The 57,184-nt window shown below is 66.0% G+C and carries 55 protein-coding genes and 1 pseudogene (2 of these 56 only partly in view); 26 read left to right on the top strand and 30 right to left on the bottom strand.

The features are described from left to right. The 5 genes from G6N35_RS19445 to G6N35_RS19425 all read right to left on the bottom strand — a co-directional run. Positions 1-219 carry the beginning of an MlaD family protein gene (locus tag G6N35_RS19445; RefSeq protein ID WP_163805714.1) on the bottom strand. It extends 786 nt beyond the left edge of the window, so only the first 219 of its 1,005 coding nucleotides appear in the window; the start codon lies at positions 217-219; the stop codon falls past the left edge of the window. Further along, positions 216-1,295 carry an MlaD family protein gene (locus tag G6N35_RS19440; RefSeq protein ID WP_246224395.1) on the bottom strand — a complete coding sequence of 360 codons (1,080 nt, stop codon included), beginning with the start codon at positions 1,293-1,295 and terminating at the stop codon, positions 216-218. The genes G6N35_RS19445 and G6N35_RS19440 overlap by 4 nt, the downstream gene beginning before the upstream one ends. A 45-nt stretch (positions 1,296-1,340) precedes the next feature. After that, positions 1,341-2,138 carry an ABC transporter permease gene (locus G6N35_RS19435; RefSeq protein ID WP_246224393.1) on the bottom strand — a complete coding sequence of 266 codons (798 nt, stop codon included), beginning with the start codon at positions 2,136-2,138 and terminating at the stop codon, positions 1,341-1,343. Between the two features lie 50 nt (positions 2,139-2,188). Continuing rightward, positions 2,189-3,007, bottom strand: coding sequence for an ABC transporter permease (locus tag G6N35_RS19430; protein ID WP_246224389.1), 819 nt, complete (start codon positions 3,005-3,007; stop codon positions 2,189-2,191). Positions 3,008-3,928: 921 nt separating this feature from the next. Further along, positions 3,929-4,486 (bottom strand): hypothetical protein, encoded by a 558-nt coding sequence (locus G6N35_RS19425; RefSeq protein ID WP_163805712.1) that lies wholly within the window; start codon positions 4,484-4,486, stop codon positions 3,929-3,931. A 611-nt stretch (positions 4,487-5,097) separates the two neighbouring features. Between G6N35_RS19425 and G6N35_RS19420 the strand changes: the two genes are divergently transcribed. Then, positions 5,098-6,441, top strand: coding sequence for an FAD-dependent oxidoreductase (locus tag G6N35_RS19420; RefSeq protein WP_246224387.1), 1,344 nt, complete (start codon positions 5,098-5,100; stop codon positions 6,439-6,441). Between the two features lie 40 nt (positions 6,442-6,481). Here G6N35_RS19420 and G6N35_RS19415 read toward each other — a convergent pair whose 3' ends face one another. Genes G6N35_RS19415 through G6N35_RS19390 form a run of 6 tightly spaced genes read right to left on the bottom strand, consistent with a single transcriptional unit; the run spans position 6,482 to position 13,191 of the window. Next, complete coding sequence (locus tag G6N35_RS19415) at positions 6,482-7,165, bottom strand: PaaI family thioesterase (RefSeq protein ID WP_163805711.1); 684 nt, start codon at positions 7,163-7,165, stop codon at positions 6,482-6,484. 31 nt (positions 7,166-7,196) lie between these two features. Next, the gene (locus G6N35_RS19410; protein WP_163805710.1) at positions 7,197-7,664 is read right to left on the bottom strand and encodes a MaoC family dehydratase; all 468 of its coding nucleotides are present in this window, start codon (positions 7,662-7,664) and stop codon (positions 7,197-7,199) included. Then, a complete protein-coding gene (locus G6N35_RS19405; RefSeq protein WP_163805709.1) occupies positions 7,661-8,809 on the bottom strand; it encodes a thiolase family protein in 1,149 nt (382 codons plus the stop codon). The genes G6N35_RS19410 and G6N35_RS19405 overlap by 4 nt, the downstream gene beginning before the upstream one ends. 54 nt (positions 8,810-8,863) lie before the next feature. Beyond that, positions 8,864-10,066, bottom strand: a complete 1,203-nt coding sequence (locus G6N35_RS19400; protein WP_163805708.1) for an alpha/beta hydrolase — start codon at positions 10,064-10,066, stop codon at positions 8,864-8,866. A 48-nt stretch (positions 10,067-10,114) separates the two neighbouring features. Then, complete coding sequence (gene fabG / locus G6N35_RS19395; protein ID WP_163805707.1) at positions 10,115-10,855, bottom strand: 3-oxoacyl-ACP reductase FabG; 741 nt, start codon at positions 10,853-10,855, stop codon at positions 10,115-10,117. Beyond that, on the bottom strand, positions 10,852-13,191 hold the full coding sequence (locus tag G6N35_RS19390) for an acyl-CoA dehydrogenase family protein (protein ID WP_163805706.1): 2,340 nt from the start codon (positions 13,189-13,191) through the stop codon (positions 10,852-10,854). The genes fabG and G6N35_RS19390 overlap by 4 nt, the downstream gene beginning before the upstream one ends. Positions 13,192-13,224: 33 nt before the next feature. Here G6N35_RS19390 and G6N35_RS19385 point away from each other — a divergent pair, with 33 nt between their 5' ends. The 3 genes and pseudogenes from G6N35_RS19385 to G6N35_RS27400 all read left to right on the top strand — a co-directional run. Continuing rightward, on the top strand, positions 13,225-14,055 hold the full coding sequence (locus G6N35_RS19385; RefSeq protein WP_322790619.1) for an SDR family NAD(P)-dependent oxidoreductase: 831 nt from the start codon (positions 13,225-13,227) through the stop codon (positions 14,053-14,055). Positions 14,056-14,494: 439 nt separating this feature from the next. Continuing rightward, on the top strand, positions 14,495-15,256 hold the full coding sequence (locus G6N35_RS19380) for an SDR family NAD(P)-dependent oxidoreductase (RefSeq protein WP_163805704.1): 762 nt from the start codon (positions 14,495-14,497) through the stop codon (positions 15,254-15,256). After that, a pseudogene (locus tag G6N35_RS27400) lies at positions 15,210-15,419 on the top strand (ATP-binding cassette domain-containing protein); the annotation flags it as partial. The gene G6N35_RS19380 and the pseudogene G6N35_RS27400, both read left to right, overlap by 47 nt. Before the next feature lie 311 nt (positions 15,420-15,730). Here G6N35_RS27400 and G6N35_RS19370 read toward each other — a convergent pair. Next, positions 15,731-16,522: a hypothetical protein gene (locus tag G6N35_RS19370; RefSeq protein ID WP_163805702.1), complete on the bottom strand. Its 792-nt coding sequence runs from the start codon at positions 16,520-16,522 to the stop codon at positions 15,731-15,733. An 87-nt stretch (positions 16,523-16,609) separates the two neighbouring features. Between G6N35_RS19370 and G6N35_RS19365 the strand changes: the two genes are divergently transcribed. After that, positions 16,610-17,224: a TetR/AcrR family transcriptional regulator C-terminal domain-containing protein gene (locus tag G6N35_RS19365; protein ID WP_163805701.1), complete on the top strand. Its 615-nt coding sequence runs from the start codon at positions 16,610-16,612 to the stop codon at positions 17,222-17,224. A 263-nt stretch (positions 17,225-17,487) separates the two neighbouring features. Here G6N35_RS19365 and G6N35_RS19360 read toward each other — a convergent pair whose 3' ends face one another. After that, positions 17,488-19,815, bottom strand: coding sequence for a thiamine pyrophosphate-binding protein (locus G6N35_RS19360; protein WP_163805700.1), 2,328 nt, complete (start codon positions 19,813-19,815; stop codon positions 17,488-17,490). 135 nt (positions 19,816-19,950) lie between these two features. Between G6N35_RS19360 and G6N35_RS19355 the strand changes: the two genes are divergently transcribed. Then, entirely contained in the window at positions 19,951-20,442 is a 492-nt protein-coding gene (locus G6N35_RS19355) for an Lrp/AsnC family transcriptional regulator (RefSeq protein WP_163805699.1), read from the top strand. 359 nt (positions 20,443-20,801) lie between these two features. Here G6N35_RS19355 and G6N35_RS27645 read toward each other — a convergent pair whose 3' ends face one another. Next, the gene (locus G6N35_RS27645; RefSeq protein ID WP_281357027.1) at positions 20,802-20,936 is read right to left on the bottom strand and encodes a hypothetical protein; all 135 of its coding nucleotides are present in this window, start codon (positions 20,934-20,936) and stop codon (positions 20,802-20,804) included. Positions 20,937-21,292: 356 nt separating this feature from the next. Then, the gene (locus tag G6N35_RS19350) at positions 21,293-22,000 is read right to left on the bottom strand and encodes an AIM24 family protein (RefSeq protein ID WP_163805698.1); all 708 of its coding nucleotides are present in this window, start codon (positions 21,998-22,000) and stop codon (positions 21,293-21,295) included. 283 nt (positions 22,001-22,283) lie between these two features. Between G6N35_RS19350 and G6N35_RS19345 the strand changes: the two genes are divergently transcribed. The 3 genes from G6N35_RS19345 to G6N35_RS27780 all read left to right on the top strand — a co-directional run bounded on the left by G6N35_RS19345 (position 22,284) and on the right by G6N35_RS27780 (position 23,104). Continuing rightward, on the top strand, positions 22,284-22,613 hold the full coding sequence (locus tag G6N35_RS19345) for a DUF732 domain-containing protein (protein ID WP_246224646.1): 330 nt from the start codon (positions 22,284-22,286) through the stop codon (positions 22,611-22,613). A 106-nt stretch (positions 22,614-22,719) separates the two neighbouring features. Then, positions 22,720-22,956, top strand: coding sequence for a hypothetical protein (locus G6N35_RS19340; protein ID WP_220098511.1), 237 nt, complete (start codon positions 22,720-22,722; stop codon positions 22,954-22,956). Further along, positions 22,919-23,104, top strand: coding sequence for an SHOCT domain-containing protein (locus tag G6N35_RS27780; protein ID WP_163805695.1), 186 nt, complete (start codon positions 22,919-22,921; stop codon positions 23,102-23,104). The genes G6N35_RS19340 and G6N35_RS27780 overlap by 38 nt, the downstream gene beginning before the upstream one ends. Positions 23,105-23,258: 154 nt before the next feature. Here G6N35_RS27780 and dnaB read toward each other — a convergent pair whose 3' ends face one another. The 9 genes from dnaB to G6N35_RS19290 all read right to left on the bottom strand — a co-directional run bounded on the left by dnaB (position 23,259) and on the right by G6N35_RS19290 (position 33,325). Continuing rightward, the gene (dnaB, locus tag G6N35_RS19330) at positions 23,259-25,886 is read right to left on the bottom strand and encodes a replicative DNA helicase (RefSeq protein WP_163805694.1); all 2,628 of its coding nucleotides are present in this window, start codon (positions 25,884-25,886) and stop codon (positions 23,259-23,261) included. Between the two features lie 477 nt (positions 25,887-26,363). Further along, complete coding sequence (gene rplI / locus G6N35_RS19325; RefSeq protein WP_163805693.1) at positions 26,364-26,822, bottom strand: 50S ribosomal protein L9; 459 nt, start codon at positions 26,820-26,822, stop codon at positions 26,364-26,366. 17 nt (positions 26,823-26,839) lie between these two features. Then, positions 26,840-27,097 carry a 30S ribosomal protein S18 gene (gene rpsR, locus G6N35_RS19320; RefSeq protein WP_059014616.1) on the bottom strand — a complete coding sequence of 86 codons (258 nt, stop codon included), beginning with the start codon at positions 27,095-27,097 and terminating at the stop codon, positions 26,840-26,842. Positions 27,098-27,158: 61 nt separating this feature from the next. Then, on the bottom strand, positions 27,159-27,659 hold the full coding sequence (locus tag G6N35_RS19315) for a single-stranded DNA-binding protein (RefSeq protein ID WP_163805692.1): 501 nt from the start codon (positions 27,657-27,659) through the stop codon (positions 27,159-27,161). A 76-nt stretch (positions 27,660-27,735) separates the two neighbouring features. Then, positions 27,736-28,026, bottom strand: a complete 291-nt coding sequence (rpsF, locus tag G6N35_RS19310; RefSeq protein WP_059014612.1) for a 30S ribosomal protein S6 — start codon at positions 28,024-28,026, stop codon at positions 27,736-27,738. Positions 28,027-28,137: 111 nt separating this feature from the next. Next, entirely contained in the window at positions 28,138-28,776 is a 639-nt protein-coding gene (locus tag G6N35_RS19305; protein WP_163805691.1) for a DJ-1/PfpI family protein, read from the bottom strand. Next, entirely contained in the window at positions 28,745-30,394 is a 1,650-nt protein-coding gene (locus G6N35_RS19300; protein WP_163807792.1) for a glycosyltransferase family 87 protein, read from the bottom strand. The genes G6N35_RS19305 and G6N35_RS19300 overlap by 32 nt, the downstream gene beginning before the upstream one ends. Then, a complete protein-coding gene (locus G6N35_RS19295; protein WP_179967391.1) occupies positions 30,394-32,724 on the bottom strand; it encodes a transglycosylase domain-containing protein in 2,331 nt (776 codons plus the stop codon). The genes G6N35_RS19300 and G6N35_RS19295 overlap by 1 nt, the downstream gene beginning before the upstream one ends. A 169-nt stretch (positions 32,725-32,893) precedes the next feature. After that, positions 32,894-33,325 carry a DUF5318 family protein gene (locus G6N35_RS19290; protein ID WP_163805690.1) on the bottom strand — a complete coding sequence of 144 codons (432 nt, stop codon included), beginning with the start codon at positions 33,323-33,325 and terminating at the stop codon, positions 32,894-32,896. A 113-nt stretch (positions 33,326-33,438) separates the two neighbouring features. On the opposite strand from G6N35_RS19290, the gene G6N35_RS19285 reads away from it, so the two are divergent. The 5 genes from G6N35_RS19285 to G6N35_RS19265 all read left to right on the top strand — a co-directional run bounded on the left by G6N35_RS19285 (position 33,439) and on the right by G6N35_RS19265 (position 37,926). After that, positions 33,439-34,293, top strand: coding sequence for a DUF1707 SHOCT-like domain-containing protein (locus G6N35_RS19285; RefSeq protein ID WP_163805689.1), 855 nt, complete (start codon positions 33,439-33,441; stop codon positions 34,291-34,293). A gap of 147 nt (positions 34,294-34,440) precedes the next feature. Continuing rightward, positions 34,441-34,986, top strand: coding sequence for a PadR family transcriptional regulator (locus tag G6N35_RS19280; RefSeq protein WP_059016281.1), 546 nt, complete (start codon positions 34,441-34,443; stop codon positions 34,984-34,986). A gap of 53 nt (positions 34,987-35,039) precedes the next feature. Then, on the top strand, positions 35,040-36,149 hold the full coding sequence (locus G6N35_RS19275; protein WP_163805688.1) for an inositol-3-phosphate synthase: 1,110 nt from the start codon (positions 35,040-35,042) through the stop codon (positions 36,147-36,149). A 46-nt stretch (positions 36,150-36,195) separates the two neighbouring features. Beyond that, positions 36,196-37,089: an Rv0045c family esterase gene (locus G6N35_RS19270; protein ID WP_163805687.1), complete on the top strand. Its 894-nt coding sequence runs from the start codon at positions 36,196-36,198 to the stop codon at positions 37,087-37,089. Between the two features lie 51 nt (positions 37,090-37,140). Then, positions 37,141-37,926 (top strand): LLM class F420-dependent oxidoreductase, encoded by a 786-nt coding sequence (locus G6N35_RS19265; protein ID WP_163805686.1) that lies wholly within the window; start codon positions 37,141-37,143, stop codon positions 37,924-37,926. Positions 37,927-37,984: 58 nt separating this feature from the next. Here G6N35_RS19265 and G6N35_RS19260 read toward each other — a convergent pair whose 3' ends face one another. Then, a complete protein-coding gene (locus tag G6N35_RS19260) occupies positions 37,985-39,160 on the bottom strand; it encodes a cytochrome P450 (protein WP_163805685.1) in 1,176 nt (391 codons plus the stop codon). Positions 39,161-39,291: 131 nt separating this feature from the next. On the opposite strand from G6N35_RS19260, the gene G6N35_RS19255 reads away from it, so the two are divergent. The 4 genes from G6N35_RS19255 to G6N35_RS19240 all read left to right on the top strand — a co-directional run bounded on the left by G6N35_RS19255 (position 39,292) and on the right by G6N35_RS19240 (position 43,041). Further along, positions 39,292-39,957 (top strand): GntR family transcriptional regulator, encoded by a 666-nt coding sequence (locus G6N35_RS19255; RefSeq protein ID WP_163805684.1) that lies wholly within the window; start codon positions 39,292-39,294, stop codon positions 39,955-39,957. A gap of 112 nt (positions 39,958-40,069) precedes the next feature. Further along, a complete protein-coding gene (locus G6N35_RS19250; protein ID WP_407664632.1) occupies positions 40,070-41,776 on the top strand; it encodes an ABC transporter substrate-binding protein/permease in 1,707 nt (568 codons plus the stop codon). Continuing rightward, positions 41,776-42,522, top strand: a complete 747-nt coding sequence (locus G6N35_RS19245) for an amino acid ABC transporter ATP-binding protein (RefSeq protein WP_163805682.1) — start codon at positions 41,776-41,778, stop codon at positions 42,520-42,522. The genes G6N35_RS19250 and G6N35_RS19245 overlap by 1 nt, the downstream gene beginning before the upstream one ends. Before the next feature lie 63 nt (positions 42,523-42,585). Continuing rightward, positions 42,586-43,041, top strand: coding sequence for a MarR family winged helix-turn-helix transcriptional regulator (locus G6N35_RS19240; RefSeq protein WP_163805681.1), 456 nt, complete (start codon positions 42,586-42,588; stop codon positions 43,039-43,041). Between the two features lie 3 nt (positions 43,042-43,044). Here G6N35_RS19240 and ggh read toward each other — a convergent pair whose 3' ends face one another. Further along, positions 43,045-44,385 (bottom strand): glucosylglycerate hydrolase, encoded by a 1,341-nt coding sequence (gene ggh / locus G6N35_RS19235; RefSeq protein WP_163805680.1) that lies wholly within the window; start codon positions 44,383-44,385, stop codon positions 43,045-43,047. A gap of 53 nt (positions 44,386-44,438) precedes the next feature. Here ggh and G6N35_RS19230 point away from each other — a divergent pair, with 53 nt between their 5' ends. After that, positions 44,439-45,122 (top strand): SDR family oxidoreductase, encoded by a 684-nt coding sequence (locus G6N35_RS19230; protein ID WP_246224386.1) that lies wholly within the window; start codon positions 44,439-44,441, stop codon positions 45,120-45,122. Between the two features lie 48 nt (positions 45,123-45,170). On the opposite strand, the gene leuS is transcribed toward G6N35_RS19230, so the two are convergent. Then, positions 45,171-48,035 carry a leucine--tRNA ligase gene (gene leuS, locus G6N35_RS19225; RefSeq protein WP_163805679.1) on the bottom strand — a complete coding sequence of 955 codons (2,865 nt, stop codon included), beginning with the start codon at positions 48,033-48,035 and terminating at the stop codon, positions 45,171-45,173. A 251-nt stretch (positions 48,036-48,286) separates the two neighbouring features. Here leuS and G6N35_RS19220 point away from each other — a divergent pair, with 251 nt between their 5' ends. The 3 genes from G6N35_RS19220 to G6N35_RS19210 are packed head-to-tail and all read left to right on the top strand — an operon-like array spanning position 48,287 to position 50,587. Then, entirely contained in the window at positions 48,287-49,243 is a 957-nt protein-coding gene (locus G6N35_RS19220) for an LpqN/LpqT family lipoprotein (RefSeq protein ID WP_163805678.1), read from the top strand. Between the two features lie 23 nt (positions 49,244-49,266). Beyond that, positions 49,267-49,605 (top strand): hypothetical protein, encoded by a 339-nt coding sequence (locus G6N35_RS19215; RefSeq protein WP_163805677.1) that lies wholly within the window; start codon positions 49,267-49,269, stop codon positions 49,603-49,605. A gap of 7 nt (positions 49,606-49,612) precedes the next feature. After that, entirely contained in the window at positions 49,613-50,587 is a 975-nt protein-coding gene (locus G6N35_RS19210) for a bile acid:sodium symporter family protein (protein WP_407664631.1), read from the top strand. Here G6N35_RS19210 and G6N35_RS19205 read toward each other — a convergent pair. After that, positions 50,584-51,189 (bottom strand): YqgE/AlgH family protein, encoded by a 606-nt coding sequence (locus tag G6N35_RS19205; RefSeq protein WP_163805675.1) that lies wholly within the window; start codon positions 51,187-51,189, stop codon positions 50,584-50,586. The genes G6N35_RS19210 and G6N35_RS19205 overlap by 4 nt on opposite strands. A gap of 77 nt (positions 51,190-51,266) precedes the next feature. Between G6N35_RS19205 and G6N35_RS19200 the strand changes: the two genes are divergently transcribed. Both G6N35_RS19200 and G6N35_RS19195 read left to right on the top strand, forming a co-directional pair. Beyond that, positions 51,267-52,556, top strand: coding sequence for an MFS transporter (locus G6N35_RS19200; protein ID WP_163805674.1), 1,290 nt, complete (start codon positions 51,267-51,269; stop codon positions 52,554-52,556). A gap of 9 nt (positions 52,557-52,565) precedes the next feature. After that, entirely contained in the window at positions 52,566-53,342 is a 777-nt protein-coding gene (locus tag G6N35_RS19195; protein ID WP_163805673.1) for a TIGR03084 family metal-binding protein, read from the top strand. Here the strand turns inward: G6N35_RS19195 and G6N35_RS19190 are convergent. Continuing rightward, the gene (locus G6N35_RS19190) at positions 53,339-53,845 is read right to left on the bottom strand and encodes a pullulanase (protein WP_179967390.1); all 507 of its coding nucleotides are present in this window, start codon (positions 53,843-53,845) and stop codon (positions 53,339-53,341) included. The two genes, G6N35_RS19195 and G6N35_RS19190, sit on opposite strands and share 4 nt — an antisense overlap. Positions 53,846-53,851: 6 nt before the next feature. Further along, a complete protein-coding gene (locus tag G6N35_RS19185) occupies positions 53,852-55,303 on the bottom strand; it encodes a CCA tRNA nucleotidyltransferase (protein ID WP_163805671.1) in 1,452 nt (483 codons plus the stop codon). 71 nt (positions 55,304-55,374) lie between these two features. Between G6N35_RS19185 and G6N35_RS19180 the strand changes: the two genes are divergently transcribed. Continuing rightward, positions 55,375-56,172 carry an NUDIX hydrolase gene (locus G6N35_RS19180; protein WP_179967389.1) on the top strand — a complete coding sequence of 266 codons (798 nt, stop codon included), beginning with the start codon at positions 55,375-55,377 and terminating at the stop codon, positions 56,170-56,172. Next, positions 56,169-57,184, top strand: partial view of a DUF6049 family protein gene (locus tag G6N35_RS19175; protein WP_163805669.1) — the beginning only. The gene runs 1,339 nt beyond the window's last position; the window shows 1,016 of its 2,355 coding nt (coding positions 1-1,016); it begins with the start codon at positions 56,169-56,171; its stop codon lies off the right edge, out of view. The genes G6N35_RS19180 and G6N35_RS19175 overlap by 4 nt, the downstream gene beginning before the upstream one ends.

The following is a 57,184-nucleotide window of genomic DNA, read 5'->3' as shown; positions in this document are numbered from 1 at the left end:
CACCCTGGCGAGTTGGACAGACTCGATCTTGCCGACCCGGACCCCGCGGACTCGGACGTCGCCGTCCTGATGGAGACCGGATGCATCGGTGTAGTTCGCGACGTAGGAGCGCGTGCCTACGGCTACCGGATTGACGAGGGTGTTCGACAGCAGGATGAACAGGACGACCGAAACTGCCAGAGCCACCCCGATTCGCCATGTGACAGCTCGTGTACTCATGGCGTCGCCTCCGTAACGATTCCCATCGGTGCCGCTACACCGGGTAGGCCGTCCAGCAGCAGCCGAACCGACACGGCGCGCTGTTCGCCGTTGCCTTCATAGAGCTGTTCGAACCGGGAGCGCAGTTCTGCGAGCTTCTGCGCGACGTCGCGCGGCCGCAGCAGGACGGGCACGGTGTCCGTTATCGACTTGAGCCCGGAGATGAGCGGGTACAGGTCGTCCACGTGACTTCCGACCAGCGTGCCGACGGCTTTGAACAGTCCGTTTTGGGCCGAGTCCAGGCCGGTGTCCCAATAGGTGTCGAAGTACTGGTCGGTGAACTCGCCGAGGCTCGGGATCTGGGCATCCACCAGATAAGGGGGGGCGAGAACCATCGCGCTGGACGCCGCCGGCCCCCGAGTCTGCCCAGGGTAGAAGCTGAAGTCCTGGACGCGCCTGAGTCCGATGACCAACTCGTTCGCGAACGGCGGAACCGCGGCGAGCGCCACACCCAGTCTCGAAACCTGTTCTTCGGTGGGTTCGGTTTGCACGGCCTCGACTGCCCTACTCATCGTGACCAGGGATTCGAACAGGGGGTTGAGTCCGTCGGTGTAGCGGGTCACGCGATCGATCACGCTGATCAACTGCGGTGTGAGAGACGCCTGCGAGACGTTGCCCAGCTGATAGAGCAGCTCGGCAAGAGTGAAGTTTCCGGTCGGGACCAACCTGAGCTGGCTGCCATCGTGGAGCGCCTGGCCACCCGACCTCGGAATCAGGTTGACGCCCGGAATGCCGAAGTAGTTGATCGGCCGGTAATCGATGTCCATGTCATTGGTCAGTCCCTGAGTGGGGGCGGTCTCGAGATCGGTGTCGAGCCGCACCTCACCATCGGCGGTGTTCTTGACGCTGGTGACCTCGCCGACCTTTACGCCGTGCAGAACGACCGGCGTCCCCTCCTGCACGCCCTGGCCGACGTAGGGGGTCGTGATCGCGACCGAGTAGAGCCCCGCGGGTCGTCCGCCGAATGGATTCAGTACAGCCAGGGTCAGCGCCAGCACGATGACCAGCACCACGCCGGCACCGATGCCGAGGAGCACACGCTCCTGGTATTGATCTGATCCTCTTAACACGACACGGCCCCTCTATCCCTTGAAGACGAATACGGGCTGAAGGCCCCAGATGAGGATCGACGTCGTCAGGTCCAGGACGACGATGGTCACCAGGCTCGCACGGACCGCGCGCCCCGACGCCATGCCCACTCCGACCGGTCCTCCGGATGCGAAATATCCGTAGTAGCAGTGGATCAACGTCACGGCCGTGCAGTAGACGCTCACCTTGATCGCCGAATAGAGCAGGTCCATCGGGGTCAGGAACATGATGAAGTAATGGTTGTAGGTGCCGCCGTGTTCTCCGTTCAACAGGACCACGACCAGTTGGATCGTGTAGAAGGTGCCCATCAGCGTCAGCAGGTACCCGGGGACTACGCACGTCAGCGCGCCGATCAGGCGGGTGCCCACGACGAATGGGATGGGACGCAAACCGATCGACTCGACCGCGTCGATCTCCTCGGAAATCCGCATCGCGCCGATCTCCGCGGTCATGCGGGTGCCGGCCTGTGACATGAAGGCGATTCCGGCGACGATGGGGCCGAGTACTCGGACAGCGCCGACTCCGCTGATGATTCCGGCCAGGGGACCGAAGCCCAGAATGTTCAGGACTGCGAGCGCTTCGATGCCCAGGGTTGCGCCGGTGGCGATGCCGAGAAGGACCAGGACGCTGATGGTGCCGCCGTCGACGATCAGGGATCCTCTGCCCCACGCCATGTTGATGGTGGCCGCGAGCGTCTGGCGGGTGTATCGGCGGATGGTCAGAGGTAGGTAAAAGAACACCTGGCCGATGAACAGTGCCCACTGCCCGAACCCGCGCAATGGAGCCTTCACTGCGCCGAGGGCTATCGAACCCGTCCGGCTGAGTTTTGACGGCGCCGTTATCACGCCACCGCCGTCGGGAAGAACATGGTCGCGATCTGCGCGATGGCGAGGTTCGCGAACAGGATCAGAATGGTGTTGATCACCACGGCCGCGTTGACGGCGTCGGCCACACCTCGCGGCCCGCCCTTGGCTTCCATACCTCTCAGCGAGGAGATGATGGCGACGATCGCGGCGAAGACGAGTCCCTTCGCGATAGCGAAGTAGACGTCGGTCATTTTGGCGAACGTGCCAAACGATTGCCAGAAGCTTCCCGGTGCGACGTCGCTGACCAGCACGGAAAGCAGGTAGGCCGCCCCGACACCCGACACGATGATGACCAGGGTCAGGATGGGCGCGATCAGCAGCAGCGCCAGGAATCGTGGGACCACCAGCCTCCGGATGGGATCGACACCCAGCACTCGCATCGCATCGAGCTCCTCGCGGATGGCACGCGCCCCGAAGTCGGACGCGATGGCCGATGCGGCGGCGCCCCCCATCAGCAATCCGGCGGTGACTGGGGCGCCCTCCCTGAGCACACCCACTCCACTGGCGGCGCCCAGCAGGGCGGTGGCACCTACCTGAGCCACCAGACCCGAGACGACCACGGTGACGATTCCGCCGATAGGAATCGCCATCAGCACCGCGGGTATGGCGGTCACCTTGAACAGTGCCCAGGATTGGAACATGAATTCCCCGAACGGGAGCCGCAGGGTGAGAGTGTCGGCAACGGCGTAGCGGAGGACGTTGACCGCCATGCCGACCCCGCGGCCGGTGCTGTTGGCGGCCGCAACGGGTCTCCTGCGGAGGTTGGACGCCGTCCGACGGAACGTGCCACCCACGGAAGATTTCCGCGGCGGCGCGATGCTGGCCACTATCGGTGCTTCCCTATCCGGTGTTCAGGCCCACCGACCGACAGAAGCGTTCCATGACGTCCTCCCAGCTCAGGGTCCGTTGACACCGAAGTCCTCCCCGTGTGCGTCGTGACCATCCAGTTGCCCTCTGTCAATCGATGTGCGGGATTCGGGCCCAATGTGACTCGGACTGCAATCCGATCGTCGTGTGGTGCAGGACAATCTAACAGCACTGGGTTTAACTCGACAAGAATTTCTGGAACTTCGCCGATCGGCGCTGGTAAAACCCGCCGCGACGGCGAGCAGTGCTGGTGGCCCACCGGCGTCGCGGCGCGGTAGGCGTTCGGTTCTTCCATGGCAGATTCCTCGACTTGACCGTCGATGGAATTCAGTCGCGCGCCCGATCCTCTCCAATTTACTTGTGCGACAAATGGAGTGGCTCTCAGCTTCGTCGCGGGGCGTCCAAGCAGCGCGAACACGAACTAGGGCGTGAACGCTGACGTTGACAACAGCGATATCCGAGCATCAGCATCGACGTTATCCAACATTGTTCGAATTGTTGGGTGCGGCCTGTGCCCACTCGCATCGGCCCAGACACCATTACCGTTCGGCTTTTGGTACGTGTGGGCACGGGTTACCCAGGGGCGCTGCCCCTGGCTCTGCGCTGGGAGTCAGCCCGCCCGCCAGCCGCAAGCGGCCGATGTGAGCCGGATACCGACGAGACCCTGCGGGCGGGCAGCCACGGGCCGGACGTGCGCGAACGGATTGGAAACGACAACCCCCTGGTCATTGGCGAGCGGGAGGACTAGGTGCGTGTCGTGTTGAACTCGGCGATCAACCCGCATGCTGCCGATACCAGGTTGCCTGCGGATCTGCGCCGCACTGATCGGCAGAGGGATGCGCAGGCCGTCAAGCGGCCGGGCCCGGCGGCGGTTCCAGGGGTGGTTGGACGGCTGATTCGGGGGCCTGCGCGCTCGAGGTGACGACCGCCGGTGATGAGGGCGCGACGGCAGGTGTTTGGGGTACGGCGGCGGGTATCGATGGCACAGGGACTTCGAGCGGCGGCGGCTCTGCAATCTGCCCGCCCGGACCCACCACCGGAGGGGCGATCACGGCGGGTGGCACGGGCGCCAGCGGGCCGAGCACGGCAGCGGACCCCGGCTCGATGACCGGTTGAATCGGGTCGGGCTGGTAGGGCCTCGGCTGGCCCGGTTGACCTTCGATGCCGTTCACCACGCTCTGTAATCTGGTGAAGAATTCGGCGTCGATCGCCTCGGCCGACGGCGCAAACAGCGGTTTCTCATTGCCGGACAACCCCGGTGCGACGCGCTGGATCCCGTTTGCATTCCGGCGCGGTGCGTTCAATTGTCCAGCGTGGGCATCAACTGCTGTCGCTACCTGATCCGAGCGCAGGTGTCCGGATGCGAAACCGAAGACGATCACCGCGCAGACGACGTAGGCGGCCACTGCCGCTCCGAAGGCCCCAGTCAGGGTCATGCGGTCGCCACGCTGCCACACCGGTCTGGGCGCGAGCATGTCGTCGACGACCGGGAGGCGGGCCGCTGCAGCGGGCACCGGCCAATGTCGATGTTCGGTCACTATCCGTCGAGCGCCCGCCATGCCCAGTCGGTTGCGCGTGATGCGCAGCAACGGTGTGGCGCGTATCAGACGCCGTTTCGTGCGGGGCAGCGAATGCGCCGGAGAACGCTTCGGCGCCTTGGCCCTTCTCACGCCGGTCGCCCGCATTCTGGTGACCGGGTGGACAGGGTCGAAGCACGAACGCGACGCCCACGTCGGCGATCCGCGAGTAGCGGCACCAGTCTCCTAACGTCGTTCGGATAACGGGAGCATAGCGTTGTCACACCTCGCCGTCGCCGACTTCGCCTGAATCGACGCCAGCCACCAAGAGTCCTCAGGTCAGCAGGAGAGCGACGCTGAGCTCACCACGCATCTTGCGGAGCTCTCACCTCGACAGAACGGAGGCGCAGGATGAAGTTCTGGACGGGCCACATCCAGTATGTGATAGTCCTATCAGGTACCAAACAGTGTTTGACCACACCGATTCAGGGGAGCCGTCCGTGTCCGACCTCGACCACGACATCGAGCCCGACGCTCTTCAGTACGATGCGCTGGTCGTCGGCGCCGGGGCCGGGGGACTTGCCGCCGCGGCCAGGCTGAATGCGGCTGGCTTTAGCACGCTGCTCGTCGAGGAGCGTGCCGAGGTGGGGGGCCGCGCATCAACGGTCGACATCGACGGATTCCTCGTTAACACGGGCGCCCTGGTGATCGAGCAGGGCGGCGAGAACGGCCGGCTGTTCTCCGACATCGGCGTGGCTATGGGAACCCGTGTGCCCCGGCAACCGCTGGTGCTGCGTTTCGGGAAACGCGACATCCCCGTGATGAGTGGTCCGACGGGTTTCGTCTTCCGGATGCTCCTCGCCGTCGTCGGAGGCCTGGCCCGGCGGTGGCCCCGGCTGCGACCGGCACGTGGGAAGACGCTCGAGGAACTGCTGGAGGCTCGCGGTGCCAACGCGTTCGTACGAGGGCTGATGCGCAACCTGACCACCGCGGTGTTCGCCGCCGAGCCGCGTGACGTGGAAGCGGCGGTGTTCTTCGACTACTTCACCAAGCCGAACGCCATGGACATCTATGCGATGCACCCCGAGGGCACGATCGGTCCGTGGCGCGCGCTCGCGGATCACTTCGAACGCACCGGCGGCACACTGTGGCTCAACAGCGAGGTGATCGGTTTCAGTTTCAATGACGAGGGCCTGGTTGCGGGGGCGTCCATTCGACGTCCCGACGGCACCGCCCACGTAGGTGTGCGGGTCGTCGTAAGCAACGCGGGCCCGGTGGCGACGGTGCGAATGTGCGGCGACGCCAACTTGCCCCCTGGCTACGCGGAAAGCGTTCGCGCGCAATCGAATCCAAGTACCCTGATCACCGTCAACTACGCCAGCCGTCAGCCGCTCCTCGGATCGGCCAGCGGTGTGGTTTTCTTCGGACCCACCCGCCGGCTGGCCTACGCCGCGGAGCCGACGGCGACCTGCCCGGAGGTCGCGCCCGCGGGCTGGCGGCTCTTCCTCGCGGCCAGCACTCCGCACCCGGCGACCGGTGAATTCGACGAGGAGAGCGAAGTGAAACTGCTGATGGACGACCTTCGGGAGCACTGCCCCGGGTTCGACGACGCTCGCATTCTCTCTGTTCAGATATGCGCGGGCGAGAAGTGGCCGGCTCAGCGCGCCGTGGCCGGTCGGGACCTACCTCAGGACACCCCCATATCGAACCTCTTCAACGTCGGCGACGGCGTCCGTGAATGGGCGACCGGCGGCCAGAGCGGCTGCGTGCAGTCCGCGCGCCTCGTCACCGAGCGCATCACCGCTCGGTTCGTCCCCGGGCGCTCGGCGCTGCCGACGTCGTGAGCGCAGCCGCGCTCGGTAGATACCGGCTAAGTACCCCGCGTCAGGGCTGGCCGGGCCGCAGGATGACGAACAATCCGCTGGCTTCCGCCAGAACGGTCACGCCGTCGCGGAGCAGACCGTTCAGATACAGTTTCCGGCCGTCGATTCGGTCCATCCAGGCATCGAGTCTCAACGTCTTGTGAATCGGCGTCACTCGCCGATAATCGACGTGCAGGTACGCGGTGCGCGTGCGTGGACGCCCCACGTTCGCCAGTCTGCCGAGGACTTCGTCGAAGATCAACGGCACGGCACCACCATGGACTGCGCCGTTTGCACCCAGATAGAAATCACTGAAATACGCAGTGCCGGACACCTTCTCGGCGCTCATGGTTTCGCAGGTGAATGGAGGGGCCATCGCCTGCGCCCTGCCCGGTCTGTCCCACAGGTTGCCGAATGGCCGCTCGTGCTCGGCTGCGCCGAAGGCCTCCAGCGCAGCCGCATCACGGTGTAGGTGTCGGGCGACCTCGGTGGCGAGCTCCACCGAGGGTCGTGACGTCGCCAAGGCCTCCTGAAATCGCCGTAACGAACGCACCATGACATCGAATGCCTCGTCGACCTCGGTGCAAGCGGGATACCTTCGTTCCGTCGGCCAGCCGGGGTCGTGCCCCGGTTGGTTCCGGTCCGGATTGTTCATCGGGGGTCGGTCGGCGACGGGTGAACGGCGGTCGTCGGTGGGCAGGCGCATCCCGCCTTCGTACGAAGGACTCACGGCGCCGCTACTCGCTGCCTGTCGGCACCTTGAGGACGCGTACTTTCACGTCGGCGACGCAGACAGGCCGGTCGCTGTCTTCGGCTTCGGCGGTGATGCGCACGGACACTTGAAACCCTTGTGGTACCGACTCGACGTCGCTGATGACGCCGTGCGTGCGGATTCGGGTACCCGACTTCAGTGGCGCGGGAAAACGTGCCCGGTCGAGACCGTAGTTGATGATGCTGGTGCAGTCCGGAACGTCGAGCAGCTCCGAAAGCCTCGCTCCCGCATAGGATAACGTCAGGTATCCGTGCGCGATGGTCGAGCCATATGGGCCTGCGGAGGCCCTGACCGGGTCGACGTGGATCCACTGGTGATCCTCGGTCACGTCGGCGAAGTCGTTCACCCGTGCCTGGTCGATGACGGTCCATTCGGTCCGTCCGAGGTCGCGGCCTGCAGCGTCGGCGAGAGCGTCGAAGGCGATCGTGCTCACGAGACGAGTTCTAGGATGGTCGCGTTGGCTTGGCCGCCGCCTTCGCACATGGTCTGCAGGCCGTACCGAATTCCGTTGTCGCGCATATGATGTACGAGGGTGGTCGCCAGCCGGGCTCCCGACCCTCCCAGCGGATGACCAAGGGCGATAGCTCCGCCGAGAGGATTCAGCAGTTTCGGGTCGGCCTGAGTCTCGGCCAACCAGGCCAGCGGCACCGTCGCGAACGCCTCGTTCACCTCGAAGGCGCCGATGTCGGACAACGAGAGACCGGCGCGCTTGAGCACCTTCTCGGTCGCGGGAATGGGCCCAGTCAGCATGATTCCGGGCTCGGAGCCGATGACCACGCCGGTGTGTACGCGGGCAATAGGAGTGAGGCCCAGTTGTTCTGCGCGCTCCGAGGTCATCAGCAGAAGTGCAGCCGCCCCATCACTGATCTGAGAACTGTTGCCCGCCGTGACGATTCCTTCTTCTCGGAACGCGGTGCGCAAGCCGCCCAGCGTCTCAAGTGTGCCACCGCGCCGTACGCCCTCGTCCGCGGAGACCTGCCCGTCGTCGGTCGCGACGGGGACCAGTTGGCCGTCGAACGCACCACCATCGACGGCGGCGGCGGCACGCTCGTGTGACGTCAGCGCGAACGAGTCGGCCTCGGCGCGAGTGATGTGCCAGCGTTCGGCGATCTCCTCGGCGCCGAGTCCTTGATTCGGGAAATCGGGTCCGTACCGTTCGGCGTAGCGAGCACCGAGCGGGGAGCCGCCCACGCGTGTGGCGGAACCCATGGGTACGCGTGACATCGACTCCACTCCACCGGCCACCGCGACGTCGTAGTAGCCGGCGATGACCGATGCCGCGACGAAGTGCAGCGCCTGTTGGGACGACCCGCACTGACGATCCACCGTGGTTCCGGGGACTGACTCCGGCCAGCCGGCGCTCAGCGCGGCGGTGCGTGCGATGTCGAAGGTCTGCTCACCGATCTGGCTGACGCAACCCCATACCACGTCGTCGACGAGTGCGGGATCGATGCCGGTTCGGTCGACCAGGGCAGTCAACACTGCAGCGGAAAGATCGGCCGGGTGCACCGAACTCAGGCCACCGTTGCGCTTGCCAAGTGGCGTACGTACGGCATCGACTATGACGACGTCTCGCATGAACTTCCCTTCACTGGATGAGATGGGTGCTTAAGGCCGCAACCGACCTTGTGGTCAGCCCTTGAGCAGACTATGACGCTCCAGCCAATCGCGGACGAGTCCCGCCGCGGTCGTCAGATGTGACTTCTGCTCCGACCCGCTGAAGTAGTGGTTCGCTTCAGGCAGTTCGACTAGTTCCTTGTCGTCGTGGGTGATCGCGTCGTACACCTGTTGGGGGTGGCTCGTGGGGACAGCGTCATCGTTCCCGTTGACGAGGATCAGTACCGGTTTCGATACCCGCGGAGCGGCGTCGGCGGCGTCGACTTGAGCTGCGTCCAAGCTCCACTGGGACAACCAGCTGCGAGTGGTGGTGAACCGCATCAGCGCACCGGGACTGGTGTTCGCAATCGCCGGGTCGCCGAGGTAGCTCCACCCGGGGGTTCGTCCGTTCGGCTCGATCGTCGGGTCGAGCCACCTCGGATCGGCCATCGTGCCGTGCACGACGAACGCGAATTCCGCATCTGGGCGCCCCGCGGCACGCAGACCGGCGAGCTTGTCGCGGGCGAATTCGGTGATGCGCCGGCTGCGTTCGCGCTGCCGAGCGCGGTAGGCAGACAGGAAGTCCGCTGAATACGGCGGCTGGTTCGGATTGGCGGGATCGTAGAGGTCGAACTCGCTGGCGCGGTTGTTGTCCGGCTGGATCTCATCGGTGATCGAGGCGTCCAGGAAGTCGGTCAGCAGCCGGTGACGGCTCCGCGGCGCGGCCAACAGCATGACACCGTCGGCCGGCTCGAGTGGGGTGTCGGCAAGCAGTGTCGGCTCCCCGGCGGCGGTTTGGGTGATGACAGGGTTTTCGGCCTCAGCCTGGTAGCCCATCATCGGCGATCCGCCGCCACTCCAACCGGCAAGCACGACGTTCTTGTAGCCCAGCCGTTCGCGAGCGTCTCGGACGCAGGCGCCGAGATCGAGCAGCACATTCTCCATCTGCAGCGCGGAGTCACCGGTGGAGTACCTATTGGCACAGCCGATGACGTGCATGCCGTGGCGGGCGAGTTCGGGAAACAACGGCAGGTAGGCGGGCGAGCCGATGGGATGCATCGCGATGATGACGGTGTCAGAGTCGCTGTCACCACGCAGTAGTTGAGCTTGCCGGACGACGTTGTCGGCGATCGACCCGTACACGTCTTTTCGTGCCGACTTCTCCTGCGAGACAACGAGGTAGGGAGTCCGGATGTATTTCACCTTCGTGGTGGATCCTGGGGTTCCGTCAGTTGCCATGTGGGGTTTCTCCGCTCGCGGTGACAGGGGTGGGACGCTCACGACACCTCACATCGACATGCCGCCATCCACGGCAAGCACGGTTCCAGTGATGTAGGCGGCCTCATCAGAGGCCAAGAACGCCACCGCCGGGGCGATCTCTGACGGATCGGCGAACCTTCCCTGAGGGATGGCCTCGGTCAGCTGCGCCAGCTTCTCCTCGGGTACGCCGGCCACCATCGATGTCGCCGCGTTCGGTGAGATGGCGTTGACCGTGATGCCGAATCGCGCGACTTCCTTGGCCACGGTCTTGGTCAGGCCGATGACGCCGGCCTTGGCGGCTGCGTAGTTACCCTGGCCGATGTTCCCGTGCATCCCGGTATAGGACGTGACGTTGATGATGCGGCCGCGTTTGGCGCTGCGCATGTGTGGGACGACCGACTGTGTCACGTGGAATGTGCCGTCGAGGTGCACTCCTATGACTTGGCGCCACTGCTCGGAAGTCAGCTTCCAGATCACGGCATCGCGAGTGATGCCCGCGTTGTTGGCGGCGATATCCACGCCGCCCGCCCAGTCGACGACCTCGGCGATGGCTGCCGAGACGGCTTCGGCGTCGGACACGTCGACGGCGATCGGAGCGACCGTGGCGCTGCGCTCACCCCAGGCGGCCTCCAGCGCATCGGCTTTCAGGTCGAGGACCGCGACCCGTGCCCCGGAGGCGGCGAACAATCGGGCGATGTCGGCCCCGATACCCTGTGCTGCACCGGTGACGACCGCTGTGCGCCCCGTGAAGTCGAAGTTGATAGTCATGAACGGCGTACGTCCTTCCAGGGTATGTCACGATCGAGTCGAGGCTCCGGCGGAAGTCCAAGCACGCGCTCGCCGAGGATGTTGCGAAGCACTTCCGACGTGCCGCCCTCGATCGAGTTCGCGAGGGAGCGAAGATAAGCCATCCGGACGTCGGAGCCACCATGCACCGCGGCTTCCGTGGGTGCGGTCTCGGCGTAGCCCTCGACGAGAAGGCCCTCCGGTCCTGAAAGATCCACGCACAGTTCGTAGATCGCCTTGTGCAGCTCGGCCATCTGCAGTTTCGCGATCGATCCCTCTGGCCCGGGGTCGACCCCCTGCGCGGATGCACGGATGTTCGTGAGTCGAGCTGCTTCAGCTCGTGTCCACAGGAGCATGAGGCGTTCGGTAACCGCAGCATCCACCCGACCGTCGGCGGCCGCCTTGCGGTATACCTCGACGGCCTGGCCGATGGGGCCGGAGCCCCGCGGCGCCGGTCTGCGCCCGAGGGTCACGCGTTCATTGGCCAGAGTCGTGACCGCTACCCGCCACCCGTCGCCTTCGGCGCCCAGGATGTTGGCCGCGGGGATGCGGACGTTGGTGAGGTAAACCTCGTTGAACTCCGCCTCGCCTGTGATCTGACGGAGGGGACGTACCTCTACTCCCGGTGACCGCATGTCAAGTAGGAAGTAGGTGAGTCCCTTGTGCTTGGGAACGTCGGGGTCCGTGCGCGCCAGGAGGATTCCCCAGTCGGCCACATGCCCGAGCGATGTCCACACCTTCTGGCCGTTGACGACGAAGTGGTCACCGTCGCGTACGGCTCGGGTCGCCAGCCCTGCGAGATCGGAACCGGCGCCAGGCTCGGAGAACAACTGGCACCAGATGAGCTCGCCCGAGAAGGTCGGACGCAGGAACTTCTCGCGTTGAGCATCGGTACCGTGAGCGTAGATCGTCGGAAGTGCCATACCGAGCCCGATGATGTTCCGCGCGGAGTGGTCCGCGGCTCCCGCTCCGGCGAAGATCTCCTCGACGACGGCCTGCCGCGAACTCGCCAGGCCGCGCCCACCTTGGCCCGGCCTGTTGCTGACCACGGCGAGTCCCGCGTCGAATCGGCATTCGCGCAGGCGACGGTCGCCCTCGCGGTCGCCGGCGTCGGGAACAGGGTGCTCGGCCAGGAAGGCCTCCACCTCGGCAACCAGGTCGTCGCGCTCCTCGGCAGCCGCGTCCGGCGACTGAACGGCGTCGCCAGTCGTTGCGTCGGCGGTGACGATCGCCTCCGCTAGCCGCGCGCGATGGCTGGCTGAAGAGCCGAACAGAAGTTGGCTGCTCTTGGCGCGCTTCAAGTACAGGTGAGCAGAGTGCTCCCAGGTGAACCCGATACCACCGTGGATCTGCAAATTGTCGGCGGCGGCTTGCTGATAGGCGTCGGACGCCAGCGAGCGTGCGAGGCTGGCGGCGATCGACAGATTCGACGGATCGTGCACCGCGGTCCACAACCCGTGATAGACAGCGGACCGCGCCGACTCGACGGCGATCAGCATGTCGGCGCATCGATGCTTGATCGACTGGAAAGAGCCTATGGCCCTTCCGAACTGGACGCGGGTTTGCGCGTAGTTCACGGCGGATTCGAGCACGAACGACGCTCCACCGAGTTGTTCTGCCGCGAGATACAGGGCGGCGAGGTCGGCGGTGTGTCGGCGCACGCGGTCCGCCTCGTCGCCCTTCGCGAGCGAGATGGCCGGACTGTCGTCGAATGTCAGCGTCGCGAGCCTGCGAGTGCTGTCCATCGAGACGAGTTGCTCGCGTCGGACGGATGAATCGGGTGTTACTGCGAGCAGTTCCAGGCCGTCGAATGTCTGCGCGAACACGAGGACCGTCGATGCGATACCGCCGTCCAGAACCGTATCGGCGACCCCTGAGACGGTCCAACGTTGTTGTTCTTCTTTCGCGCGCATCAAGTTGAGCGCACTCTGCGGCGTGGCCCAGGTGACCGTCGCGAGTGTGTCGCCGGCGGCGATGCCCGCGAGTGCCCGTCGGACGATCGACTCGTCTGCGATCTGCGTGAGCGCGGAGGCGGCTAGTCCGACGGTCGACAGGAACGGCCCGCTGTACAGCGCACGTCCCATCTCCTCGAATACGACACCCAATTCGATTGGGGTGGCCCCACTTCCACCGAGTTCCTCAGGGATCGCCAATCCCTGCAGGCCGAGCTCGGTTGCCGCCTGCGCCCATACCTGTGCGTCGTAGCCTTCCGGTGTGTCCATGGCAAGACGAACGTCGGCCTCCGACGAGCGCTTCGAGAGGAAGTCTCTGACGATCGCACGCAGCTCCTCGGCGTCTTCGCCGGGCATGTAACTCATCAAAGCCTCCCTGTTTGCGGCAGTCTAAACCATATGGTGTTTGATTTAGGGTGTCCAAGTCAACTGCGAGATCGGGAGAGTGTGATGACAGGATCGCCGAGCCTGGACTTTCAAGGGCGAACCGTGCTGGTGACGGGCGCTAGCCGAGGAATCGGAGAGGCGATCGTTCGCAGTTTCGCGGATCGCGGTGCCGCGATCATTCTGGCTGCACGCAGCGGCGCGGAGATCGCTCGCATCGCCGCCGAGCTGGGAGGTCGAGGTTCTCGCGCTATCGCGGTGACTGCGGACATGACCAACCGTGACGATCTGAGCGCTTTGATGGATCGAGTACGCGAGGAGTTCGGTGGTCTCGACGTGCTCGTGAACAACGCGGGCGTGCTGCCTGCGGCAACGCGCGCTGAGAACGTGTCCTGGCAGCAGTGGGACGAGACGCTTCAGGTAAATCTGTCGACGCCGTGGTACCTGGCGTGCAGAGCGCGGGAGCTGATGACGTCCGGTGGCGTGATCATCAACAACGCGAGTACCGCAGCGTTCTTCCCCTCGCGTGGTCTCGCGACGTACAACGTCAGCAAGTCGGCGCTGGTCACGCTGACCCGCGTCCTGGCACTCGAGTGGGCACGGGAGGGCATTCGCGTCCTCGGTGTCGCGCCGGGAAAGATCCAGACCGCCATGGTCGAGCCCATTCTTCGCTGGACCGAGAAGCACGAGCTCGACGTAAATCCACTCCGCCGTGTCGGTACCGACCGAGAGGTAGCCGATCTGGTGACTTTCCTGGCCTCCGATCGCGCGGCCTACATGACCGGAGTGACTGTCCCCATCGACGGTGGAGAGCTCCTCACCGTCGGTGCTGAGCCGGGTCGTTAAGGATCCGCGCCCCTCCGGTACGGCCAGCAATCGACAAGCTCTACCAATCGCTGTCGTGTTTATGCGTCCCCATCACATCGGGTGCCAATCAGCAGCTACATCCGCTACATCCGCAAAGCACTTGTGAAATGGTCGTTAGCACTACAGCGAGGCTTGACAAAGCTGCGACCGCGCTCATAGGTTCAGCCAAACGGAGATTGTTTTTGCGTGGGCGCTTCGTAGTGCGGGCAGTTGGCGCTCTCGAGGCGTCCCATCCTGATCGCATTCAGCACGGGGAATCACTGTCGGGATTCCTGACGACCTCGGTAGACCAGCCGGGACGGCAGGACGGGTCGAGTTGGTCCCTGCAACTCGACGGCGATGTCCCCCGATCGGGTGGCCACGATTCGTTGTACACGGTGTCTTCGCCCACGCTCGATCTCAGATGTGAAGGAGAAATATGGATCTCGCAGGTGCAGTGGCACTCGTCACAGGTGGAGCGTCTGGCCTCGGACGCGCGACGGCGCAGACCATAAGGGACAAGGGTGCCGAGGTCGTTATCCTTGATCTGCCCGGTGCCCATGGTGAGCAGGCGGCAAAAGACCTCGGACATGGAGCGACGTTCATCGGCGTTGATGTCACCTCCGAACAACAGGTGAGTAAGGCGATCGAACTTGCGGCCGGACAAGGTCCAATCCGATTGCTAGTCAACTGTGCCGGTGTGGCGACTCCCGGCAAGGTACTCGGCAGGGGAGGCGTTCTCGCCCAGACGGACTTCGATCGAGTCGTCCGGATCAACCTCTCGGGCACGTTCAACGTGATCAGGCTCGCCGCGCAAAGGATGGCTCAGACCGAACCGGTCGACGGAGAACGAGGCGTCATCGTCAACACGTCATCTGTTGCCGCGTTCGACGGACAGATCGGGCAGCCGGCCTACTCCGCGTCGAAGGGCGCGGTAGCGGCCATGACACTTCCGCTGGCGCGGGAGTTCGCGCGCCACCTCATCAGAGTGGTATCGATCGCCCCGGGCGCATTCGAGACTCCGATGATGGCTGGATTGCCTCCCGACGCACAGACGTCCCTCGGACGTCAGGTGCCCCACCCGTCTCGCTTGGGCCGGCCATCGGAGTATGCCGCCCTCGTCGCCCACATCGTCGACAATCCCATGCTCAACGGTGAGGTCATCCGCCTCGACGGGGCCATCAGAATGCAGCCGACGTAGGCCTGACGAATCGTTTAGTGGGCAGAAGACCTGGGAGGACGTCACCTTCGATCTTCCGGCGGGCGAGGTCGGCGTGCTGCTGGGCCTGTCGGGTACCGGCAAATCGGTGTTACTGAAGACGCTGATCCTCCGACGAGCCGGTGGTGCGGAAGAGATCGAAGGTGTGCCGCCGCAGATCCAGGCCACCCCGGGTCTGCCCAAGTGCAAGGCGGTCGCCCGGCGTCAGGCCCCCTCGTGTCGGCCGGACTGGTATCTGCGCCGTCGGCGCACGCAATCCAGAACTGTTGTCCGCCGCGCATTCTGACCCCAACGGCGTTCCGATGCTCTCAGCGCCGCTTAGCTCTGGCACACCGTCATCGCGCAGTGATCGGTCCACCTCTCGCATCGGCGACCACTGGTGGCGCTCGAACGAGCTGCGTCAGGGAATTCGCTGGCCCTACTTTGATGCAGCGGTCGGAGCCGACGTGGTCGAGGTTACCGGACCGAACTCGACGCCGACGTCGTTGAGTTCGGGTGCGGCTCCAGTTCGGGTTTGGCGCAAAGGAATAGGGAGTAGATCCAGCACAGCAGGACTGTGAAGGCCATGGCCCCCAGGGTGCCCGCCGTAGTGATGGTGCTGTTCGAGGTCGAACTCACGGTGGAGAAGCCGACCATGGCCCCGGCCGTATGTGTCCCAAGCACCACGGCCGGCATCACGGGAATGATCAGAAACTGGCGGTTCTTGGGCAGGACGCGCAACAGCAGCACAAGGATCACTGCGCTGGCGATGAAACTGTGTCCGTTGATGAAGGCCCACCACAATGGAAACCCACCGACCCGGAAAGGCTGCTCACCGTAGTACGTCCAGAGTCCGAAGTGCAGTGGCACAAGCTCGATGGCGCACGTTGCGGCGAGCATCGTTGCACAGATTGTCCAGAAGCGGCGTGTAGAGAGTCCGCGTTGAAATTGCGGGAGGATGGCCAACCACGCGGGCGCCCAGTAGAACATGTAGGTGAGTCCGATATACATCGGGATCATGCGTCCGAAAGTACTGATCCACGGAACCTGGTCGACCTCCGGAAAGACCGCCGCACCGAGCAGATCCGGATACGGTTCGAAGAACACCGTCAAAGCCCCGGCGGCAAACAGATAGAGCGGAAGCGGTGAACGGTCGCGTCGGGTGCGCACGACGCAATAGGCCAGCGAGGCCGCCGCAAGCACAGCGCACACCACGATCGCAGTGAACTGCACGTCCCATGAAATTCCGTAGTGCGGCGCAGTGGGCATGCGAATCTCCTCATATAGGTCGGTGTACTTTGTACACCGAGCGTGCGTACAAAGTACACCACCCGACGGTGCCACTACGCTGTTTTGATGGCACCTCGTGCGCTGGAACTCACCCGCAGTGAAATCGTCGCTGTGGCACTGGACCTCGCCGATTCGAATGGCCTCGGATCGTTGACCATGCGCGCTCTGGCGCAGCGACTGCACTGCGCCCCGATGGCGGTGTACCGGCACGTCGACAACAAGGATGCCCTGATCCTGCTCGTCGCCGATGAGGTACTCGGCGCGCTCAGGCCGGTCCGGTCCGGCATCGCCTGGCAGGACGCCATCCTGGAATTCTTCACTGCCTTTCGCCAAGCGCTCCTCCAGCATCCGGCAGTCGCCGAGATCTTGGCCACTCGACCAATCGCAACGGATCAGACCCTTCGGCATGCGGAGCACGGCATCGCAGCCCTTAGCATCGCCGGCTTCGACGATGAAACCGCAGTGGAGGCCTTTGTTGCCTTCTCCCAATACACCCTCGGCGCCTCGCTGCCGGGCACTAGTCAGGCGCTTCATCGAGCCTGGCAGAGCATGGAGGGTCGGATCGCCACCGCGGAATTCCCCAACCTCGCGCACGCGGGGAGCCGCCTCTTTGCAACCAGTGCCGACCAACGCTTCAGCGCGGGCCTGAGACATCTCATATCGGGTTATCAACGGGCGTGACGTTGTGCCGGGTACGCCGTCGTGTCCCGGCGACGCGACGCCCACCATGTTGCGTGGTCGCAGATAACGTCTGCGTCACGGAGCCAAACGGCGTCAAAATAGTCGAGACGGTTGTCCGCTGGCAATGTTAACGAATGTTGTTACCAGTCCGGATGTTTCAATAACCTGACCGGCTCGCAGGCGGGCAGATGAGCACCCAACGAGGTGCGGCCGTCGCACCTGCGCAAGGTTGGGGGGTCCGGATCGCTTTTGGCGGCCTTGAGTCAAGTAGCGATGTCGAGTGCGGCGGCCACGATGCTGTCGGTGTCGATGCCGTGATAGCGGTAAACCTCGTCGAGAGCACCGGCTTGGCCGAATCCGGACACGCCCAGTGCGGTCAGTGGCACCTGCTGGACGTTGGCCAGGAACGCCAGGGTGTGCGGATGTCCGTCGAGGACGCTGACGATCGGCGTGGCGCCGTCGGCGGGCAGCAACTGATCGAGGATCCACGTCTCCGCGGTTCGGCGTCCCTGGCGTGCCTGCCAGGCCCGGAACAACAGGCCGGGGCTGGTGATGCAGATGACGTTGGCGGGAATTCCGTTCTGCTCCAGGCGGTTCGCCGCGACGAGGGCTTCGGTCATCGTCGCGCCCATCGCGGCGATCGTCACCCGTGCATCGTCACGTCGGCGCAGCGGGTAGCCGCCGGCAACCACTTGACGGCGTCGGCGTTCCCGGGCGGCAGGGTCCTCGGGCACGTCGGCCAGTGTTTGATCCACCGGCCGCGTCGACAGGCGCAGATATGCCGAGGTGCCCTGTGGCTTACCCAATTGGGCGATACTGGCCAGCAGTGTCCATTCAACATCGATCGCGAAAGCAGGTTCGTAGCTCACGCAGCCTGGCTGTTCGAGTCCGATCGACGGTGTCTTGATGGATTGGTGCGCCCCGCCTTCGGCCGCCAGCGTCACCCCCGACGGGGTGCCGATCAGAATTGACTGACCGCCGGCGTAGATTCCGAAAGACCAAGGCTCGAGCGCTCGTTCGACGAAGGGGTCGTAGAGAACCCCGATCGGGAACAGTGGCTGGCCCCATCTGCTCCACGTAGCGCCGAGTTCTCCGATCAGACCCACCAGATTGGTCTCGGCGATGCCGAGTTCCATGTGTTGGCCGCTGGGTCGCTCATTCCAGTGCATGAGTGTCTGCGCGTCGTCGGCGAACCAGTTGTGTCGTTCGCTGGCCGACCAGACACCGACCTTGTTCACCCAGCCGGCCAGGTTGGTCGTCGAGCTGACATCGGGGCTGACCGTCACCACCCGCTTGGCGGCCTCGGGAGCCTCCCGGATCAGATCCAGCAGCACCCGGCCCAACGCCGCCTGTGTCGTTGCGGTGCCCTTCGGAGTGCGCCCGATATCAGTCGGGACCGCCGGCATGGGTGCGGCATCGACTGGTTGGCGCCGTAGCCTCTGGGCGGCATGTGTACACGCCTGACCCATCGGGCTGTCCTCGGCGAACCGGCGCCACGGGTGATCGGTATCCATGCCGAGGCGGGCGGCCAGGGCCGCATACTCGTCATGGTTGAGCAGCGCCGAATGATTCTGCGGATGCCCCTCGGTGGGCAACCCGTAGCCCTTGATGGTGTAGGCGATGATCACCGTCGGGCGGCTGTCATCGATCTGTTCGAAGGCGTCGTTGAGGGCCGCCAGGTCGTGGCCTCCCAGGTTGCGGATCGCCGCGACAAGCTCGGTATCGTCGAGGGTGGTGACCAGCGCAGCGATCTCGGAACGTTCAGGGCCATCGCCGGGCAACCGCACCCGGATCTGCTCAGCGTCACAGCGCAATAGCCGCTGGTATTCCGGGTTCTCCATCCCAACTATTCGCCGCCGCAACGCCTGCCCGCCAGGACGGGTGAACAGCTCCTGCAACCAACGTCCGAAGCCGACGGTGATTACCTGCCAGCCGGCAGCATCGAACATCGCCTCCAGACGACGCGCAGCGATGTTCGGCACGACCCGGTCCAACGACTGCCGGTTGAGATCGACGATCCAGACCACCTCGCCGAGTTCGGCGATGCCCGGATCGAGGATCGCCTCCCAGACTGCGCCTTCGTCCAGTTCAGCGTCACCGACCAGTGAATACTGCCGGCCACTACCGCCAGAGCCCAAGTGGGCGTTCACATATCGGCGCGCGATTGCCCCCCAGATCGGGGCGGTGGCACCGATGCCCACCGACCCGGTCGAATAGTCCACCGGGTCGGGATCCTTGGACCTGCTCGGATAGGACTGGAGCCCACCGAACTCGCGAAGGGTGGTCAGGTACTTCTCGTCGAGCTCGCCGAGCAGATAGTTGATGCTGTGCAACACCGGCGACGCGTGAGGCTTCACCGACACGCGATCACCTGGCTGCAGGTGCTGAAACCACAGCGCCGTCATGATCGACACCATCGACGCGCTGGACGCCTGGTGGCCGCCCACCTTAAGCCCGGAGGTGTTGGGTCGGACCCGATTGGCGTGGTGGACGATCGACGTCGACAACCACAGCACACGTTCGGCGATCGCGTCCAGCGTTGCCAAGGTGTCGGACCGGTGGGCGGTATGCAGGGAATCAACAGCATTCACGGCGTCCTACTTCACATGTTATGCGCAGATAGCGCATCAAGTGCAGCAGAGCATCAGCAATACAGGCAACCATCACACGCTATTCTGGGCAGAATGCGCAAACCAGTGCGCCTCGGAGGTGGAGGGAGTGGCAAAATGCGCAATCCGGAGCGCGGCGTCGATGATATCGACACGCGAATACTGCGTGCCTTGGTCGCCGACCCCCGGGCGTCGGTGGTAGCACTGGCCGAAGCTACCGGCCTGGCCCGCAACACGGTTCACGCCCGGCTGAGCCGACTGGAAGCCGACGGGGCGCTGCAGACGTTCGAACGCCGCATCGCCCCCGCAGCACTCGGATATCCAATGACGGCATTCATCATGGTGGCTGTCACCCAACGAAAACTCGCAAACATCGCCGAGGCTCTCGAACAGGTCCCGGAGGTGCTCGAAGTCCACGGGCTCAGTGGCGTCACCGACCTCCTGGTGCACATCGTGGCCCGCGATGCCGACGACCTCTACCGCGTGGCCGGTCGCATCCTCGACATCGACGGAGTCGAGAAAACCACCACAGGGCTCGTCATGCGGCGACTCGTCGACTACCGCCTCACCCCGCTGCTCACAGCCGGCCCCGAAGTTTCATCGGACTGAGAAAAAGGCGGGACCACTCGGACGTCCAGAGCGCCCATACGTGTTCTGGTCGTTCCTTGTGCCAAACGTCTTACATAGAAACTATTTTCACGAGGTGGCTGATCTAGCAACAGGAAGGTTGGCGCCAATTGTTGGGCTACTCGGCGCACGCACCGACGTTCGCGCCCCACACAGAACAATTCGGCGAGCGTTCAAGATCCTCGCCACACCAATCCGCCCAACCCGTGGCCTGAAACCAAGTATGGCGACACCACCAGAACCAGGGCACGTCACTTGTTCGCTGACGCTTGGCGCGAATCCGCGTTCACGCGTGTCGCCAAGACCCGCGTGGTGGAGAACGCACCATGGCGGTGCAGGGGCTACGAGGGAAGTATCCGCATGACGAGTGTTGCGACGACGATCCAGCCGGCGATCATGGCGAAGATGACCAACCATCGACCACGGCGAGCCAGCCGGAACATCGTCAGGGCGATCATGACCGTGCCGACGACCATGATGATGGGATTGACGTGAAGCCAGCTAGAGATCTGTTCGCAGACCGACCCGCACATTAGTGTCGCCCGCAGGAGCTGTCAGGTGTTGGCTGCACTCCTATGGATCGACGCACCCGCACGTTTAAGCGGTGCGTCAGGAACGCGTGCTTGGGCTCGACTGGGAGTCCGCTGTGGGACGACACCAGATCTGCAAGCACGTCCGCTTACCCCATCCCAACACCGTGTCGTCTCGATTCTAGACATATGAGACGTGTCATTTCTGTCTCACCGTCATCGTGGATAGGCCAGCGAGTGACGCGTCAGGACCATGAGGCGGAGACGCCCCCTTTGGGCGTGAGAGATTTCGTGCGCGGGTTTTAGTCGGAAGTGGGTAGGTGCAGGTACATCGATTGGATGCCGACGCGTCCGGGTCCGGTGAACCGGTTGAACACCAGACTGGTCCCGCCGAGCATGCCGGTCTTGAGGCCGTACATCTGGACCTCCATCTCCACCGTATCGTCACGGTAGATCCAGCCACCGGGCTCGACGTCGATCTGTTTACCCGGTGCGAGCACCTTTTCGAAGACGTTGCCGTAGCCGTGCAACCACACCACGCCCTCACTGTTGGTCGCGGCGAACCGGTCGACGAAGAACCCGTTGCCCCCCACCAGCATGTTGGCGATTCCGCGTTGCCGGGTGAAGGTGTAGTCCAGATTGCCGGTCGCGGCGAGGTATTGGTGTTCACGCACCTGGATCGCCATCCCGGGATTGAGGTGCAGCGCGAAGAGGTGGCCTGCGCCGTCACGGGAGAACGCGATCTCACCGGGGCTTTGGGTCTCGGTCAGCACGATCGGCATTCCCGCCACCACTCGCTTGAATCCACCGCGCAGGGGATGGATTCCAATCTGTAGGTCGGGGTTCTTCCACAGCACGACGTGATGTTCGAAGAAGACCGGTACCCGCCCGTCTAGACGCACATGCAAGATGGGCACCAACTCGCCGCTGATGGCATATCCCACCCCTGGCGCTTGCCCGCTGGTCTCGGTGGTGGGAAGCAGCCGTGGCGGTGAAAGAGGTTGATCCATGCCGTAGTTGACCTCTCCGTCCGTGCGCCCCAGTGACCTCGAAGCCATCATTATCACGGCCAACTTGCGGGTGCAGCGCCCTCGCTGAGCTGTGAACCTTCCGCCGTGTACCTTCCGGTCCGCTGTCAATGATGACCGCGAAGTGTTTGCGCCCAGGGATTGCAACCTCGTGTCGGCCGAGCACCGGTCACCGCGGCGGCATTCGGCACACGTCAAAGCTGCTATGGCCATGCTCGCCATCTGTTAGCAACCTCGCCATGACCCAAGGCCGCCACTAGTGTTCATGCTCGTGAAAGCTGTGATACTGATAGCCGGGGCCGTGCTAATCGTTGGCGTCGCGCCGCAGGCCCACGCCGACGATGACGACACCACCTACCTGTCGGCTCTTCAGACAGTGGGAGTCCCCGCCGGTAGTCTGGTCGCCGCCACCGCCTACGGTCGCGGATTGCGTGACCGCCTCTCGCAGAAGGGTTTTGACTCGCTGGTGACGATAGTCCAGCATGACATGGCAACCGGGACGACGAAACACCAATCAGCGATGGTCATCGCCGCAGCTATCACCAGCTACTGTCTTCCCGAAGTCGACCTGCTACCGAAAACTCTGACCTACTGAGGTCGCTAGCGAGCGGCGCACACACGAAGCCGGCGAAATCCGTGCTGGGTAGAAACTGTGCGATTCCGTGCTGCCGCAGCTGAATCAGCCCCGCCCTGGCACTAGAGTGGCAGTGCTCTACGACCCCGCCAACCGCAGCAAGGTCGAGCTGGATCACCAGCCGATCTCCGCCGCTGGTGACGCGATCATCGGCAACCGGCCCGAGCTGGCCGAGGCAGAGGTGATGGGCATGCCGATGACTGACCTGATCCGTGAGGCGATTGCCGACCCCAGCGGTTTCCGCGATCAGATGATGCAGCGCGGCGATGCAACTTCAGGCGATGTCCGCTCTGCAAGCGTCTAGTAGCCAAACAACGCAAGCGCAGCCCGCCACATCGCCATCGAACGACCCCGTTGACCGCTTGGAGAGGCTGGCCGCGCTCAAGTACCGCGGCTTGATAACCGACGAGGAATTCGCGCAACAGAAATCCAGGATCCCGGGCGAGACCTGACCGCCCTGATTCCGCGGGAAAGCGGAACCGCCCGGCCACCCCCAACGAGAGAGACGACGGGTCGAGACGACCGAGCAGCGCCACCGCGCCTGGAGTTTCTTTCCGACTCCTCGTCGACCAGACATCAAACGTGAGTAGCCACAACAGCTGAGCGCTACCGCGCCATGTTCGTGAACCGCGACAAGTGCAGCTGGTGCGCGACCGTCACCGTTCGTGTCGGTCCCGCACGGTGTTTGGCGATGATGAGGTCGGCCTCGCCACCGCGCGGGTCATCACTTTCGAAGGCATCTGGCCGGTGCAGCAGGATGACCAAGTCGGCGTCCTGCTCGATCGAACCCGACTCGCGGAGGTCGGACAGCATCGGCTTCTTGTCGGTGCGCTGCTCGGGACCGCGGTTCAGCTGGCTCATCGCGACCACCGGAACTTCGAGCTCCTTCGCCAAAAGCTTGATCTGGCGGGAGAATTCGGAGACTTCCTGCTGACGTGATTCGACCTTCTTGCCCGATGTCATCAGCTGCAGGTAGTCCAGCACGATCAGCCGCAGCCCGGCCTTCTGGTGCAACCGGCGCGCCTTGGCGCGGATCTCCATCATCGTCAGGTTCGGCGAATCGTCGATATACAAAGGCGCTTCGCTGATCTCGCTCATTCGCCGCGCCAGCCGCGTCCAGTCGTCATCGGTCATCCGGCCGGAACGCATATCGGCCAGCTTGATCTTGGCCTCCGCGGACAGCAGGCGCATGACGATCTCGGACTTGCTCATTTCCAGCGAGAACACGATGCTCGGCAGCCGGTTCTTGATGGAGCACGAACGCATGAAGTCCAAGCCGAGCGTGCTGTTGTGTGTCGGGATCATGGCGCGGCTTGCGAGGTATAGGTGATCGACGTTGTCCACCTGTACGCATCGCACGGGCACGCTGTCGATACGACGTATGTCAGTGATGAATCGCGACGAGGAACGAACATTACTGCGGGCTCGACGTTCTTTGTGTACCAATGCTTTCCGGGGCAGGAAGAAAACGTCTTCGTCAGCTGAGAAGTTGAGGATGTAGGCGGTTGAACTCTGCTGCGAACGCCCCTGGACCGACTTCGTCGTTCTGTGGCAACGGTAGCCAAGACTGACGACGAGTTCGAAGACATCATCCGCGAGGCGGCGGTCCGTCACCGAGAACTGCACCGCGCCTCCGTTGGTCACGGTCCCGTCGGTGTCCAACAACCCTGCGAGGAGTGCCCTACGTTGCGCCTCGGAGGAGCGAAGGTAGTCGACCGGGATGTGCTTGGCATTGAGCACTCCGATGGTCCGCAGTCGACCTTGAAGTGTGCCCACTTGGTTCCGGCACTGCTGGCACAGCTGCAGTCCACACGAGGGACCGCCGCAACGACCGCATGTGGGGGCCGGAGCGGGCTCTGACACGAGTCGCGCCCTTCCACCGCATGACTGCCCGCAGGTTCGGACCTGACTTGTCTTGGGAATGAATGGTTTCCCGCAGACAGCACAGTCCCTTGCGTCGGGCGCGGCGGCAGCAGGCAGGGAGAGCTGGTAGCGATATTGCGCGGTGGTGGATCGATGCGCCTCGATGCCTTCGGCTTCGACGCGCATGATGATTTCCGGATCGGCAACCGTGATCTGCGCGGAGGCGCTGGTGCCGTCGCCCAACCACGCACCCAACGTGTAAGGCGGAACAAGAAGCTCACGTTCAGGCGTCTGCACTGGGTTGGCGTTGGCCACCGAGTGGTTGAGTCGGCGATCGCGAGTCGCGCAACGCAGGGTCGCTGCGATCTCCCGCGTCGTCCGAACCGCGGCGAACGTTCGTTGGTTCTTCGTTCGGTTGTAGCCGACAGCGGCTGCTTGAGCAGACTTCCGAGACGCACGGGTGTCAGTCAGCCACTGGTGCTCGGCATCGGCCACGATCACCGTGCCGTCGGAGAACTCCACCTCGTAGCACGGCCGACCGAGCATGACCTCCGTGGCAGCGACCACGCGCGTCGGGACTCCGTCGGCGCCCAGAAGGTAATCACCGACGGCGACCTCGCCCATCGTGGTCCAGCCGTCCGGCGTCGGCAGCAGGGTATCGAGGCTCAGCGCCTTGCCCATACCGGGCCGCGCCGCCACCACGATCATCTGTCCCGGATGCAGCCCGTTGGTCAGCTCGTCGAGTTCGGTGAACCCCGTCGGCACGCCCTTGGAGATACCGCCGCTGGAGGCGATGGCGTCGATCTCGTCCATCGTCGGCTGCAGTAGCTGCTCGAGCGGAACGAAGTCCTCCGACGTCCGCCGCTCGGTGACGTCATAGATCTCAGCCTGGGCGCGGTCGACGATCTCGTCGACGTCTGCCCCCTCGGCCCCGGCGTAGCCGTACTGCACCACCCGGGTGCCGGCTTCCACGAGCCTCCGCAGCAGCGCCTTCTCCGACACGATGCCCGCGTAATACCCGGCGTTGGCCGCCGTCGGCACCGTCGAGATGAGCGTGTGCAGATACGGCAGGCCGCCGATCCGGCGCAGCAGGCCACGGCGATCGAGTTCGGCACCGACGGTCACCGCGTCGGCAGGCTCACCGCGGCCGTAAAGGTCCAGGATCGCGTCGTAAACGTTCTGGTGGGCGGGGCGGTAGAAGTCACCGGGACGCAGCCGCTCCAGGACATCGGCGATGGCGTCCTTACTGAGCAGCATGCCGCCCAGCACGGACTGTTCCGCGGCAAGATCCTGGGGCGGTTGCCTGCCGAAGTCCTCACTGGGCGGAGGGGCGTCCATCCCGGGCTGACCGAGATCGTCAACGACCGCCATAAACTGTCCCCACCTCCTCGCCTGCCGAACGCACGTTCGACTCGCTGTCCAGTTTTGTACCCGCGGGCACCGACAAGGCCGGTCGTCGTGGACTTGGTCTGCATCGCCGAGCCATCACGCTAGACGTTGCTGGAGAACACGCAAACCCGGCCTGTTGGCCAACCTGTTAGTGGTTTGTGCATAGCTGGGGACAGTGGTGTTGAGGCCTTGGGGAAAACCTGTGGATCACTGTGGAGTTTGGCGCCATCTGCCCAGCTGAGCGCACAATAGCGACACTTATGTTCTGTGGATGGCAACTCACGCGGCGTGTCGTGCCGGGTTGCGTTCCCGGGCGTGTTGTGTTGCGGAACCTTATGCGCCAGGTTAACGGACGGTTAGGTTAGCTGACGCTCACCCCACCAGAAGAGTTCGCCAGAAAACAGCAATTCCCCGGGGGCAGCCGGTAGGGCCGCCACCCGGGGAAATTGACGCTGGTGGCTAATTCGCCGCGACGACGTCGACGGTCACGTCGACGTTGACCTCGGGATGCAGATGCACCCCGACGGTGTGGCTGCCGGTGGCCTTGATGTGGGCCTTGGGCAGCTGCACGGCGCGCTTGTCGAGGGCCGGGCCACCGGCCTTCTTGATGGCACTCACGATGTCGTTGGCCGTCACCGAGCCGAACAGCTTGCCCGAGTCACCCGCGGCCTTCACCGGCAGCGTGACGGCGCCCAGAGCGGCGATGGCGGTCTTGACCTCGACGGCATGCTCGCGGTCGCGGATGGTCTTGACCTCCCGCGCCCGACGAATCTCGTCGGCCTGCTTCTGCGCGCCGCGCGAGGCCACGATCGCCAGGCCACGGGGCAGCAGGTAGTTCCGGCCGTACCCGTCCTTGACCTCGACGGTGTCACCGGGCACACCGAGGTGATCGACCTCGGCAGTCAGGATCAGCTTCATTGTCGTTACTTCCTTGTCTATCGAGCCGACGAGGTGAACGGCAGCAGAGCAACCTCGCGCGCGTTCTTGACGGCGATCGCGATGTCACGCTGGTGCTGCACGCAGTTACCCGTCACCCGGCGGGCACGGATCTTGCCGCGCTCGCTGATGTAGGTGCGCAGAAGCGCGGTGTCCTTGTAGTCGATGCTCTGCCCCTTCTTGGAGCAGAACACGCACTTGCGGGTCTTGACCGGCTTTTCCGGAGCAGGACGCCGCTTCGTGGAGGATTTGGCCATGAGTCAATCTCTTTCGTTCATTCATTGCGCGCGCACCGGCGCGCTGAAGGTATGTCGTGTGTCAGAAGGGTGGTTCGTCGTCACCACCGGCGAACGAGCCCGACGCCGGGGCACTGCCCCACGGATCGTCGTTGGACTCGACCGCCGCCGGACGCGAACCGCCTCCGCCGCCGCCGAAGCCGCCGCCACCACCGCCACGCGAGGCCTTGTTGACCTTGGCGGTGGCATAGCGCAGGGACGGGCCGATCTCGTCGACCTCGACCTCGACCACTGTGCGCTTCTCACCCTCACGGGTTTCGAAGGACCGCTGCTTGAGCCGGCCGGTCACGATCACCCGAGAGCCCCGGGTGAGACTCTCGGCGACGTTCTCGGCCGCCTCACGCCAGATGTTGCAGCGCAGGAACAGCGCTTCGCCGTCCTTCCACTCCCCGCTGGCGCGGTCATAGATCCGTGGTGTGGACGCCACCGTGAAATTGGCGACGGCTGCACCGGACGGCGTGAACCGCAGTTCGGGGTCGGCGGTCAGGTTTCCGACGACGGTGATGGTCGTGTCACCGGCCACAAGGTCCTCCTGGCATAGGCGGGTGGATGTACCGCGAAGCCTACGTAACAGCTACGACGCTCGCGGACTTCTCCACTTAGTGCTTGTCGGTCCGCATCACCTTGGTCCGCAGCACCGACTCGTTCAGGTTGAGCTGACGGTCGAGCTCGGACACGGTGGCCGGTTCGGCCTTCAGGTCGACGACGGCGTAGATGCCTTCGGCATGCTTGGCGATTTCGTACGCCAGCCGACGACGGCCCCAGATGTCGACCTTGTCGACACTGCCACCGTCTTTCCGGATGACGTTGAGGAACGTCTCCAGAGACGGGGCTACGGTGCGCTCGTCAAGAGTGGGGTCAAGGATGACCATGATTTCGTATGGACGCATGGGAACCTCATCACCTCCTATGGTCGTAGCGGCCACGGTGAATCCGTGGCAGGAGAGTCGCCTGCGTCGGCAACCTGGCAAGGCTACCCGAACGCAGGCTGATCAGCGAAATCAGCTCCGCTGACGGTAGTACTCGTCGGCCCGGGACCGCACCACCTCGGACGCCTTGGCCGGGGCACCGGAGTCGAACGGCGGTTGCGGGTCGTATTCGATCATCAGCTGGGCCGCCTGGGCTGCCTCGCGATCCACCAGCAGCTCGACCAGCCGCAGCGCCATGTCGATGCCACTGGACACCCCGGCGGCGGTGATGAGGCGTTGCGGCAGGTGCTCGACCACCCGCTGCGGGGTATAAATCGCGCCGAGCGATTCCAGCAGTTCGGTGGCCCGCCAGTGCGTGGCCGCGGTCAAGCCATCGAGTAATCCGGCGGCCGCGAGTACCAGGCTGCCGGTGCACACCGAGGTGGTGAACCTCGTCTGCCGGTGCACGCGGCGCACCCAGTCGAGCACCTCGTCGTCGTGGATGAGGGTTCGGGTGCCGATGCCGCCCGGGAACACCAGTACATCCGGCTCGGTGATCTCCTCGAAGGTGGCGTCACAGATCAGCCCGAGCATGCCGTTGTCGCTGCGCACCTCACCGCGCTGGTGCCCCACCCAGACGACATCGATCGACGGGATGCGTTGCAGCACCTCATAGGGGCCGACGGCATCGAGTGCGGTGTTACGCGGGAACAGCGCTATCGCGACCTGCATCCGGTGCTCCTTGAGTCTGGGGATCGGTGCCGGCCATCCGCGGCCGCAACCATCGGGGCAAGCGTGCCGGGTACGCATCGGGTGCACCGTCAAACACCCCGCCGGCCGGATCATCGATCCGCCCGCCCCAGCGCACCAGATCCAGTTCGGGTCGATAGATCTGACGGACGACGAGCACCATCAAGCCGATCACCGCGAGATCGCGGATCAACACGGTCGCGGTGAACCACTGCTCGGGCAGGCCCTTGTTGGCCTCGCCCCAGAGGTAAAGCATCCGCGGCACCCAGACCAACATGTCGATCGTCATCCACGCCAACAGGATTCGACGGTGTGGCAGAGCCAGCACCGCCAGCGGCACCAGCCACAGCGAGAACTGCGGGCTCCAGACCTTGTTCACCAACAGGAACGCGGCAACGGTCAAGAACGCCAGCTGCGCTACCCGCGGCCGCTGCGGCGCCGTCAGCGCGATGTAAGCGATTGCCGCACAGCACAACAGGAACGCCACCACCACGAACGTGTTCAGCACCACCGGTGGCTCCCAGAAGCCGAGGTTCCCGTCGAAGCCGTCCCACCCGGTGAAGGACTTGACCACGTTGTAGAGCGAATCCATATCGTCACCGCGGCGGGAGTTCAGCCGGAAGAACTCCGACCAGCCGCGTGGAAACAGCAGCATCACCGGAAGATTCACCACAAACCACGCACCGACCGCGGCTACTACCGTGCGCGCGGCGTCGGCCACCTTGTCGGTGCGGATCGCTAGCACCACCAGAGGGAACAACAACAGTGCCGGATACAGCTTGGCCGAAACACCCAGGCCGATGAGGATGCCGGCCAGCACCGGCTTACGGCGCGCCCAGGCCAGCAGACCGCCAACCGCCAATGCCGTTGCCAGCGCGTCGAAATTGGTGAAAATCTGGAACACCAGCACCGGGGAGGCCGCGACCAATGCAGCATCCCAGACCCGCCGACCGGCCAGCCAGGACGTTGCCCACACCGTGGCCAGCCAGGCCAGCGCCAGACCGAGCGCGGCGAAGTTGAAGAACATCACCACTTCGGCGATCACCGGAAGCGACGCCATCTTGGCCACCGCGGTGTAGGTCTTGGCCAGCGCCATCGACACGTACTGGTAGACCCCGGTCAACACCGGATACTCCATGTAGCGGATCGCCGGTTTCCCGTCGTAGCGGGTCTGCGGGCGCCCACCGGAGTCGGTCTCGATCCAGCTGGACTTGTACGGGAATCTGCCCTGGCTCAACAATTCCGCACCGTAGAGGGGCACGGTGTCGGAGTAGCAGAGCTCGTAGTAGGCGCGCTGGTTCTGCCAGTTGGCCACGCGCTTGTCCGGGGACCCGGTACCGACGGTCTGAAGACACGGCGCCTTGGTGGACCAGCCCAGCGCCAGGAACACCAGCGCGAAGATGAACATGATCCGCAGCGGGGTGAACACCCGGGTGCGCCCGATCAGCGCGTGCCGGCCGACCGGACCGCCGACGACACCCGACAGTGCCGACCCGAGAGTATCTGTGCGACTGGGAAAGTCGCGGTCATCGGCGCTGCGCAGGTCCTCGGCGAGCGGCAGCGGCGACACCGTCGAGCGCGGTTGGCCGTCACCGGAGATCACGGCGGTGGCGGTCCCGCGGGAACGGCAGCGTTGGGATCACCCTGCGGCGGGGCCTCCGGCGCGGGCGCAGGCCCGCCGGCCGGCGGCACGGTGATGGTGGTCGGCGGCCCGATCGGGATCGTGATGCCCGGCGCCACTTCGATACTCGGCTGGATCACCGTCTCGCTCGGCGGCGGCGGTGCCGAAGGTGGCGGCGGAGGCGGCGGTGCGGGCACACCCGCGTAGCCACCCACCTCGGTAGGCTTGGGGAACGACTCGTTGTCGGTGCCCTTGAGGGCGCCGTCCATGGTGGCCTTCCAGATGTCGGACGGGATGCCCGAGCCGTACACCGGTCCGCCCCACTTGTTGACCAGCGGCTGAGTGCCGTCCGTGGTTCCGACCCACACCGCCGTCGACAGCGACGGGGTGTACCCGACCATCCAGGCGTCCCGGTTGGCGCCGGTGTCACCGAGCTGGTTGGTACCGGTCTTGGACGCCGACGCGCGCCCGCCCGCCAGGTTGTGGCCGTTGGACCACCCCGCGATCGGCTGCATCGCGGCGGTCACGTTGTCGGCCACCGCCTTCTCGATCCGGCGTTCGCCGCTGTTGTCCTGCTGAGAGGCGTCGAACAGCACCTCGCCGCGGGCGTTGACGACCTTCTCCACGAAGTGCGGCTTGTGGTAGATCCCGGAAGCGGCCAGTGTCGCGTACGCCGAGGCCATGTCGATGACGCGGGTCTGGTACTGGCCCAGCACCACACCGTTGTTGGGCGGACCGCCCTTGCCGTCCTCGGACAGGGTGTGCTCCACACCGGGGAAGCTGGTGGCCACGCCAGCGCGGTGCGCGGCGTCGGCCACGTCGGCCGGGCCGTTCTTCAGCTTGAGCATCAGCCGGTAGTAGCTGGTGTTCAGTGACCGCTTGAGCGCCTCGGCGATATTGCAGACACCGCAGCCCTCACCCTCGACGTTGGTGATCGTGATGCCGTTGAGGTTCACCGGTGAGCTGTCGACCTGGTAGCCCAGGCCCATACCCTGCTCCAGGGCGGCGACCAAGGCGAACACCTTGAACGACGAGCCGGTGGGCAGACCCGCCTGCGCGAAGTCGAAACCCTGGGCATCGGACCCGCCGTAGTAGGCCTTCACCCCACCGGTGCGCGGGTCGATCGACACCACGGCGGCCCGCATGTCGGGCATCTGGCCGTCGAGATACTTCGACACCGCGTCCTCGGCTGCCTGCTGCGCCTTGGGATCGATGGTCGTGGTGATCTGCAGGCCCTGGGTGTTCAGCGTCTGCTCGTCGATGTTGAACAGGTCGAGCAGTTCCTTGGTGACCTGGCGCTCGATGAGGCCATTGGGTCCGGTGGTCACATTCTGCGAGCGCGCCAGGTCCGGGGGCACGGTGGCCGGGAAGACCTGTTGGGCGCGATCGTCTTTCGACAGCGCACCGATCTGCACCATGCCGTCGAGCACCCAGTTCCACCGCGCGGCGGCGCCTTCGGGATCGACGGCGGGATCCAACGTCGACGGCCGCTGGATCAGGGCGGCCAGCAGGGCGCCCTCGGCCACCGACAACTGCTCAACCGGCTTGTTGAAGTACGCCTTGGAGGCCGCCGAGATGCCGTAGGCCCCGCGGCCGAAGTAGATCATGTTCAGATACGCCTGCAACACTTCATCTTTGGACCACTCGCGCGACATCTTCGTCGAGATCACGAGCTCCTTGGCTTTGCGGACCAGGCCACCGAGTCCCGAACGGGCGTCACCCACCAGTGCGTTCTTCACGTACTGCTGGGTGATCGTCGAGCCGCCCTGCAGATCACCGCCGAACAGGTTGTTCTTGATGGCGCGGGCGAATCCGGTCAGGGAGAATCCGGGGTTGCTGTAGAAATCCCGGTCCTCGGCCGCCATCACCGCGTTACGGACGTGGACCGGCACCTGGTCGATGTTGACGTCGACCCGGTTGCCCTCAGGCGGAACGATTTTCGCCAGCTCGGAACCGTCACTGGCCAGGATCGTCGACACCTGGTTGGTCCGCAGATCACCCGGTTGCGGCACATCGACGATCAGATAGGCCATACCGAAGGTGAGCAACGGCAGGACGATAAGGACGACGGCGGCCAGATAGATCGACCGGCGCACCCACTTCCAGGAGATCTGTTGGGAGAAGCGCGGCGGCTTCGGCGGCGGTGGGCCGCCTCGCCCGCCCCCGGTCGGCGGCGGTGGCGGCGGAAGCTTGGGGGGCGGTGTGCCGTTCAAGGCCGCCTTGACGGCGTCGATCGGATCACGCAGCAGCGGTGTGGTGTCATCGCGGACCGGCTCGATGAGGGTGGTCAGCCGGTCATCCGGTGGCACCTGGCGCCGCGGGGCGGGGCGGGGCGGGGCGGAATCGGCACCACCCTGTCCGTCAGCGGCCGCAAACTTGGTGGTCGGCGTCTCGGTGCCATGCCGCGGTGCGTCGGACGCACCATCCCCCGCTGAACCCGCACGGATGTCAGTGGCTGGCCGGTCGTGACGCCCTTCGCTATTCACTGGCCGTACGCGCGCCGGGGCGCGCCGTCTGGGTGCCGCGACGACCACGCCCGTTGGTGGGCCGGGGTGTTCCGAGCACGTATGACTTGACCAAGTGATTCCATTCGCAGGTTCGGCATACCTCCACCACATGCACCGAGAACTCGTCGTATTTGGTTGCCAGCAAAACCAGCTCCTCGGCGGTGCGCGCGGAGCCGGACACTGCACCCAGGTGATCACCGAACACCCACGACACCAAGGTCAGCGGTTCTTTGCGGCAGATCGGGCACATCACCGAGCTGGTCTTGCCATGAAATTTCGCGGCGCGCAGCAGGTACGGGTTGGCGTCGCACACCTCGGTGACACCCGTACGGCCGGAGTAGACCTCGGCCAGCAGGGAGCGCCGCCGCAGGGCGTAATCCACTACCTGTCGCTGCAGTCGCACGGGGACCAGAGTACGTGGGCTACCTGAGCACTGGCAGGTAACCAGGCCTCAAGCTGCCCCTGATTGCCCGTGTGGTCTGCGGTATTGGCCGACCAACTTCTACGATCATCGTCGTGGCAACCCCCCAGACTGCCAGCACCCGCGCCAAGGACAGCGACCGTAACGACATCTGTCAGATCCTCGACACCGCGCTGTCCGAAGGGCAGCTGTCGATGGCCGAACACGGCGAGCGGGTCAAGGCCGCCACCACGGCGATGACACTGGGCGACCTGCGGGCGCTGGTGTCCGACCTGCAGACTGAGAACGCCCCGGTGCAGCTGCCGACATTGAAGAAGCCGCGCCTCGGGGTTCCGGCAGCGAGCGCCGGCTGGGGTTTCCGGGCCGCGATCGCCGGGGTGCTGGTGGTGCTCGGCATCGGGATCGGCTGGGGACTGTACGGAAACACCTCGTCGCCACTCGATTTCACCTCCGATCCCGGAGCCAAGGCCGACGGGGTGGCGCCAGTCGTGCTGACCCCACCGCGCCAGCTGCATTCACTGGGTGGCCTCAACGGCCTGTTGGAGCAGATGAAGAGGCGCTTCGGCGACACCACCGGCTACCGGCTGCTGGTCTACCCGGACTACGCCTCGCTGGATCGCCCTGATCCCGCCGACGACCGTCGTGAGCTCACCTACACGTATCGGGGCGGCTGGGGAGATCCAAGCCCGACCTCGAAGTCGGACGGCGCGACGGTGGTGGATCTCAGCAAGTTCGACGCCAAGGCCGTCGTTGGTGTGCTGTACGGCGCGCCCGACACGCTGAACATCAAGCGTGCCGATGTCACGAGCACCTACCTGGTCATCGGCCCCAGCAGCGACAAGACGGCGCCTGGAACGCTGTCGATCTCGATCTACGTGTCCAGCGACTTCGGCAGCGGCTATATCCAGCTGGCCCCGGACGGCACCGTCAAGCAGATCAACTACCCCTGATCGGGGTTTTTGTTCACCGGGACGTCGCTGGACGTCGCCGCGTGCGCACCGCTGTGTTCACCGTCAAGTGGCGCCGAATATATCGGCCCGATACTATTGCCGGAGGTGTTGAAGCGGCGTAACGGTTGAGCAAAGGGAGGTGACCGGATGCTGGAGCTGGCCATCCTCGGTCTTCTCCTGGAGTCCCCGATGCACGGCTACGAGCTGCGCAAGAGACTCACGGGTCTACTGGGGGCGTTCCGCGCCTTCTCGTACGGCTCGCTGTACCCGGCCCTACGCCGGATGCAGGCCGACGGCCTGATCGCCGAGGATGCCCTGCCCGCCGGAACCGCGGTGTTGCGCCGCGCCCGCCGGGTCTACCAGCTCACCGATGCCGGTCGACAGCGGTTCACCGAACTGGTCGCCGACACCGGACCGCAGAACTACACCGACGACGGCTTCGGCGTGCACCTGGCCTTTTTCAACCGCACACCGGCCGAAGCGCGGATGCGCATCCTCGAGGGGCGTCGTCGCCAGGTGGAGGAACGGCGGGAGGGCCTTCGTGAAGCAGTCGCGCGGGCCAGCAGTTCGTTCGACCGCTACACCCGGCAACTGCATCAGCTGGGTTTGGAGTCCAGCGAGCGGGAAGTCAAATGGCTCAACGAACTGATCGCCGCGGAGCGGGTCGCGCAGGGGCACCCGGACCAGGCTTGACGCCATACAGAACCTGAACAGCAGCCAGAAGAAGTACAAGAAGGAGAACGTCCATGACTGAGCACAACGCGCCCGGAACGTCGACGGATGTGCGGGTCGCCATTGTCGGCGTCGGCAACTGCGCGTCTTCGCTCGTCCAGGGCGTCCAGTACTACCAGGATGCCGACCCGAATTCGACGGTCCCCGGCCTGATGCACGTCAAGCTCGGGCCCTACCACGTGCGCGACGTGAAGTTCGTCGCCGCGTTCGACGTCGACGCCAAGAAGGTCGGCTTCGACCTGTCCGAGGCCATCTTCGCCTCCGAGAACAACACCATCAAGATCGCCGACGTGCCGCCGACCGACGTCGTCGTGCAGCGCGGCCCGACGCTCGACGGCATCGGCAAGTACTACTCCGAGACCATCGAGATCTCCGATGAGCAGCCGGTCGACGTCGTCAAGGTCCTCAAGGACAACAAGGTCGACGTGCTGGTCTCCTACCTGCCGGTGGGCTCCGAGGAAGCCGACAAGTTCTACGCCCAGTGCGCCATCGACGCCAAGGTCGCGTTCGTCAACGCGCTGCCGGTGTTCATCGCCTCCGACCCGGTGTGGGCCAAGAAGTTCTCCGACGCCGGCGTGCCGATCGTCGGCGACGACATCAAGAGCCAGGTCGGCGCCACCATCACCCACCGCGTGATGGCCAAGCTGTTCGAGGACCGCGGCGTCACCCTGGACCGCACCTACCAGCTCAATGTCGGCGGCAACATGGACTTCAAGAACATGCTCGAGCGCGAGCGCCTGGAGTCCAAGAAGGTCTCCAAGACCCAGGCCGTCACCTCCAACCTCACCGGCTCGCTGGCCGGCAAGGTCGAGGACAAGAACGTCCACATCGGCCCGTCTGATCACGTCGCGTGGCTCGACGACCGCAAGTGGGCCTATGTGCGCCTGGAGGGTCGCGCCTTCGGCGACGTGCCGCTGAACCTGGAGTACAAGCTCGAGGTGTGGGACTCGCCGAACTCGGCAGGCATCATCATCGACGCGGTGCGCGCGGCCAAGATCGCTAAGGACCGCGGTATCGGCGGCCCGATCATCCCGGCCTCGGCCTACCTGATGAAGAGCCCGCCCAAGCAGCTCGCCGACGACGTGGCGCGCGCCGAGCTCGAGGAGTTCATCGCCGGCCAGTAGGCGAGGGCTGAGCCCGATCGACTTCGCGTTCGTCGTATAAAGAGACATGATCTCCGACGAAGAACTGCTCGGACTCGACGAGTTCGCTCTGCTGTCCGAGAACGCCGAACAGGCGGGGGTGAGCGGTCCGCTGCCAGCGGTGCAGCGCATCCAACGCGGTGCCATCAGCGCGCTGCGCTGGGGGACGGACCCGGTGCGCGTGGTCTTCCTGCACGGCGGCGGCCAGAACGCCCACACCTGGGACACCGTGATCCTGGGCCTCGGCGTGCCCGCCCTGGCGATCGATCTGCCCGGGCACGGCCGGTCAGCCTGGCGCGAGGACGGCGACTACGGTCCCAAGCTCAACGCCGTCGCCGTCGAACCACTGATCCGCGAACTGGCGCCCGATGCCGACCTGGTCGTCGGGATGTCACTGGGCGGTTTGACCGCCATGCGCCTGGCCGTGACCACACCGGAGTTGGTGCGCAACCTCGTGATGGTCGACGTCACGCCGTCGGCACCGGAACGCCACGAGCAGATGACCAAGGCACAGATGGGCACGGTGGCCCTGGTCAAGGGCGACCGCACCTTCCCCGACTTCCAGTCCATGCTGGAGGTGACGGTGGCAGCCGCCCCGCACCGGGACCGGAACTCCTTGCGGCGCGGGGTATTCCACAACACCAAACAGGACGACGACGGCACCTGGACGTGGCGCTACGACAGCATCCGCAAGGGCGAGGGCTTCGAGGGCCTCTGGGACGACGTCCCGCAGCTCACCACCCCCACCACCTTGATCCGCGGAGCGAACTCCTTCTTCGTCAACGACGAGGATGCTGACCAATTCGCCAGCGCCGCACCCGGATTCAAGGGCGTTCAGGTGGTAGCCGATGCCGGTCACTCGGTCCAGGGTGATCAGCCCCGCGCCCTGGTCGCCCTGCTGCGCGACGTGCTCGCCGGCTGACCCAGCGCGAAGCCAGGAATATTTGTTGCGTACACGACGTACCGTTGCGGTGTGACCTTTCCCATTCGCATCGGTGTCCAGCTTCAGCCACAACACTCCGACGACTACGCCCAGATCCGCGACGCGGTGCGCCGCTGCGAGGACATCGGCGTCGACGTGGTCTTCAACTGGGACCACTTCTTCCCGCTGTACGGCGACCCGGACGGCGCTCACTTCGAGTGCTGGACGATGCTCGGCGCGTGGGCCGAGCAGACCTCGCGCGTTCAGATCGGCGCGCTGGTCACGTGCAACTCCTACCGCAACCCTGAACTGCTCGCCGACATGGCGCGCACCGTCGACCACATCTCCGGTGGACGGTTGATCCTTGGCATCGGATCCGGCTGGAAACAGAAGGACTACGACGAGTACGGCTATGACTTCGGCACGGCCGGAAGCCGTCTCGACGACCTGACGCAGGCGCTGCCGCGGATCAAGTCCCGGCTGGGCAAGCTCAATCCCGCGCCGACCCGGGAGATCCCGATCCTGATCGGCGGTGCAGGTGAGCGCAAAACCTTGCGGTTGGTGGCCGAGCACGCCCATCAGTGGCACAGCTTCACCAACGCCGACACCTACCCCGGCAAGGCCGAAGCACTCGAGCGGCACTGTCAGGACGTCGGCCGCGACCCGGCGACCATCGAGCGTTCGTCAGGCGTCGAGGGAACTGACTCCGACACCCTGGCGGCCAACGCCGAGGCGCTCGCCGGACTGGGTGTGACGCTGATGACCGTGGGTTGCGACGGGCCGGACTACGACCTGAGTGCCGCGCAGGCTCTGATCCGCTGGCGCGATAGCCGCTGACTCAGCCGATTGCCTCGCTCCTCCTCCGCCTCCTTCGTCGGCGGCATCGTCGACTCGGCTAGCAGGGGTCGAACTCCAGCGGCAGCGATTCGAGGGCGAACGTGCCACCGGGCCAGAGCACGGTGGCGTCGCCGGCGAGCCGGTAGTCCGGAATCCGGGCGTGGAATTCCTCGATGGTGAGCCGCAATTCGCGGCGGGCCAGGTGCGAACCCAGGCACCGGTGGATACCGCCGCCGAAACCCAGGTGGGCGGCTTTGGCGGTCAGGTCCAGCTCGTCCGGCGTCGGACCGGCGGACGGGATCTCGCGGTTGGCGGTGCTCACCATCAGCAGCACCGGCGAGTTCGCCGGAATCGTGACGCCCTCGACTTCGACATCGGTAGTGGTTCGGCGGGGCACCCCGGGCACCGGACCCTCCAGCCGCAACATCTCTTCGACGAACGGCGGGATCAAGTCCGGGTCGGCGAGGAGCCGATGGCGCAGCGCGACGTCATTGGCCAATGTCAGCAACGAGAACCCGATGGACCCGGTGACGGTGTCCAGACCGGCGAGCACGATCAGGAAGCACAGCCCGAGGATCTCCGCGTCCGTCCACGCCTGGTCACCATCGAGCGCGAGGATCGAACTGAGCATGTCCTCGCCGGGGTGCCGGCGTTTGGCGTCGATCTGCTCCTGGAGGAAGCCGAACAGCGCCATGCTGCATTCGACGACCTGGGGGGTGGGCTCCAGCCCAAGTTGGGTGATGTCGGCGCCCTTGATGATCCCGGTCACCCACACCAGGAACTGCGGTAGGTGTTCCAGCGGCAATCCGAACAGGGTGAGGATCGCCTGGGTGGGGAACTTGTAGGACAGGTCCGCCACCACGTCGCAGCGCCCGAGCGGAGCGAATGCGTCGATGTGGCCACGCAATTGGGCGCGCAGGTCAGCATCCATCGCATCCATGCGCTTAGGCCCGAACATGGGGTCGAGGACGCGGCGGTAGTCGGCATGGTTGGGCGGGTCGATCGCCAGCGGGATCATCGGGATGACGTCGCTGAGTCCGTCGAAGGCCTTGGCCGAGGAGAACAGCTCCGGGTTCTTCTGCGCGTATCGGACACCGTCATAGCTGGTGATCAACCACGTGGCGCCCACCTTGTACACCGGTCCCGGTCGGCGCAGATAGTCCATGGCCGCGGTGCGACCGGCGGCCACCGGCAGCGCCGAATAGAAGTCGTCGGGCAGCTCCGTCGTCGTCATGCCCGCAGCGTAACGAGACTGACAGTCTTGTTTGTCGGAATGACCGATTACCCTATTGATCAGGCCACTCAGGCGGAAGGATTCAACGAAGCGATCCGCCCCCTCCCACCGGCTCGCGTCCGGAGACCACCATGCCCAAGCGCTACGGCGTCAAAGAAAAAGACCAAGTCGTCGCCCAGATCCTCGATCTCCTCATGACGGGCGCGCTTCGCTCCGGCGATCGCGTCGACCGCAACGAGATCGCGGCCACTCTCGGATTGAGCCGCCTGCCGGTGCAAGAGGCGCTGGTGCAGCTCGAGCACGACGGCATCCTCATCACGCGCTACCACCGCGGGGCGTTCGTCCAGCAGTTCGACGAAGCCAGCGTGCGCGAACATTACGAAGTGCATGGGCTGCTGACCGGCGCGGTGTCCGCCCGCGCCGCGGCCGACCCGCGGGCCGACATCCTGGCCAGCCTCGCCCCCACGATGACCCTCATGCGCGAGGCCACCGCACCACGGGCTTACGTCGACGGCGCCGAGCTGTTTCGCGACATCGTGATCGCCGGCTATGCCGGACCGCGCCTCACGGCGACCATCCGGTCCTCACGCAGCTTCATGCCACGCCACTTCTGGAACGATTTCCGGGAATCGCGCACCCATCTGCTACCCATCATCGAAGCCGAGTACGCCGCGATCTGCCGGCGCGATCCGGCGGCGGCCCGGCGCGCGTGCATCGACCGCGCCGACCTGATGGCTGACTTGCTGATCGCCGAGCTGCGCCGGCGCGGAGTATTCGCCGGGTTGGATTCCGTCTGATCAGAAGCCGTGCCCAGCACGGTGCGACCACTACGTTCGGTGGATGACCACGTACTGGCGCAGGCTGCTGGCTGTTGTGACCATCCTGCTGCTGACGGTGGGCCTGGCTCCGATGGCCCCGGCCGGCGCCGACCAGTGCTCACCGCCGGGTGAGAAATCCGCCAGCGCGCTACCCACCAACCTCGCCGCAGCCGCCAAGGGACCCGGCGAGGACAAGTACACGACCGCCACCACCGAACCGTTGGCTGCGGTCAGACTCGACGCGCTGCGGCTGATCACCCCGGGCACCCTGACCGTCGGCACGCTGTCGGATGCACCGCCGAGCATCTGCATCAACTCCCAGGGCCAGTTCACCGGTTTCGACAACGAGCTGCTGCGGGCGATCGCCGACAAGCTAGGCTTGAAGATCAACTTCGTCGGCACCGAGTTCTCCGGGCTGCTGGCCCAGGTCGCCGCCCGCCGGTTCGACGTCGGTTCCTCGTCGATCACCACCACCGACGCACGCCGCCGCACGGTCGGCTTCACCAACGGCTACGACTTCGGCTACTTCTCCCTCGTGGTCCCCGCGGGCTCACCGATCACCGGCTTCGACAAGCTGGGGCCGGGCCAACGCATCGGCGTGGTGCAGGGCACCGTGCAGGAGTCCTACGTGATCGACACGCTCAAACTGCAGCCGGTCAAATTCCCCGACTACAACACCGTTTACGCCAGCCTGAAAACCCGTCAGATCGACGCATGGGTGGCACCCTCACAACAGGCGCAGGGCACCGTCCGGCCGGGCGATCCGGCGGTGATCGTCGAAAACACCTTCAGTTTGGACAATTTCGTCGCCTATGCCGTGGCCAAGGAGAACCAGCCGCTGATCGACGCGCTCAACGCGGGCCTCGACGCGGTGATCGCCGACGGCACCTGGTCGCGCCTTTACACCGACTGGGTGCCTCGCGCGCTGCCGCCCGGCTGGAAGCCGGGCTCCACATCGGCTCCGCTGCCGCAACTTCCGGACTTCACCGCGATCGCGGCGGCCAATCAGAAGCCGGCCGATGCCACCCCGGTCGCGGCGAAATCCGTCCTGACCCAGCTACGTGAGTCGTTCTTGGATTGGGAGCTCTACAAGAAGGCGATCCCCGACCTGTTGACCACCGGGTTGCCCAACACCCTGCTGCTGACCATCAGTGCCAGCGTGATCGGGTTGGTGTTGGGAATGGTGCTCGCAGTAGCCGGGATCTCCCGCTCCCGCTGGTTGCGCCTGCCCGCCCGGATCTACACCGACATCTTCCGCGGCCTGCCCGAGGTGGTGATCATCCTGCTGATCGGACTGGGTGTCGGGCCGGTGGTCGGCGGCCTCACCGGGAACAACCCCTACCCGCTCGGCATCGCCGCACTGGGGCTGATGGCCGCGGCCTACATCGGCGAGATCTTCCGCTCGGGCATCCAGAGCGTGGAAGGCGGGCAGCTGGAAGCCTCACGCGCCCTTGGCTTCAGCTATTCGTCCTCGATGCGTCTGGTCGTCGTCCCGCAGGGTGTGCGCCGGGTGCTGCCGGCCCTGGTGAACCAGTTCATCTCGCTGCTGAAAGCCTCGTCGCTGGTGTACTTCCTGGGCCTGGTGGCCAGCCAGCGGGAACTGTTCCAGGTAGGCCGCGACCTCAACGCGCAGACCGGCAATCTCTCACCGTTGGTGGCGGCGGGTCTGTTCTATCTGGTGCTGACGATCCCGCTGACCCATCTGGTCAACTACATCGACGCCCGGCTTCGCCGGGGCCGGCCACCGTCGGAGGAGGACCCGTTGGATCCCATCCTTACCAGCCAGGAGACCGTGTGATGGCCGAGCACCAGCGCCCAGCCCCGGTTTCCTTGGCCGCCAACGATATTCACCTGGCATTCGGTAACAACGCCGTGCTGCGCGGGGTTGACGTCGAGGTACCGGCCGGGACGACGGCGGCGATCATCGGCCCGTCCGGGTCGGGTAAGTCCACCCTGTTGCGCACGCTCAACCGGCTCTACGAACCGGACAAGGGTGACATCCTGCTCGACGGCCGCTCGGTGCTGCGCGACGACCCCGACAAGCTGCGCCAGCGGATCGGCATGGTGTTCCAGCATTTCAACCTGTTCCCGCACCGATCGGTGGTGGACAACGTCGCGCTGGGGCCGCGCAAGCTGAAGAAGCTGACCGCCGACGAGGCGCGCGAACTCGCGCTGGCCCAGCTCGACCGCGTCGGCCTCAAACACAAGGCCGAGGTTCGACCGGCAACCTTGTCGGGCGGGCAGCAGCAGCGGGTGGCGATCGCCCGGGCCCTGGCGATGGCACCGCAGGTGATGTTCTTCGACGAGGCAACCTCGGCGCTGGATCCGGAACTGGTGAAAGGCATCCTGGCGCTGATCGCCGAACTCGGCGCCGACGGAATGACCATGGTGGTGGTCACCCACGAGATGGGCTTTGCCCGCTCCACCGCAGACTCGGTGGTGTTCATGGACCACGGCAAGGTCGTCGAATCCGGGCCGCCCGATCAGATCTTCGCTGCCGCCGCGACGGAGCGGCTGCAACGCTTTCTGTCCCAGGTTCTGTGATCCGGCCCTGAAAACGCGATTACGCAGCGGTCAGCACGAGCAGACCGGTTAGACTGGCGAACTATGATTGAGGCCGAACCGCAGGTCACCGACCTGTCTGGGGACTTGCAGCGCGTCCTCTCCAAGTTGTTCTCGGTCTTGCGCCGCGGCGATCCCCGGGCTCCCTCCGGCGGTGACCTCACCCTGGCCCAGTTGTCGATCCTGCTGACCCTGCTGGACACCGGACCGATCCGGATGACCGAACTCGCCGCCCGCGAACGGGTGCGCACCCCCACCACCACGGTCGCTATCCGCCGGCTGGAGAAACTCGGCCTCGTCAAGCGGTCTCGCGACCCATCTGACCTTCGCGCCGTCCTGGTCGAGGTCACTCCGCAGGGGTTGGTGCAGCACCGCGAGGCACTGGCTCAACGGCGCGCGCATCTGGCCTCGTTGCTGGCCAAGCTCAGCGACGAGGAACGCGACACGTTGGCCAGGGCACTGGCACCACTGGAGCGGATTGCCGATCAGTCGGAGAGCTGAGTCCTACCCCAGCCAGTCCAGCACCGCCGCCGCAGTCCACGATTGCTGCATGCTGCCCAGCGGCTCGCCGGTGAACGGCTCGTAGTACTCGGCGAATGTTCCGTCGCTGGCCTGACGCAGGCCTTCCCGGCGCAGGATCAAGGACCGTTCCGACCAACCGCGGCGAGCGAACGCCCAGGAATACAGCCACGTCAACACCGGCCAGACCGGACCACGCCAGTACTCGCGCGGCCGAAAGTCCTTGGAAACCGGCGATGTTGACGGGATCACCGCGAACTTGAGATCCGGATGCCCGCAGAACCGCGGGCCCTCGAGGATCCGCAGCAACGCCCGCTCCTGATCGTGCTGCAACCCCCCGCACAGCAGCGGCGCGAATTGGGCGGCGGTCTCGGTGGCAATCCACGTGTCGGCGCGCACGTCGAAATCCTTTGCAGCGCCGGTACGTTTGTCGGCGCTGGCCACGACACCGGCGCGGAACCGCTCGGCCCACGAGTACAGGTCGCGGACGTCGGAGTGCGGCCGCTTGTATTCTTCGCCGATATTGGCCAGGACGTCGCAGGCCAACGCGAAGATCGCCGAGACGAACACGTCCTCGACGGCGAAGCTCATCACCTTCGGCAGTAAGTCGTCGTCGTAGCGGACCGACTTCATCTCCTCGAGCAGCCACAGGTAGCGGTCGTACTCCCGATCCGAGGGCCGCTGGGTGGGGTCGGTGACGATGTGGTTGTCCTGACGGTGATATTCCGGCACCTCGCCGGGAATCACGTTGGCGTAGGCCGAATCCCAGCGCGGCGAGTTGTCCATACCGGACTCCCAGCCGTGGTACAGCGTGATCCGCCCGCGCTCGTTCTGGTCGCGTGCCTCGGCCAGCCAGCGATGCCAGCGCACCAGATCCGACCACCGGCGATCCAGGAACGACTCGGCCACCGCCCGGGTGGTGCGGCCGCGCATCCGGGCCCGATCCAGAATGCGCTGGACGGCGATCGCGTGCACCGGCGGCTGAGTGATGCCCGAGGTGTGGCGGCTGCGGGGTGCATTGGCCGCCAACGCCGAACAGGCCCAGCGGGCCGGCCCCGGGAAGTAGCCGTCAACCCCATGGGCGAACACGATGTGCGGGATCATCCCGTTGGTCCACTGCGCGGACAGCAACGTGTCGAGCTCGACGACGGCGCGTTCGACGCTCAGCGAGGCCAACCCGACCGACACGAACGCCGCGTCCCAGCTCCACATGTGCGGGTAGAGCGCAGGGGCCGCCGACGTCATCACCCCCAAGTCGTTGCCGCGCAGCAGATAGGCGGCGCGCGCAGCAAGCTGCGTCGGACCGAAGCTCGGATCGAATGCCACGGGATCATTCTGCGTCGCGCCGCGCTGAATTGCAGGTCGGTAGGGTGACGAGTATGCCGAGCGCCCCGGGAAACATGACCGCACTGATCACCGGGGCCGGCGGCGGTATCGGTTCGGCGATCGCCGAGGCGCTGGCCCCCACGCACACCCTGTTGCTGGCCGGCCGGCCCTCGGCACGGCTCGATGCTCTGGCCGAGCGGCTGGGGGCGACGACCTGGCCGCTCGACCTGGCCGACGCCGAGTCGATCGAGGCGGCCGCCGAGCCGCTGGCCGAACTCGACGTGCTGGTGCACAACGCCGGAGTGGCCTACCCGGGCCGGTTCGACGAGTCGATCCCCGAGCAGTGGCGGGCGTGCTTCGAGATCAATGTGACCGGCCCCGTCGCCCTGACCCAGGCGCTGTTACCCGCCCTACGTGCCGCGCGCGGCCAGGTGGTGTTCATCAACTCCGGCGCGGGGCTCACTGTCTCACCCGGTCTGGCGGCGTACTCGGCGAGCAAGTTCGCCCAGCGGGCCTTCGCCGATACCCTGCGCGCCGACGAACCCAGCCTGCGGGTCACCAGCGTGCACCCGGGCCGGGTCGACACCGAGATGCAGCAGGATCTGGTCGCCTACGAAGGTGGCCAGTACGACCCGTCCCGCTTCCTCAAACCCGAGACCGTCGCGCAGATCGTCGCCGACGTGATCGCCAACCCGCCTGACGCGCACACCCACCAGGTCATCGTCCGTCCGCGGTGATGTCGGCGCGGTTGACGTCGCGCAGCGACGATTAGCGCGCCGAAATCGCTAGAGGACCAGGTTCACCAATCGGCCCGGCACCACGATGACCTTCTTCGGCGTGGCACCGGCCAGGAACGCCTGGACCTTCTCGTCGGCCAGCGCCGCAGCCTCCAGGCTGGCCTTGTCCGCGTCGGCAGCGACCGTGATGCGGCCGCGGACCTTGCCGTTGACCTGGACCGGGTATTCCACGGTGTCGGTCACCAGATAGGTCTCGTCGGCGACGGGGAACGGCCCGTGCGCCAACGACCCGTCATGACCCAGCCGCCGCCACAACTCCTCGGCCAGATGCGGCGCCAGCGGTGCCACCATCAACACCAGAGGCTCCAGGGCCGCACGGGCGGTGATCCCCTCCTTGGTGAGGTGGTTGGTGTACTCGATCAGCTTGGCCGCGGCGGTGTTGTTGCGCAGCCCCGCATAGTCATCGCGGACTCCGGCGATGGTGCGGTGCAGCAGACGCAGCGTGGCCTCGTCGAGCGAATCATGCTCGGAAACCCTTTCGCCACCGGTGGTTTCGTCGACCACCAGCCGCCACACGCGCTGCAGGAATCGGTGCGCACCCACGACATCCTTGGTGGCCCAGGGCCGGGATGCCTCCAGCGGACCCATCGACATCTCGTACACCCGCAGGGTGTCGGCGCCGTAGTTGTCGCAGATCTCATCCGGTGAGATCGAGTTCTTCAGGCTCTTGCCGATCTTGCCGAACTCCTGGAACACCTCGATCTCACCGTCGCCCTCGGGCAGGAAGAACTTCCCGTCCCGTTCCACCACGTCAGCGGCGGCCACATAGGCACCGCGCGCGTCGGTGTAGGCGAACGCCTGGATGTAGCCCTGGTTCACCAGTCGGCGGTACGGTTCCCGCGAGGTGACATGCCCGAGGTCGTAGAGCACCTTGTGCCAGAACCGCGAGTACAGCAGGTGCAGAACCGCGTGCTCGACGCCGCCCACGTACAGATCGACCCCACCGGGATCGGACGGCCCGTGCTCGGCCGGCCGCGGACCCATCCAATACGCTTCGTTTTCCTTGGCGCAGAACTGTTCTGAGTTGTGCGGGTCGGCGTAGCGCAGCTCGTACCACGAGCTTCCCGCCCACTGCGGCATGACATTGGTGTCGCGGGTGTACGGCTTAAGCCCGTCGCCGAGATCGAGATCGACGTGCACCCAGTCTGTCGCCTTGTTCAGCGGCGGGGACGGCTCACTGTCGGCATTGTCGGGATCGAACAGCACCGGCGAGTAGTCCGCGATATCCGGAAGTTCCACCGGCAGAGCGGAATCCGGCAGCGGATGCGCCCTGCCGTCGGCGTCGTAGACAATCGGGAAGGGTTCGCCCCAGTACCGCTGCCGGGCGAAAAGCCAGTCGCGAAGCTTGTATTCGATGCGGGCCCGCCCGCGCCCGTCGGCTTCCAGACGCTCGGTGATCGCCGTCTTGGCGTCCTCGACGGTGCGTCCGTCCAGGTACTGCGAGTTCACCAGCACACCGTCACCGGCGTAGGCGGCCTCGGAGATGTCGCCGCCGGAGATCACCTCGAGAATGGGCAACCCGAATTCGCCGGCGAACTCCCAGTCCCGCTGGTCGTGGCCGGGCACCGCCATGATCGCACCAGTGCCGTAGCCCACCAGCACGTAGTCGGCGATGAAGATCGGAACCTGTTGTCCGTTGGCGGGATTGGTGGCATAGCTGCCGAGGAACACACCGGTCTTGGTCTTGTTCTCCTGGCGCTCCAGATCCGACTTCGCCGCAATCGCCCGGCGATACGCTGCCACCGCGTCCGCAGGGGTGGGCGCGCCCGCGGTCCAACGGGGGTCGACGCCGTCGGGCCACTGCCCGGCGAGCAGGCCGTCGACGAGCTCGTGTTCCGGAGCCAGCACCAGATAGGTCGCACCGAAGAGGGTGTCCGGACGGGTGGTGAACACCTCGATATCGGTACCGGCGACATCGAACAACACCGAAGCGCCAGTCGATCGGCCGATCCAGTTGCGCTGCATGGTCTTGACCTTGTCCGGCCAGTCCAGCACGTCGAGATCCTCGAGCAACCGGTCGGAGTAGGCGGTAATACGCATCATCCACTGCCGCAACCGCTTCCGGAACACCGGGAAGTTGCCGCGCTCGCTACGCCCCTCGGAGGTCACCTCCTCGTTGGCCAGCACGGTGCCCAACCCCGGGCACCAGTTCACCAGCGAATCGGCCCGATACACCAACCGGTAGCCGTCGACGACATCGGCGCGCTCACCCGCAGACAGCGACGACCAGGCTCGGCCGTCATCGAGAGTCCTTGCACCGCTGTCGAATTCAGCGATCAGGTCGGCGATCGGCCGCGCCTTGTTCTGCCCGGTGTCGAACCAGGCATTGTAGATCTGCAGGAAGATCCACTGCGTCCACTTGTAGAAGTCCACATCAGTGGTGGAGAAGCTACGTCGCTGGTCGTGGCCAAGACCCAACCGACCCAGCTGGCGGCGGAAGTTGACGATGTTGGCCTCGGTCCGCACCCGCGGATGAGTGCCGGTCTGCACCGCGTACTGCTCAGCCGGTAGACCGAAGGCGTCGAAGCCCAGCGCGTGCAGCACGTTGCGGCCGGTCATCCGGAAATAGCGGGCGTAGACGTCGGTGGCGATATAGCCGAGTGGATGTCCGACGTGCAGGCCCTCACCCGACGGGTAGGGGAACATGTCCTGGACGAACATCTTGTCGTCGGGAACGGTCGAGCCGTCGGTGGGCGCCAGCGAGCCGACCGGATTGGGCACGTTGAAGGTGCCCCAATTCTGCCAGTTGTCCTGCCAGGTTCGCTCGACGCGCCCCGCGAGTTCGGCGGTATAGCGGTGCCGCGGCACGTCGGCGTCGTTGTCGGCGGTCCCCGCGGTCGGCGATTCGGTCACGCAGACAGGGTATAAGGACGTTGATCGGCCCCGCCGACCCGGCAACCGGCTGTGACCTGCCTCGCTGGACTGTCCGTCTGTGAGGGTTGCCGTGGGTCCCGCAACAGCTTGGTATCAGTTGCGTTGCAGAGCGATCAGAGGTTGGTTCCAGCTGTGTTCCAGCCCTACCCTCCCGCCTTCGGCGGCGGATACAGTCGGCCCCTGACAAGGGGTTTGAACTGGCCCAACACTGTCGAAAAAGGACATCTGCGATGATCACGAACGCCCGTAATTGGCGGGTACTTGTAGGTGGTGTGGCCGCCGGGACGGCAGCCGTGCTCGGGTTTGCCGGCGCCAACGCCTCGGCCGAACCGGTCCTCCCCGTCCAGCCGGCGCCCGCCACCGTCACCCAAACCGTCACCGTGGCCCCGCAGGCCGCCTCGGTGGTCGCCACCCCCGCCACGGCAGCGCCACTGGAAGTGCCCACCACCGTCGCGGCAGCACCCGCGACGCAGGCCGCAGCCGAAACTCTCGTCCCGGCCACCTCGGGCACCCTGGCCGAGTACTTCAAGGAGAAGGGCGTGGTGATGGAGCCGCAGAAGGCCAGCGGCTTCACGGCGCTCAACATCGTGCTGCCGATGCCACGCGGATGGAGTGTGGTACCCGATCCCAACGTTCCCGACGCCTTCACCGTGCTGGCCGACAGGGTCGGCGGCGACGGCCTGTACACCTCGAATGCCCAGCTCAAGGTGTACAAGCTGGTCGGTGAATTCGACCCGAAAGAGGCGATCACCCACGGCTATGTGGACAGCCAGCAGCTGTTCGCCTGGCAGTCCACGGACGCATCGATGGGCGACTTCGGCGGATTCCCGTCCTCGATCATCGAGGGCACCTACCGCGAGAACGACCTGACGCTGAACACCTCGAGGCGCAACGTCATCGCGGCATCGGGCACCGACCACTACCTGGTCTCGCTCTACGTCACGACCTCGGCCAGCCAGGTCGTCGCCACCGCCGATGCCACCGACGCCATCGTCAACGGCTTCCGGGTGACCTCGCCCACGGCGGCGCCGGCCACCCCCGCAGCACCCGGCGCGCCGGCCACCCCCGCTCCCGCTGCCGCGGCACCCAGCAGCGCACCGGCGGCGGCCCCGCTGACCAACACCGCGGCGACCGCGACCGTCACCGCTACCGTCACCGTGCCCGCGGAGCCGACGCAGCCGCGCTGACCCGAGCCTCGTAAAGTGGGCTCATGCTGATTGTCGGCGTGGTATGCCTGGCCCTGGCCGTCCTGGTCGGTGGGTCGGGTCTGTGGACGATGAACCGTCCGGTCATCGACCTCACCTCCGAGGTGATGCGCGCAGTGGCCCCCACCCAGCTGGCGGCCGCGGTGATGCTGGCCGCCGGCGGGATCACCGCGCTGGCCGCACCCTCGTCCACCGCGCTGGTGGTGTTGGTGGTGTGTGTCCTGGGTGCGCTTGCGACGATCGGTGCCGGGTCGTGGCAGGGCGCCCGCTACGCCGCGCGCCGGGAAGCCGCCTCGACGGGATGCGCGGGCAGCTGCACCAGCTGCGTCCGGTCTTGCCAGTAGACCGTTGATCCGCGGCGCGCTGTCACGGATTCCCGTCGACACCTTCCTGCTGGCGCTGGTCGCCGTCGTCGCGCTGGCGAGCGTGCTACCCGCCCGCGGTGCCGCCGCCGACGCGCTCTCGGTGGCCACCAAGGCCGCGATCGCGCTGCTGTTCGTGCTCTACGGCACCCGGCTGTCACCGCAGCAGGCCTGGCACGGCGTCCGCCAGTGGAAGCTGCACCTGCTGGTGCTGGCCACCACCTTCGTCGTCTTTCCGCTGCTGGGGCTGGCGGCCAAGGTTCTGGTGCCCGCACTGCTGACCAGCGACCTCTACACCGGGCTGCTGTTCTTGTGCCTGGTGCCGTCGACCGTGCAATCCTCGATCGCGTTCACCTCGATCGCGCGCGGCCATGTGTCAGCGGCGATCGTCAGTGCATCGCTGTCCAACATCCTCGGCGTGGTGCTGACTCCGCTGCTCGTCGTGGCCCTGATGCCGTTGAGCGGGGCGCCGCATGTGGACGGCTCGGCGATCGGCGACATCGTGCTGCAGCTGCTCCTGCCGTTCGCCGTCGGCCAGCTTCTTCGACCCTGGCTCGCCCCCTGGGTGACCCGCCACGCCGCGCTGACCAAGGCGGTGGACCGCGGCTCGATCCTGCTGATCGTCTATGCCGCCTTCTCGGTAGGTATGACCGAACACATCTGGAGCAGCGTGCAGCCGTGGCGGGTGGTCGCAGTGGCTGCCGTCAGCGCGCTGCTGCTGGCCATCGTGCTCGGTGTCACGGTGCTCGCCGGGCGCGCAGCGCACCTGGACCGCGGTGACGCGATCGTGCTGATGTTCTGCGGCTCGAAGAAGAGCCTGGCTTCCGGTCTTCCGATGGCCCTGGTGCTGTTCCCGGCCTCCAGCGTGGGCCTGATCATGTTGCCGCTCATGCTGTTTCATCAGATCCAGCTATTCGTCTGCGCGGTGATAGCCAGCAGAATGGCGCGCACCGCGCCGGACTAGTTGCGGCTGACGTCGATGGGGTGGGTCGCCAGCAACGACAACGGCAGCGGCTGACGGCGCAGCACCCGGCCCCACAGATCGACCTTCGGTTCGACCAGCACATCAGAAGGCAACGCGGACAACACAATCCAATCGTCTCGTTCGATCTCGCCCTCGAGCTGGCCGATGGTCCAGCCGGAATAGCCGGCGAAGATCCGCACCCCTTCGACAACAGGTTCGATCAGGTCGGGGTCGGCGTCGAGGTCGACCATCACCATCCGGCCGGCAATGTGCCGCAACCCGGGCATACCCTGCGGATCGGTACCCACCCGCAGTGTGCCCAGGCATAGCGCGGCATCGCGCTTCACCGGGCCGCCGATGAACATCGTCTTGGGCTTGGTGGCCAACTTGGCCCACTGGGGCAGCACGTTGTAGACCGCCGTCTCGCTGGGCCGGTTGAGCACCACCCCCAGGGTGCCGCCGTCATTGTGCTCGACGACATAGATGACACTGCGCCGGAACGTCGGCTCCATCAGATCGGTGTTGGCCAGCAGCAGAGTTCCCGCCCGCACCCGGTTGGCCGCGGGCGCGACGAAGTCCTCGGGATCCTCCGGCTGTGCCACCCCACCATCATGGCATCACCATGCGGTCGCGGTGGTGAACAGGCAGCGGCCTGGCAGAGATTTGTACTGTTGGAGGGATGGTCGACGCCCGTGTACCCGGCTCGCTGTGGCGTGCGGTGCGCGGCATGCCCGAGTTCTGGCGGCTGCTGGAGCTCCGCACGGCAAGCCAGTTCGCCGACGGACTCTTCCAGGCCGGGCTGGCCGGCGGGCTGCTGTTCAACCCGGAGCGGGCCGCCGACCCCTGGGCGGTGGCCGGCGCGTTCGCCGTGTTGTTCCTCCCGTATTCGATCGTCGGACCGTTCGCCGGGGCACTGCTGGACCGCTGGGACCGCCGGGCGGTGCTGGTCGGCGCCAACGCCGGTCGCCTGCTGCTGGTGATCGCGGTCGGCGTCGTGCTGGCCGCCGGCGCCAGTGATCTGGTGGTGCTCTGCGGGGCGCTCATCGTCAACGGCTTCAGCCGGTTCGTGACGTCCGGCTTGTCGGCAGCGCTGCCCCACGTCGTCCCGCGCGATGAGGTGGTGACGATGAACTCGGTGGCCACCGCCACCGGAGCCACCGCCACCTTCCTCGGCGCCAACTTCATGCTGGTGCCCCGCGGGATCTTCGGCGCCGGTGACACCGGCGCCGCGACGATCATCTTCCTCGTCGCGGTCCCGGTGGCGGTCGCGCTGGCGCTGTCGTTGCGATTCCCCTCCCATGAACTGGGGCCCGACGAAACCGAGCGCGCGGTACACGGTTCGGCGTTCTACGCGGTGGCCACCGGCTGGATCTACGGGGCGCGCACCGTGGTGTCCACCCCGACCGTGGCGGCCACCCTGTCCGGACTGGCCAGCCATCGCATGGTGTTCGGCATCAACTCACTGCTGGTGCTGGTGATCGTGCGGCACAGCGACACCCCGGCCGTCAGCGGCCTCGGACTGGGTACCGCGGTCATCTTCGTCGCAGCCACCGGCAGCGGCTCGTTCCTGGCCAACGTGCTGACCCCGGCAGCGGTCCGGCGGTGGGGCCGCTACGCGACGGCCAACGTCGCCCTGTTGAGCGCGGCCGTCATCCAACTGGCCGGAGCCACCCTGCAATTGGTGGTGATGGTGGTGTGCGGCTTCCTTCTCGGGGTGGCCGGCCAGGTGGTGAAGCTGTGCGCCGACACCGCAATGCAGATCGACGTCGACGATGCCTTGCGCGGGCACGTCTTCGCCGTCCAGGACTCGCTGTTCTGGGTGTCCTTCATCCTGGCCACCACCGTCTCGGCGGCGGTGATACCGGCCGACGGACATGCCCCGGTGCTGGCGTTGGCCGGGTCACTGGTCTATCTGGCCGGACTGGCGGCGCACGCCGCCATCGGCCGACGCGGCACCGGCACGCTCTAGGCTGATGCCATGGCCGATGCGGGCCCGATCATCGACGATCTGCGCGCCGAGAGCGATGCCCTCGACGCCCTGGTCGCCGCGCTGCGCCCGGCAGAGTGGGCGCAGCCGACCCCGGCTGCGGGCTGGACGATCGCCCATCAGATCGCCCACCTGTGGTGGACCGATGTGGCGGCACTGACGTCGATCACCGACGAGGCGGGCTTCGCCGAGATGCTGGCCACCGCGAACAAGGACCCGCTCGGCTTCGTCGACGCGGCCACCGCCGACATCACCGCCACCGTCGCCCCCGAGGACCTGCTGGCCCGGTGGCGCGACACCCGGGCCCGGCTGCACGAGGAACTAGCTGCGGTGCCCGACGGCCGCAAACTGCACTGGTTCGGCCCGCCCATGAGCGCGCCGTCGATGGCCACCGCACGGCTGATGGAAACCTGGGCGCACGGTCTGGACGTCGCCGATGCGCTCGGCGTCGACGTGGCCGCGACCGCCCGGCTGAGGTCGATCGCACATCTGGGTGTTCGCACCCGGGACTTCGCGTTCAGCGTGCACGGGCTGACACCACCCACCGAACCGTTCCACGTGAAACTATCCGCACCCGGCGACCAACAATGGGAATGGGGACCGCAGGATGCCCGGCAGCGGGTGAGCGGTTCGGCGCTGGACTTCTGTCTCCTGGTCACCCAGCGCCGGGCCCGCTCGGACCTGGACGTGATCGCCGATGGCCCCGACGCCGAGCGGTGGCTGACCATCGCGCAGGCCTTCGCAGGCCCGCCGGGCAGCGGCCGCTAGCCCCCGCCCGCGTCATCGGCGGTGCCGTCGCCGTTCGAGTCGCGCAACGTGACGTCCCAGTGGCCGTCACCGTCGGTGTCCACCCATCCGCTCTCGACACGAGAGCCACCGGCCAGCGCCCGATCGGCCAAGCCGTCACGATCGACGTCGAGCAGCCGTTCCGGTTGGCCGTCGCCGTCGAGATCGGCCGGGCCGCCGAGATGCTCGACACCGTCGAGGCCGAACCACCGCAGCGGGCCGGGCGGACCCGTACCACTCAGCGTCCAGGTGCCCGAACCGTCGTCGGTGTAGCGGCTCTCTGCGGTGCCGTCGTCGTCAAGATCGAGCAGCGCGTGGTCGGCCACATCGTCGCCGTCCAGATCGGCCAACGCATCGTCGAACAGTCCGTCACCGTCGACATCGATTCGGACGCCGTCGAATTCACCATCGCCGTCGACATCGACACCGGGGGTGCCGCTGAACATCGCCGCAGTGCCGTCCCCGGGCCCCAAGCAGTACTCCATACCGGCTTAGACGCCGGCTGCGCCCCTGGCGTTCCACCACGAGAGCAATTCGGCGGTGGCCTCCTCGCGGCTGAGCGGGCCGCGATCCAGCCGCAACTCCTTGAGGAAGGTCCAGGCCTGGCCGACCTGCGGGCCCGCCGGGATGCCGAGCAGCTCCATGATCTCGTTGCCATCCAGGTCCGGCCGCACCCTGGCCAGGTCTTCCTTGGCCGACAGCTCGGCGATCCGGGCTTCCAGATCGTCGTAGTTGGCCTGCAACCGCGCCGCCCGGCGTTTGTTGCGGGTGGTGCAGTCGGCGCGGACCAGCTTGTGCAGCTTGGGCAGCAACGGACCGGCGTCGGCGACGTAGCGGCGCACCGCGGAGTCCGTCCACTTGCCGTCGCCGTACCCGTGGAACCGCAGATGCAGGTACACCAGCTGGGAGACGTCGTCGACCATCTGCTTGGAGTACTTCAGCGCCCGCATCCGCTTGCGGACCATCTTGGCGCCGACCACCTCATGGTGATGAAAGCTCACCCCGCCGTCGGACTCGTGCTTGCGGGTGGCGGGCTTGCCGATGTCATGCAGCAGCGCCGCCCAGCGCAGCACCAAGTCGGGGTGGCCGGGCTCCTCCAGCGCGATCGCCTGCCGCAGCACGGTCAGCGAATGCTGGTAGACGTCCTTGTGCTGGTGGTGTTCGTCGATGGCCATCTGCATGCCGCCGATCTCGGGCAGCACCACGTCACCCATCCCGGTCTGCACCATCAGGTCGATCCCGGCCAGCGGGTCGGCACCCAGCAGCATCTTGTCGAGTTCGACGGCCACCCGTTCGACGGTGATGCGTGCCAGCTGGGGAGCCATCTCCACGATCGCTTGGCGGACCCGGTCGGCGACGCCGAACTCCAGCTGCGAGACGAATCTGGCCGCACGCAACATCCGCAGCGGGTCGTCGCCGAAGGACACGGCCGGGGCCGCCGGGGTGTCGAGCACCCGTTGGCTCAGCGCCGCCAAGCCGCCGAGCGGGTCGATGAAGTCCCCAGGCCCGTCCGCGGTGATCCGAACGGCCATCGCGTTGACAGTGAAGTCCCGGCGAACCAGGTCGTCCTCGAGCCGGTCGCCGTACTGCACCTGCGGATTGCGCGACACCTGGTCATAGCTGTCGGCGCGAAAAGTGGTGATCTCCAGCCGCTGACCCGACTTTCCGACGCCGACGGTGCCGAACTCGATGCCGGTATCCCACAGTGCATCGGCCCACGACCGGACGATCCGCTGTATCTGGTCGGGCCTGGCGCTGGTGGTGAAGTCCAGATCATTGGTCAACCGGCCCAGAATCGCGTCCCGGACGCTGCCCCCGACGAGGTAGAGCTCGTGCCCGGCGGCGTCGAACAACGCGCCGAGCTCACGCAGAAGGGCGCCCTGCTCGTTGAGCGCGACAAGGGCGCGGGCGAGGAGCTCGACGTCCTGGGAGGGGTGTGACACGTCGGGTCAGCCTAATCGTGTCCGGCGAGTGCGGGCGGGGCGGCCATCGCGTGCCAGCTACTATCGCTTGGGTGTCGGACGGCGAACAGGCCAAACCACGTCGGCGCCGAGGTCGGCGTCGCGGCCGTCGCGCTGCCGGCCCGCCACAGCAGATCGCCGCCGACGACAGCAGCCCGCAGACCACCGCCGAACCCTCCCCCGCCACCCAGGCTGACAACGTCAAACCCCGGCCCGGCAAAGCCAACCGGCCACGTCAGGACCGGCGCGCCCCGGCTCGGCTGCGCACCGTGCACGAGACATCGGCAGGCGGGCTGGTCATCGACGGTATCGACGGCCCGCGCGAAACTCAGGTGGCCGCGCTCATCGGCCGGGTGGATCGGCGTGGACGGATGCTGTGGTCGTTGCCCAAGGGTCACATCGAGCAGGGTGAGACCGCCGAGCAGACCGCCATCCGCGAAGTCGCCGAGGAGACCGGCATCCAGGGCGATGTGCTGGCCGCCCTGGGCAGCATCGACTACTGGTTCGTCACCGAGGGCCGGCGCGTCCACAAGACCGTGCACCACTACCTGATGCGGTTCTCCGGTGGCGAGCTGTGCGATGAGGACGTCGAAGTCACCGAGGTCGCCTGGGTGCCGCTGGCCGAACTGCCCCGCCGGCTGGCCTACGCCGACGAGCGCCGCCTCGCCGAGGTCGCCGGCGAGCTGATCGACCTGCTGCAGTCCGACGGCCCGGCCGCCCTGCCGCCGCTGCCCCGCATGGCGCCGCGGCGCCGCCCGCAGACGCACTCCCACACCCGCAACCGTCGCTCCGACGAGGCCGGGCCGCGTCAGTCCGGCCCGCGGACGAACGGCTGCGGTCCGGGAACGTGAGCGTGCCCGCCCGGGTGGCCCGCGCACTGCGGCTGCTGGCGGTGCTCGCAGTGCTCGCCCTCGTCGTGGCGCCCCGTGCCGTCCTCCCCTCCGCTGCAGCCGAACCCGGCGCCACCCCCTTCCTCCAGGTCCGCATCGACACTGTGAGCCCCGATCTGGTGACCACCACCAGCGAGCCGACGTTCACCGTCACCGGAACCATCACCAACGTCGGTGACCGTCCGGTACGCGACGTCGTCGCCCGCCTCGAACACGCCGCCGCGGTCACGTCCTCGTCGGCTCTGCGTACCACCCTCGACGGCAGCACCGACCAGTTCCAGCCCGTCGGCGAGTTCACCGATATCGCCTCGGAGATCCAGCGCGGTCAGGCCGTCGGATTCACCTTCAGTTACCCGATCCGGGGCAGGCTGGCGCCGTCGCTGGGCATCGATCAGCCAGGTGTCTACCCGCTGCTGGTCAACGTCAACGGCACCCCCGACTTCGGTGAGCCGGCCCGCCTCGACGATGCCCGGTTCCTGCTGCCGGTCCTCGGCGTGCCACCCGACCAGGCCGGTGGCGGCGGTGACGCGCTGGCCGACGTCGTCCCGCCGGACACCACCAAACCCGTTGCGGTGACGATGTTGTGGCCGCTGGCGGACAAGCCGCGACTGGCCCCCGGAGTGCCGGGCGGCACCACCCCGGTACGGCTGATGAACGACGACCTGGCCGTCTCGCTGGCCGCGGGCGGCCGACTGGACACCCTGCTGTCGGCCGCGGAATTCGCCACCAGCCCGGCGGTGGACCCGGACGGGCAGACCGGCCGGGCATTGTGCCTGGCCATCGATCCCGATCTGCTGGTGACCGTCAATGCCATGACCGCCGGCTACGTGGTGGCCGACGGCCCCGGCGGGCTGGGCACCGCGTCGCATCCGGGCACCGGGCAAGCCGCCGCCGCGGTGTGGCTGGACAAGCTGCGCGGGCTGGCCAAGCGGATGTGCGTGACCGCCACGCCCTACGCGCAGGCCGACCTCGC

The sequence above is a fragment of the Mycolicibacterium anyangense genome (assembly GCF_010731855.1).
GTDB classification, from domain to species: Bacteria; Actinomycetota; Actinomycetes; order Mycobacteriales; family Mycobacteriaceae; genus Mycobacterium; species Mycobacterium anyangense.
This window is presented reverse-complemented; position numbering and strand designations above follow the sequence as displayed.

What these genes read in the sequence shown, in the direction of transcription:
- G6N35_RS19355 (WP_163805699.1), top strand. Translation starts at nt 19,951, where the DNA reads ATGCGCAATCCGGAGCGCGGCGTCGATGATATCGACACGCGAATACTG.
- G6N35_RS19220 (WP_163805678.1), top strand. Translation starts at nt 48,287, where the DNA reads ATGATCACGAACGCCCGTAATTGGCGGGTACTTGTAGGTGGTGTGGCC.
- G6N35_RS19250 (WP_407664632.1), top strand. Translation starts at nt 40,070, where the DNA reads ATGGCCCCGGCCGGCGCCGACCAGTGCTCACCGCCGGGTGAGAAATCC.
- G6N35_RS19380 (WP_163805704.1), top strand. Translation starts at nt 14,495, where the DNA reads ATGGATCTCGCAGGTGCAGTGGCACTCGTCACAGGTGGAGCGTCTGGC.
- G6N35_RS19370 (WP_163805702.1), bottom strand. Translation starts at nt 16,522, where the DNA reads ATGCCCACTGCGCCGCACTACGGAATTTCATGGGACGTGCAGTTCACT.
- G6N35_RS27780 (WP_163805695.1), top strand. Translation starts at nt 22,919, where the DNA reads ATGCAACTTCAGGCGATGTCCGCTCTGCAAGCGTCTAGTAGCCAAACA.
- G6N35_RS19275 (WP_163805688.1), top strand. Translation starts at nt 35,040, where the DNA reads ATGACTGAGCACAACGCGCCCGGAACGTCGACGGATGTGCGGGTCGCC.
- G6N35_RS19305 (WP_163805691.1), bottom strand. Translation starts at nt 28,776, where the DNA reads ATGCAGGTCGCGATAGCGCTGTTCCCGCGTAACACCGCACTCGATGCC.
- G6N35_RS19405 (WP_163805709.1), bottom strand. Translation starts at nt 8,809, where the DNA reads ATGCGAGACGTCGTCATAGTCGATGCCGTACGTACGCCACTTGGCAAG.
- rpsR (WP_059014616.1), bottom strand. Translation starts at nt 27,097, where the DNA reads ATGGCCAAATCCTCCACGAAGCGGCGTCCTGCTCCGGAAAAGCCGGTC.
- G6N35_RS19195 (WP_163805673.1), top strand. Translation starts at nt 52,566, where the DNA reads ATGGCCGATGCGGGCCCGATCATCGACGATCTGCGCGCCGAGAGCGAT.
- G6N35_RS19280 (WP_059016281.1), top strand. Translation starts at nt 34,441, where the DNA reads ATGCTGGAGCTGGCCATCCTCGGTCTTCTCCTGGAGTCCCCGATGCAC.
- G6N35_RS19200 (WP_163805674.1), top strand. Translation starts at nt 51,267, where the DNA reads ATGGTCGACGCCCGTGTACCCGGCTCGCTGTGGCGTGCGGTGCGCGGC.
- G6N35_RS19260 (WP_163805685.1), bottom strand. Translation starts at nt 39,160, where the DNA reads ATGACGACGACGGAGCTGCCCGACGACTTCTATTCGGCGCTGCCGGTG.
- G6N35_RS19415 (WP_163805711.1), bottom strand. Translation starts at nt 7,165, where the DNA reads ATGCGCCTGCCCACCGACGACCGCCGTTCACCCGTCGCCGACCGACCC.
- G6N35_RS19215 (WP_163805677.1), top strand. Translation starts at nt 49,267, where the DNA reads ATGCTGATTGTCGGCGTGGTATGCCTGGCCCTGGCCGTCCTGGTCGGT.
- G6N35_RS19365 (WP_163805701.1), top strand. Translation starts at nt 16,610, where the DNA reads ATGGCACCTCGTGCGCTGGAACTCACCCGCAGTGAAATCGTCGCTGTG.
- G6N35_RS27645 (WP_281357027.1), bottom strand. Translation starts at nt 20,936, where the DNA reads ATGGTCGTCGGCACGGTCATGATCGCCCTGACGATGTTCCGGCTGGCT.
- G6N35_RS19255 (WP_163805684.1), top strand. Translation starts at nt 39,292, where the DNA reads ATGCCCAAGCGCTACGGCGTCAAAGAAAAAGACCAAGTCGTCGCCCAG.
- rplI (WP_163805693.1), bottom strand. Translation starts at nt 26,822, where the DNA reads ATGAAGCTGATCCTGACTGCCGAGGTCGATCACCTCGGTGTGCCCGGT.
- G6N35_RS19385 (WP_322790619.1), top strand. Translation starts at nt 13,225, where the DNA reads ATGGTGTTTGATTTAGGGTGTCCAAGTCAACTGCGAGATCGGGAGAGT.
- fabG (WP_163805707.1), bottom strand. Translation starts at nt 10,855, where the DNA reads ATGACTATCAACTTCGACTTCACGGGGCGCACAGCGGTCGTCACCGGT.
- G6N35_RS19400 (WP_163805708.1), bottom strand. Translation starts at nt 10,066, where the DNA reads ATGGCAACTGACGGAACCCCAGGATCCACCACGAAGGTGAAATACATC.
- G6N35_RS19350 (WP_163805698.1), bottom strand. Translation starts at nt 22,000, where the DNA reads ATGGATCAACCTCTTTCACCGCCACGGCTGCTTCCCACCACCGAGACC.
- rpsF (WP_059014612.1), bottom strand. Translation starts at nt 28,026, where the DNA reads ATGCGTCCATACGAAATCATGGTCATCCTTGACCCCACTCTTGACGAG.
- G6N35_RS19190 (WP_179967390.1), bottom strand. Translation starts at nt 53,845, where the DNA reads ATGGAGTACTGCTTGGGGCCCGGGGACGGCACTGCGGCGATGTTCAGC.
- G6N35_RS19345 (WP_246224646.1), top strand. Translation starts at nt 22,284, where the DNA reads ATGCTCGTGAAAGCTGTGATACTGATAGCCGGGGCCGTGCTAATCGTT.
- G6N35_RS19245 (WP_163805682.1), top strand. Translation starts at nt 41,776, where the DNA reads ATGGCCGAGCACCAGCGCCCAGCCCCGGTTTCCTTGGCCGCCAACGAT.
- dnaB (WP_163805694.1), bottom strand. Translation starts at nt 25,886, where the DNA reads ATGGCGGTCGTTGACGATCTCGGTCAGCCCGGGATGGACGCCCCTCCG.
- G6N35_RS19270 (WP_163805687.1), top strand. Translation starts at nt 36,196, where the DNA reads ATGATCTCCGACGAAGAACTGCTCGGACTCGACGAGTTCGCTCTGCTG.
- G6N35_RS19390 (WP_163805706.1), bottom strand. Translation starts at nt 13,191, where the DNA reads ATGAGTTACATGCCCGGCGAAGACGCCGAGGAGCTGCGTGCGATCGTC.
- G6N35_RS19230 (WP_246224386.1), top strand. Translation starts at nt 44,439, where the DNA reads ATGCCGAGCGCCCCGGGAAACATGACCGCACTGATCACCGGGGCCGGC.
- G6N35_RS19240 (WP_163805681.1), top strand. Translation starts at nt 42,586, where the DNA reads ATGATTGAGGCCGAACCGCAGGTCACCGACCTGTCTGGGGACTTGCAG.